Genomic DNA, 57,372 nt, shown 5'->3' with positions numbered 1-57,372 from the left:
TCTCCGATCGCACCGAGCGCCAGGCGGCGCATCTGGAAGAAACCGCTTCCTCGATGGAGGAGCTCGCGGCCACGGTGCGGCAGAACGCGGATTCGGCGCAGCAGGCCAACCAGCTGGCGATACGTGCGGCCGAGGTTGCGGCCCGCGGCGGCGAATCGGTGGCGCAGGTGGTGACCACCATGGCCGATATCGCCCTGTCCTCGCGGCGGATCGGGGAGATCACCGGGGTGATCGACGGAATCGCGTTCCAGACCAACATCCTGGCCCTGAACGCCGCCGTGGAAGCGGCGCGGGCAGGCGAGCAGGGGCGCAGCTTCGCGGTGGTAGCCAGCGAAGTGCGTTTGCTGGCACAACGCAGTGCCGACGCCGCGCGCCAGATCAAGCAGCTGATCGAAGCCTCGGTCGAGCGCGTTGATGCGGGTACCCGGCAGGTCGACAGCGCAGGCGCGACCATGGGCGAGATCGTCGGCAGCGTGCAGCGGGTGACATCGATCATGGCCAGCATTTCGGCCGCGTCGCAGCAGCAGACCGCGGGCATCGAGCAGGTGAGCCAGACGTTGCTGCAGATGGATGGCAGCACCCAGCAGAATGCGGCGCTGGTGGAGGAGGCCTCGGCCTCGGCGCGCGCGCTGGATCGCCAGGCCTCCCTGCTGGGCGAGGCGGTGGATGCCTTCGTCATGACTGCACCGCCGTGCGCGCGCGTGCGGGCGACGGCTTGAGGCCGGCGTCAACACCGCACTCACGGGTCTTCACCGGCAGTGAGCCGACGCTGTGGTTCGCTATTGTTCATCCATGAAGACCTCCACGCGCCGGCCGTCGCCCTCTACTGCCCCGGATACCTTCGTGCGCGTCCGGGGCGCACGCGAACACAACCTCAAGAACGTGGATGTCGACATCCCGCGCGATGCGCTGGTGGTGTTCTCCGGCATCTCCGGCTCGGGCAAATCCTCGCTGGCGTTCGGTACGCTGTATGCCGAAGCACAGCGGCGCTACCTGGAGTCGTTGTCGCCCTATGCGCGGCGGCTGATCGACCAGGTCGGCGTGCCGGATGTGGATGCGATCGAAGGGCTGCCACCGGCCGTGGCCCTGCAGCAGCAGCGCGGCACCGCCAGCGTGCGCTCCAGCGTCGGCAGCGTGACCACGCTGTCGAGTCTGCTTCGGATGTTGTACTCGCGCGCCGGTACCTATCCGGCCAAGCAACCCATGCTGTACGCCGAAGACTTCTCGCCGAACACGCCGCAGGGCGCCTGCCCGAACTGCCACGGCCTGGGCTACGTGTATGAGGTGACTGAACAATCGATGGTGCCCGATCCGTCGCTGAGCATCCGCGAGCGCGCCATCGCCGCATGGCCGCCGGCGTGGCACGGGCAGAACCAGCGCGACATCCTGGTCACGCTGGGCTACGACGTGGATGTTCCCTGGCGCGATCTACCGAAAAAGCAGCGCGACTGGATCCTGTTCACCGAGGAACAACCGGTGGTGCCGGTGTATGCCGGCTTCACTCCGGCCGAAACCCGCGCCGCCGTGCGTCGCAAGGAGGAGCCCAGTTACATGGGCACCTTCAGCGGTGCCCGCCGCTATGTGCTGCATACCTTTGCCACCACGCAGAGCGCGATGATGAAGAAGCGGGTGGCGCGCTACATGATCGGCGCCGAGTGTCCGGTCTGCGATGGCCGCCGGTTGAAGCGCGAAGCGCTGTCGGTCACGTTCGCGGGCATGGATATCGGCACACTCTCACAGCTGCCGCTCAGTGCCATGGCCCAGGCGCTGCGACCGGCAGCGGAGGGCCACTTCGAGGCGCCGGCGGCCACTGCCGCCCGCAGCCGCCGCGCCGGCCGCCAGGCCACGGCCAAGCGCGTGGCCGCCGGTGGCAACGCGCACGCCGGCGGCAGCGACGTACGCAGGACGCCGGATCTGTCCGAGGAAAAGCGCATCGCGGCCCAGCGCATCGCGCACGATCTGGTCGAGCGGATCGGTACGTTGCAGTCGCTGGGGCTGGGCTATCTGTCGATGGACCGCGCGACCCCTACCTTGTCGCCGGGCGAACTGCAGCGGCTGCGTCTGGCCACGCAGATCCGCTCCAGCCTGTTCGGCGTCGTGTACGTGCTCGATGAGCCCACCGCCGGCCTGCATCCGGCCGATGGCGAGGCCCTGTACGACGCACTGGCCCAGCTCAAGGCCGGCGGCAACACGCTGTTCGTGGTGGAGCATGATCTGGAGATGCTGCGCCGTGCGGACTGGCTGGTGGATGTCGGCCCCGGTGCGGGCCAGCACGGCGGCCAGGTGCTTTACAGCGGTCCGCCGGAGGGGCTGCGCGCGGTGGAGGCCTCGGTCACCGCGCCGTATCTGTTCCAGAACGGTGCCGGCCCGCGCCGCACGCCGCGAGCGCCGTCCGGCTGGCTGGGCCTGCAGGGCGTTCACCGCAACAACCTGCATGGCGTGGATACACGTTTTCCGCTTGGGGCGTTCACGGCGGTGACTGGTGTCTCCGGCTCGGGCAAGTCGAGTCTGGTCAGCCAGGCGCTGGTCGAGCTGGTCGGCGAGCACCTGGGGCAGGAGCCGGTGATCGAAGAGCTCGACAGCGAGCTGCCGCAGCCCAGCCGCATCGAACGGACCCGTGGCCGGTTGAACGGGGCCAAGGCGATCAAGCGCCTGGTCAACGTCGACCAGAAGCCGATCGGGCGCACGCCGCGCTCCAACCTGGCCACGTATACGGGGCTGTTCGATCATGTGCGCCGTCTGTTCGCCGGCACGCGCGCGGCCAAGGCGCGCCGCTACACCGTCGGCCGCTTCTCCTTCAACGTCGCGGCAGGCCGCTGCGAAACCTGCGAGGGCGAGGGCTTCGTCCACGTCGAGTTGTTGTTCATGCCCAGCGTCTATGCGCCGTGCCCGACCTGCCATGGTCAGCGCTACAACGCCAAGACCCTGGAGGTGCAATGGAACGGCCGCAACATCGCGCAGGTGCTGGCGATGACGGTGGAGGAGGCGTTGGCGTTCTTCGCCGACGAGCCGCCCGTGCAGCGGCCGCTGCAACTGCTGCGGGATATCGGCCTGGGCTATCTGCGTCTGGGCCAGCCGGCCACGGAATTGTCCGGTGGGGAGGCGCAGCGGATCAAGCTGGCCACCGAGCTGCAGCGCAGCCAGCACGGCAACAGCCTGTATGTGCTGGACGAGCCGACCACCGGCCTGCATCCGGCCGATGTGGACAAGCTGATGACGCAGCTGCACGGCCTGGTCGACGCCGGCAACACGGTGGTGGTGGTCGAGCACGACCTGCGTGTCGTCGCCGACGCGGACTGGGTGATCGATGTGGGGCCGGGCGCGGGCGAGGAGGGCGGCAGGATCGTCGCCGAAGGCACGCCGGCCCAGGTCAGTCGCGCCAGGCAGGGCGCCACCGCGCGCTATCTGCGCCGCTGGTTTCCCTGAGCGGCGCCGTGCACCTCAGTACACGTCGCGGCGGTAGCGTCCGTCGTCGAGCAGGGCATCCACGGCATCGTTGCCGAGCACCTCGCGCAGCACGGCATCGACGCCTTCGGCCATGCCGTGCAACGAGCCGCATACGTAGAGGCTGCCGCCCAGGTCCACCCACGCCCGCAGTGCCTCCGGTGCGGCGCGCAGGCGGTCCTGCACATAGCCGCCGCCGTCCGGATCGCGCGAGAACGCCAGGTCCACACGGCTGAGGTGACCCTGCGCCCGCCACGCCTCGATCTCCTCGCGGTACAGGAAATCGTGCGCGCGGGTGCGCTCGCCGAACACCAGCCAATGCCCGCGATCGCCCTGCGCGTCGGCTTCACGCAGCAGGCTGCGCAGACCCGCGATGCCGGTGCCGTTGCCGATCAGCAGCATCGGGGCGTGCTCGGGATGGCGATGGAAGCCGGTGTTGCGACGCACGCGGGCATGAATGTTGTCTGCCTCCCTGGCATGCACGCACAACCAGCCCGAGCCCAGTCCGTGGCGGCCGTCGGGCAGATCGGTCAGGCGGATCACCGACTGCACGGCACCATCGCCGGGCACCGAGGCGATCGAGTATTCGCGATGCGGCAGCGCAGGCAGTCGTGCGAGCCAGCGGGCAGCATCGGGTGCTGCAGCGGCGTCCACTGCCTCCGCTGTCTCAGGCAGCACACGCGCGGCAGCGGCCTCGACCAATGCCGTGATGCGTCCATCGACCGTCACCGGCGCCTGCGGATCCAGACCGTTGCGAGCCAGCACCGACAGCACATGCGCACGCGCGTGGCGCGGCGCCATCTCCAGGATGTCGCCGGCCTGCCAGTGCGCGTGCGCCGGCGGCCGCAGGGACACCTGCCAGATCGCCCCGGCGGCGCTGCCCGGATTGAGCTGCGCGCGCGCATCCAGCGCCCAAGGGTGCAGTTCAACCGGTGCCGGCAGCGGGGTGTGATCCTCCACCCCGGTCAGCACACCCAGCTGCTGCTGCCAGTTCGCCAGCGGCACGGCATCGGTGCGGTCCACCTCGATGCTGGCGAACAGTCGTTGCGCACCCTGCGCCACCAGCCAGCTGTCCACCTGTCGCGAGAAACCGCAGAAGCGTAGGTATTCGCGGTCGCCGAGCCCGAGCACGGCGTACGCCAGGCCCTGCAGCGCGGTGGACTGCGCCACTACCCGTCGCTCGAACGCACGCGCCGCATCCGGCGCTTCGCCATCGCCGAACGTACTGATGACGAACAAGGCCTTGTCCGTGTCCGCGAGCAACGCCGTATCCACTTGCGCGAGCGGCCGGACGTGCACCGGCAGGCCAGCCGCCTGCAACTGCGCCGCCGTACGCCAGGCCAGCTGTTCGGCAAAACCACTCTGGCTGGCAAACGCCACCAGCCACGGCTGCCCGGTGCCGACGGCCGCCGCGAGAGGCAGCCGTGAGGCACGCACCTCGCGCTTCTTGCGGCGGCGGTCCAGATACAGCATCCAGCCGGTGATGAAGAACACCAGCATGCCCAGGCTGGACAGCATCACGATGACCCGCCCCGGCAGCCCGAAGAAGCTGCCCGAGTGCAATGCGAACACACTGACGATGATCTTGCCGCCGGCATTCCTGGCGCGGTACGGCGCGTAGGCGAGCAGGGCACCGGTGGCCGGATCCAGCTGGACGATATCCTGCGCGCGGTCATGGGCGGCATCGCCGCCCTGCACGCGGCTGGTCAGCGGGCGGCCCGGTGTGGCCGGGAAGCGCAGATCGATGTAGCCGCGGCGCACACCCTCCAGGCCGTACAGCGTCGCCTGCACCTTGCCCAGATCCAGCGGGCCGCGGCTGGCGCGCCGCTCGCTTTGCTCTGCGTCTGCCCCGCCGAGCAGCGTGGTGGCGCCCTTGCGGTACCAGTCGAACGACCACCACAGCCCGGTCAGCGCGATCATCAGGTAGACCAGCAGGACCCAGGTGCCGACCACCGAGTGCAGGCTCCACAGGAAACTGCGCCCGTTGCGCGACCACTCCACCGCCAGCCAGGTGCGCCAGTGCCACCAGCGTCGCGGCCAGCGCAGATACAGACCGGACAGACAGAAGAACACCAGCGCGATCGCGCAGCTGCCGGTGATCAGGCTGCCGCGTTCGCCACTGACCAGGTGGCGGTGCAGGTCTTCGACGAAGGCGAAGAAATCCAGCCCCTTCAGCTCGGTCAGCACGGTACCCGTGTACGGATCGAAGTGGCGCCAGTTCGCCTGGCCGCCGTCGAAACGCGCGACCGACAGGCGCTGCCCGGTGGCATCCACGCGCAGCCGCTGCAACGGCTGTGGCATGTCCTGCTGCAACCGCGGCAACAGCGCGGTGAGCGCCAGCGGCTGCTCGCCGGCCGCATGGCGTTGCACGACCTGCGCAAGCGCAGGATTGGCCGCGCGCATGATCTCGTCTTCAAAGGCCAGCGTGGCCCCGCTCAGGCCCATCACCGCCAGCACGGTGCCGGCAGTGATGCCCAACAGCCAGTGCAGCTGGAAAACAACGGTCTTCAACATGCGGGCGGTTCCGGCGGCAAGGCGAAGCAGGCCCGGCTGTAGATGAGAATGGATCTCGTCATTGTTGGGTGCAGGGCAGGGGCGGTCAATAGCCCAACGCGGGCCAGCGCGGCATCCCTATCAAACCGTTACCGATCCCCCGGGCGTCAGTGCCGTGCCCAGGCCTCGATCTCACCGGCCGCAAACGGCCCCAGCTTCTGTTTCACGATGCGCCCCTGCGCATCGACCAGCACTGAATACGGCAGCAGGCCCTGTGCATTGCCCAGCCGCACGCTGGCGTCGGCTGGGCCGGGGGTATCGAGCACGATCGGGTAGGCGACCGGGATGCGGGTCAGGAAATCGCGCACGCCCTCGGGCGTATCCAGCGCCAGCCCGAGCACCTGCACGCCGGTCGCGCCCTGGGCATCGGCAAAGGCGGTCAGCGCGGGCATTTCCTCCACGCACGGGCCGCACCAGCTGGCCCAGACGTTGATCAGCAGCGGACGCCCGTGGAAGCTGGCCAGGTCCTGCGGTTCCCCTTGGAGGTCCGGCAGGGTGATCGCCGGCATCGGATCACCCGGTTGGGCGGCGACCACCACCGACCGGGGCGGTGGCGGGGCCTTGGCCGGGCGCTCGTCATGCCCGGCGAACCAGACGCCGGCGCCGATCCCGAGCACGGCCGCGATCACGACCACCACGACCGTCCGGCGTGGTGGCCGCAGGCTCATCGCGCGGTCCGCAGCAGCGCTTCTTCCACCAGCGCCTGGGTCAGTACCGTCGGCAGCACGGTCGGCGGTGCGCCCGGGCCATAGACCACATACAGCGGCACACCGACGGCCTTGTGCTCATCCAGGAACGCGGTGATCTGCGGGTCGACATTGGTGTAGTCGCCGCGCATGTACACCGCGTTGGTCCGGCGCAGGGTGTCCTGGAACGCGTTGGTGCCCAGCACGGCGCGCTCGTTGGCCTTGCAGGTCACGCACCAGTCGGCCGTCATGTTGACGAACACGACGCGGTTGTCCTGGCGCAGCCGGTCCAGCATCTGCGGCGAGTACTCCACCACGTTGTCGCTGGCCGCCTGCGCGGCCTTGGCCGGCGGCGCCATGCGGGTCACGCCCCAGATCGGGTACAGCGCGCCGAGGACCAACAGCAGGGCCAACAGGCCGCCCACACGCTGACTGCGCCAGCGGCTGCGCTCGAACCACCACAGCGCCAGCGACAGGATCACCAGGCCACCCAGCACCAGCGCCATCGCGTCCACGCCGCGCTGCTTGCCCAGTACCCACAGCAGCCAGATCGCGGTGCCGTACATCGGGAAGGCCAGCACCAGCTTGAGCGTTTCCATCCACGCGCCGGGGCGCGGCAGGCGGCGGGCCAGCGAGGGCACGAAACCGATCAGCAGGAACGGCAGGGCCAGGCCCAGGCCGAGCGCCAGGAATACCAGCATCGCCTGCAGGCCGGGGGCAGCGAAGGCGTAGGCCAGGGCCGGGCCCATGAACGGGGCCACGCACGGGCTGGCCACTACGCAGGCGAGCACGCCGGTGAAGAAATCGCCGACCGGGCCGCTGCGCGAGGCCAGCGACTGGCCGACACCGCCCATGCTGCCGCCCAGGGTGAACACACCCGACAGGCTCAGGCCAACGGCGAACATCAGATACACCAACGCGGCGATGAACCACGGGTGCTGCAGCTGGAAGCCCCAGCCCGCGGCCTGGCCCGCCGCACGCAGCGCGATCACCAGTGCACCGATGGCGGCGAAGGCGACCAGCACGCCGGCGGTGTACCAGAGCGCATGGCTGCGCGCGCGCTGACGGCTCTCGCCGCTCTGCGCCACGCCCAGCACCTTCAGCGACAGGATCGGCAGCACGCAGGGCATCAGATTGAGGATCAGGCCACCGGCCACGGCGAACAGCAGCAGCACCAGCAGGTTGCCCGGCGCGGCGGCCGGGGCGACCGGCGGCGGGGTGCGCTGCGCGTTGTCGGCGCTGGCATCCGGGGTGGCGGCGGTGTCGCCCGGCACGGCCAGCGCGGGTTCGTTCGGGCGGATCAGCATCGGCTGGCTGCCGGTGCCGGCATCACCGCGGGCCTGTGCCCGTTTATCGCGATTGGGCAGGGGCGCGATGACCTCGGTCTTCTGCGCGACCTCATCGGCCTTGGCATTGATCGTGCCGGCCGGCAGCGCCAACTTCACCCGGCGCGTCATCGGCGGGTAGCAGATGCCATCGGTCTGGCAGCCCTGGAAGGTGATCACCAGCGTGGCATCGGTGGCGTTGGCCGTGCTGCGGCGCAGTGGCAGCGGCACGTCGATCTGGTCGAAATACACCGCCACATCGCCGAAATGCTCATCGCGATGCGACTTGGCGGCCGGCCACGTCGGCTTGTCCGCGCGGATGCCCGGCGCGCCTTCCAGTGCCAGCGAAGTGCGGTCGCGATACAGGTAGTAACCGGGTGCCGGGGTGAAACGCAGCAGCACGGTGTTGCCATCGCCGACGATCGCATCGAAGCCGAAGGCGCGCTCGGACGGCAGCGGCAGCGCCTGGGTGTTGCTGGTGCCGGGCAGGCGCAGGCCACTGCCGGTGTTGCCGGCCAACGGGGTGTTGAACGGGGACGCGGCAGCGCTGGCGGCGGTCGGGGCGGTGCCAGCGCCGCTGCCACCGGCCGGCAGCTTCACCTGCAGCGTGCGCTTCTGCGGCGGGTAGCACACGCCGGCATCGGCGCAGCCCTGGTAACGCACTTCCAGCGTCACGGTGTCGGTGCCGTCGGCAGCCTTGCCCGGCAGCACGCCGGTCAGGCGTTCGCGGTAGGTCTCCACCTCGCCGAAGAAATCGTCGTGATGCTTCTTGCCGGCTGGCAGCTGCAACGCCTCGGCGTCGAAACCGGCATCGGCCTTGACCGTGGTGCGGTGGCGATACAGGTAATAGCCCGGGGCGATCTTCCAGCTGATCTCCACGCGATCGCGGTCACGCGCCTGCGCAGTCAGCCCGAAGGCTTCATCGACCGGGAGCAGGTCCTTTTCGCTGACCGCCCAGACCGGCAGGGAGACCACGAGCAACGCGCACAGCGCGGCAACACGACGAAACAGCGTCATCAATCACTTTCCTCACGGGTCTGCGCCCGAATCCAATCCAGGTACGCCGGTAGGCCGGCGCGGGTTTCGACCGCGATGCACTCGGGGAGTTCATACGGATGCAGGGCCTGCACGCGCGCGATCGCGGCGTCCAGGCGGCTGCCGGTGGTCTTGATCAGCAACTGGACCTCGTGGTCCTCGGTGACCTCGCCCTGCCAGCGGTAGGTCGAATGCGCCCCGTCCAGGCGCGTCACGCAGGCTGCCAGGCGTTCGTCCACCAGCGCGTGTGCCAGCCGCGTGGCGCAGGCCACGTCGGGGCAGGTGGTGAACAGCAGGAAGACGGGATCGGCAATCGACATGACCGCCGAGTATAGGACCGCCAGAGGTCAATGGTCCGACCGGCGCCGCGAGGGGGCGCCGGTCGGCCGGGCTCAGTTGGCCAGCTGGCAGGTGGTCGGCTTGGCCGAGGTGAACAGCGTCGGGGTGGCCCACTCCGGGTGGTCGATGAACGGATTGCGGTTGCCCTGGAAACTGAAGATCACCTCGTTGCGAGCGCGTTCTGCCGCGTCCGGCGGGTCGGACAGGTGCCAGTCGATCAGGGTCGAGAGCAGGCCCATGTAAGCCGGCGAGGCCGACGTTTTGACGATCCTGCTGCGGTCGTCGGTCAACTCCAGGTCCGGCTCGGACTGCCCGGTTTTGGCATCTTTACCGCCTTCATAACGGATCGCCATGTACATCACCGCACGCGCCATATCGCCCTTGCGGTGGCCCCACACTTCGAACGAGCCGCCATTGCCATCCGGCGTGCGCACCCAGTTGGAGGTGCCCGGGTAGCCGCCGCTGCCGCCGCCGAAACCATTGTTGGCCTCGGTCGCGCGTTCACCGCAGTTGCTGTCGCATTTGGCAAACGGCTTGTTGCCGCGGTCCGCATTCCACTGCGCATCGGTCAGGTACAGCATGTGGGTGTCGGTATACGGCGCGTACGGCAGGCCCTTGTCGCCGGTGGTGCTGGCAAAGCCCAGCGAGTTGGGCCAGGTGTGCTCGCGGTTGTAGGTCAGCCCGCTGCCGGTGCCTGCGCGCCCGCTGACCTTGGTGTAGCTGCGGTTGCGGTAGGCATCGAGGATCTTGCCGCTGTTGTTGGGATCTTCGTCGGCGATTTCCAGAATGGTCCAGGTGCTGGTGCCCGAGCCGCTGTAGGGGTAGGCGGTGTGCCCCTTGATGGTCTCGTGCAGCGAGCAGCGCAACTGGCTGGGGGTGGAGGTGTTGACCCGGGCGTAGTACTCGCCGGGCGTGCCGGGGTTGCCCGGATCGGGCGTGGTGGCGGTGGCCACGGTGAAGGCGATGCGGGTATCGGCGGCCGGGCGGGCGCCTTGGGCATCCTTCACGCGGGTGGCGCGGATGTCGAAGCGGCAGGCTTCACCGGCCACCAGCGCGGTGTTGGTGGCCAGGGTGAAGCGGGTACCGGTGGTCGGGTGGCTCAGGACGACCGTGCCGGACTGGCCGCAGCTCAGCGCGAAGGCACCGCTGGCGAGGGTGACCGGCTCACTGAAGGTGACGCTCAGGTCGGCGGCGGCCGGGAAGGTGCTGGCGCCCTGCTCGGGGGTGGTGGCGGTGACCGAGGGCGCGGTATTCGGGCCGGTCGGGCCGCCGCCGCTGAAGGTCTGGCCGTGGTTGCAGGCGCCGAAGCTCTGTGTGGCCGATTCGGCCCAGGTGAAATGCGCGTACTGGCTGCCGGTGCCGGTCAGCTGCAGGGAGGTGCCCGGGGCGGTGCTGTTGGTCTCGCTGACCGGGAGGTTCTGGCTGGTCAGGCCCGCCGCAGGACCCCCGGCGGCGGTGATGGTGCCCTCGTAGCTGAGGAACTGGACCACCTTGCCACTGGGATCGACCAGGGCGATGCCGTCGTTGGGACCGTTCTGGATCCCGTTGGTCGGGTAGCTGACCGTGGCCAGCCGGGCGCTGCCGCAGCTGGCGGTGCCGGCCGGGACCGCGTTGCTGGCGTAGACCGCGGCGGCTGAAGGGTTGCTGCCGTTGTAGAGATAGAGCCGGTAGCCGGACAGGTCTTCACCGGCGGTGGCGACCACTTCGATCGCCTCGCCGACGTCTCCGGCCGGGGTGCTGTCGTCGTAATGCAGTTCATTGATGAATACATCGGCCCGGGCCGGGCTGGTGGCCAGCACCAGCAGGCAGGCCAGGGACAGCGGCGTCAGCAACCTCATCTACGGCTCCTTGTGATTGGTCAGTGCCGCTCGAATCTACGCAATCCAGATGACACATCGATTGGTCTGTCGGATTCGACCTTTCGCATTGAGAACTGCGTCAAACATTCACGCGTGGGCCCGGATCGACAAAAAAAACCGGTCGCCTGCCCTTGAAAGGGATGGGGCCAGCACCATCTCTGCTCTGTCCCGCACCGTCGGGTTTTTTCGTGAGCGTGGCTGGCAGTCGCCCTGTGCGAGTGCTAACATCGCCAGACTTTCCTAGACCAATCAACAACTTAAAAGGGTCTCACATGAGCATCAAGCCGCTTCATGACCGCGTCGTAGTCAAGCCGATCGAAGCCGACGAAATCTCGTCCGGCGGCATCGTGATTCCGGATTCCGCCAAGGAAAAGTCGACCAAGGGTGAAGTCGTGGCCGTCGGCCCGGGCAAGCCCCTGGACAACGGCAGCGTGCGCGCGCCGTCGCTGAAGGTCGGTGACAAGGTCATCTACGGCCAGTACGCCGGCAGCAGCTACAAGTCCGAAGGCGTCGAGTTCAAGGTCCTGCGCGAAGACGACATCCTCGCCATCGTCGGCTGAGTGATGCGGCCGGCCCTGTGCCGGCGCTTCCGCACTTCCTCCCGTTCAAGCAGCCGGGCATGGCCCGGCTCTACATAAAAAGGTAATCGCAATGGCTGCCAAAGATATTCGTTTCGGTGAAGACGCCCGCGCCCGCATGGTGCGCGGCGTCAACGTTCTCGCCAATGCCGTCAAGGCTACCCTGGGCCCGAAGGGCCGCAACGTCGTGCTCGAAAAGAGCTTCGGCGCGCCGACCATCACCAAGGACGGCGTCTCCGTCGCCAAGGAAATCGAACTGGCTGACAAGTTCGAGAACATGGGCGCGCAGATGGTGAAGGAGGTCGCGTCGCGCACCAACGATGACGCCGGCGACGGCACCACCACTGCCACCGTGCTGGCCCAGGCCCTGATCCGCGAAGGCGCCAAGGCCGTTGCTGCCGGCATGAACCCGATGGACCTCAAGCGCGGTATCGACAAGGCCGTGATCGCCGCCGTCGCCGAGCTGAAGAACATCTCCAAGCCGACCGCTGACGACAAGGCCATTGCCCAGGTCGGCACGATCTCGGCCAACTCGGACGAGTCGATCGGCAACATCATCGCCGAAGCGATGCGCCGCGTGACCAAGGAAGGCGTCATCACCGTTGAAGAAGGCTCGGGCCTGGACAACGAGCTGGACGTCGTCGAAGGCATGCAGTTCGACCGTGGCTACCTGTCCCCGTACTTCATCAACAACCAGCAGTCGCAGACCGCTGACCTGGATGATCCGTACGTGCTGCTGCACGACAAGAAGATCTCCAACGTGCGCGACCTGCTGCCCGTGCTGGAAGGCGTCGCCAAGGCCGGCAAGCCGCTGCTGATCATCGCCGAAGACATCGAAGGCGAAGCGCTGGCGACCCTGGTGGTCAACACCATCCGTGGCATCGTCAAGGTCGTGGCCGTCAAGGCACCGGGCTTCGGCGATCGTCGCAAGGCGATGCTGGAAGACATGGCCGTGCTGACCGGCGGCACCGTGATCTCCGAGGAAATCGGTCTGTCGCTGGAAAAGGCGACGATCAAGGACCTGGGCCGCGCCAAGAAGGTGCAGGTCTCCAAGGAAAACACCACGATCATCGATGGCGCCGGCGAGAAGGCCAACATCGAAGCGCGTGTCACCCAGATCAAGACCCAGATCGAAGACACCTCGTCCGATTACGACCGTGAAAAGCTGCAGGAACGCGTGGCCAAGCTGGCCGGCGGCGTTGCCGTGATCAAGGTCGGTGCCTCGACCGAAATCGAAATGAAGGAAAAGAAGGATCGCGTCGACGACGCCCTGCATGCGACCCGTGCAGCCGTTGAAGAAGGCGTGGTCCCGGGCGGCGGCGTTGCCCTGGTCCGTGCGGTCACCGCGCTGAGCGGCCTGAAGGGTGCCAACGAAGACCAGAACCACGGCATCCAGATCGCCCTGCGCGCGATGGAAGCCCCGCTGCGCGAAATCGTGGCCAATGCTGGCGAAGAGCCGTCCGTGATCGTCAACAAGGTCAAGGAAGGCACCGGCAGCTTCGGCTACAACGCCGCCACCGGCGAGTTCGGCGACATGCTGGAATTCGGCATCCTGGACCCGACCAAGGTGACCCGTTCGGCGCTGCAGAACGCTGCCTCGATCGCCGGCCTGATGATCACCACCGAAGCGATGGTTGCCGAAGCCCCGAAGAAGGATGACGGCGCTGGCGCAGCTGGCGGCGGCATGGGTGGCATGGGCGGCATGGGCGGCATGGACTTCTGATGTAGAGGCCGGCCTACGGTCGGCACACATCGGTCCGGTAGGTACCGACCGTTGGTCGGTACCGCCATGCGCCAACGTACGACGAAAAACCCCGCCGGAAGGCGGGGTTTTTTTGTGCGCGCATCACGGGCTCACAGCGCGCTGGTCGGCGCCTGGATCTCATCCTCCAGCCAGCGCAGGAATGCCGCGATGGCCGGGTTCTCCTCGGCGCCGGGCAGGGTGACGGCGTAGTACGCAAACCGCGTCGGCCACGGCTGATCCAGTACGACGGCCAGCCGCCCGCTGGCGACTTCGGATTCCACATACAGGTCACGCACCAGCGCGATGCCCTGGCCCGCTTCTGCGGCGCGGATCAGCAACACGTCATCATCGAACGCCGGGCCACGTTCGATGCGCGGATCGGATGGCAGGCCGAGCGCGCGGAACCACAGCGACCAGTCACTGCGGTCTGAATCCTGCAGCAGCGGGTACTGCAGGCAGTCCACCGCCGAGTGGATGGGTGGACCGTCGGCGAGCAGTGCCGGGCAGGCCACCGGCAACAGCACCGGCGCCGCCAGCGGGCGTGAGACCAGGCCGGGATACTCGCCGAGACCGTGGCGGATGGCGATGTCGATGCGATCGCGACGCAGATTCGCCAGCGCCGATGAGGCCTCCACACGCACTTCGATCGCCGGGTGGCGTTCGGTGAACCGGCCCAGCCGTGGCACCAGCCAGGAGGCGGCGAAGCTGGGCACGGTGCTGAGGGTGAGGGTCTGCCGCGCGTGGATGGCGTCCAGCGTGGCCATGCTGTCCTGGATCTGATCGAACGCGCGCAGCAGGGCAGGGTGCACCTGTGTGCCGGCCGGGGTCAGTGCGACCCCGTGAGGGGTGCGGGTGAACAGCACAACGCCGGTGCGCGCCTGCAGCAGTTTGAGCTGCTGGCTGATCGCCCCCGGGGTGACCCCCATGACCGCAGCAGCGGCCTTGAGGCTGCCATGACGACCGGTTTCGACGAAGGCGCGCAGTGCGAGCAGGGGAAGGACGGCGCCCATGACCTTAGATTTTCTCTCTTGGCAGTGCAGGAAGAATCGTTCTACAGAGCGCGTTGGCCTGCGTAGCATCGTGATCATGTTGAATCGATGTCGTTTAGTCCAGCTGCATTGATCCAGCCCTGCTGCGCGACCCCCGCCCGCTGTTCCGCCTGCCAAGGAGACCGCTGTGTCCCCCGTTTCGCTGCACCTGTACACCGACAGCTCGCCCAACGGCTTCAAGATCACCATCGCGCTGGAAGAACTCGGCCTCCCTTACGTACTGCATCACGTGCGCATCGACGAAGGTGAGCACCGCCATCCCGATTTCCTGCAACGGCATCCGCACGGCCGCATTCCGGTGCTGGTCGACGAGGCGACGGGTATCACCGTGTTCGAATCCGCCGCCATCCTGCTGTATCTGGCCGAGCAGAGCGGACGGCTGTTGCCCGACGCGCCACGCGCGCGCTGGGAGGCCATCACCTGGTTGATGTTCCACTCGGCCAGCGTCGGGCCGATCCTGGGGCAGCGCGTGCACTTCGAGATGTTCGCCGACGCGCCCTACGCACCCGCCATCGAACGCTACCGGCGCCTGAGCGCCGAGTTCTTCGCCACCCTGGACCAGCGCCTCACAGGCCGCTCATGGCTGGCAGGCGAGGCGTACTCCATCGCCGATATCGCCGGCTATGGCTGGACCCATATCGCCCGGCTCATCGGCTTCGATTTCAGCGCCTACCCGCACCTGAGTGCGTGGCACGCGCGCATGTCGCAGCGGCCCGCCGTACAGCGTGGGGTGCTGCTCCCCGAACCGGCCACCGGCCCCTGACCCAGGAACGACCACGATGACCCTGTTGACTGATATCACCCCGATGCAGGCGCCACTGACCGGCGCATCCGCACCGACGTTCGCCCGCCATGCCGGTTACCAGCGCATGTTCCGCGAGGGGGCGCTGACGCTGGGTGTGTTCCTGCCCCTGCGCTTCTATCAAGGCGACATGCAGGTGCTGGCCGGGCAGGCGGATCTGGTGAGCCAGCTCGACCGTGACGGCTTCGCTGCGGCCTGGGTGCGCGATGTGCCGCTGTTCGATCCGCTGTTCGGCGATGCCGGGCAGGTGTTCGATCCGTTTACCTATCTGGCCTTCCTGGCGGCACGCACGAAGCGGCTGGCGCTGGCCACGGGCAGTGCGATCTTCTCGCTGCGCCACCCGATCGATCTGGCCAAGTCGGCCACCACCATCGACCAGCTGTCCGGTGGGCGCCTGGTGCTGGGCATCGCCTCCGGCGATCGTCCGGTCGAGTTCCCCGCGTACGGTCTGGAGCATGCCGACCGCGGCCAGCGCTTCGCCGATTCGGTGCTGTACGTCAGGCAGCTGATGCAGCACGGTCCCTTGCATATCGACTCGCCACTGGGCGCGCTGCAGGGCGCAGAGCTGTTGCCCAAGCCGGTGGCCGGGGCGATTCCCTTGCTGGTGACCGGCACCTCGCGCCAGACACTGGACTGGGTCGGGCAGCATGCCGATGGCTGGCTGACCTATCCCGAGGCAACCCATCACGCGGGCGGACCGCAGCGCCTGGCCGACAAGATCCAGGCATGGCGCCGTCTCATCCCCGACGGTGGCTTCCGCCCGCATGTCACCAACGAATGGCTGGATCTGGTCGAGGACCCGAACCATCCCCGCACGCCGCTCAATGGCGGCTACACGCTGAGAACCGGCCGCAACGGATTGATCGATCTGCTGGGCGAGTGGCAGCGTGCCGGCGTGAACCATGCTGCGCTGGGCATCCAGTTCTCGCAGCGCCCGGCGGGCGAGGTGCTGCAGGAACTGGCCGAGTACGTACTGCCGTTGTTTCCTTCGCATGACGGGCCTTTGCCGGCGCGTATGCACTGGTAAAGGGGGTGGCTGGAATCCCTGCGCTATGGCTGGGCGTGCCCGTCGCCGCGGATGGCGGCTTCGGCGTTGCGTGCACGCCGGTCCAGCCATAGCTTGGTGGGCAAATACGTCAGCAACGCGCCGATCAGCATGCCCTGCGAAAAGGCCATCGGAAACTGGCTGGCCACCACAGCGCCGGCGGCCATGCCGACCAGGCCCGCTCCTGCAGCCTTACGCTGACGCTTCAGTTGTGCGGCGCTGGCAAGATGCCGTGCCCGCACGGCATCGCGCTTGGGTTCGGGTTGCAGCATGGCATCCGCCACGGCTTCAGCTTGAGAACGGTCCATCCGCTTGTCCTTGCGTCGGTGGTGATGGCTTCATCCTGCCGCGGGACGGCTCCCGCGTAAACCCCTACTCGCGCACCATCTGCGCACGCGGGCCGCGCCTTCGCGCCGAGTTCGCACCGCCTGCGCAGGCGGCGCGGATGGTGGCCGACATCGAACGCATGAACGCGATGACCGAACAGGTACTCGACTACGCGCGTGGCGAACTGGAGCCTACGTCGATGCAGACGCTGGACATGGCGGCCCCGCTGGACGAATGCATCCAGTCCGCGCGCCTGCGCGGTGTGGACTTCCACAGCGGCCTGGCCGGGCCTCTGCCATGGCACGGTGACGCGCTCATGCAGACTTTCCAGCGCGGCATGAAGGCTCGCGCAACCGCGCCACCGGCGGGACCGGTCTGGGGCTTGCGGTGGTCCAGGGCGCGGTACGCCAGCGCGGAGGTCAGCTCTCGCTGCTGGACAGGCCGGGCAGCGGGTTGATCGTACGGCTGAAGTTGCCCGCAGTAGCAGCAACGTAGGCGGGAGCCTTTCTCTCCGAGCGCAACGACGATATAATTAGCCGCCGTACTATTCCGGATCCGCCTGCATGCTGGAAATCAAACACCAGGCTTTCCTGAGCGAACTGGCGCGACGTGGCCAGCCGGATACGGGGGAATTGGCGCTGTGTTTCCAGGTGCTGTCGCTGGCCAGCGCGATCGACCAGGACTGCGCGAGTCGTCTGGCACCGCTGGGCCTGAGCGAAGGGCGTTTCGTGCTCCTGTTCCTGCTGCGCGGTGCGGATACGGCCTTGTCGCCCCACCAATTGGCCGAGCGCGCCGGCGTCACCCGTGCCACCGTTACCGGCCTGCTGGACGGGCTGGAGCGCGAGCAGCTGGTGAGCCGCCACAGCGACCCCGATGACAAGCGGCGCATCCACGTGCGGCTGACCCGGGCGGGGCAGACACTGTCGGCGCGCCTGTTCGACCAGCAGACGCAGTGGATCGCCTCGCTGTTTGCCGACATCAGCGCCACCGAACGCCAGGTGCTGGGCACGCTGCTGCACCGCGTGTGGTCGCGCACCGATGCGGGGCGCACCTAATGAAAACGCCGATCACCCGCGAGCGGCGCGGCCAGCTGGATCGGGGCGAGACCGAAGCGGCCCACTTGGCCGAAGTGCTGGCCGTCGATTTTGCCCGGCTGATGGCCCATGTCGCGCCGACCTTGCCGGCCTCGGCGCTGGCCCCGATGCGCAACGCCGCCAAGCTGGGCATCACCCTGCGCATGCAGGGCGCTGCCACGCTGCTGCGCGCGCATGGGCATGGCGATCATGCCCACTGGTCACGGCACGCCAGCGACACCGTGCGCGGCTGGGCCTGTTACCTGATCGGCAGCGATCCGGCGCTGACCCTGGAGCGCAAGCTGGATGCCCTGCGCGCGTTGGCCGACGATCCGCACTTTGGCGTACGCGAGTGGGCGTGGCTGGCCGTGCGCCCCCACATCGCCGCCGAGCCGCTGCGGGTGCACGCGCACCTGCAGGCCTGGGCCCAGGATGCGTCGCCGAACGTGCGCCGCTTCGCTTGTGAGGCACTGCGCCCGCGCGGGGTATGGGCCGCACATATCACCTTGTTCAAGCAGGAACCCCACCATGCGCAGGACCTGCTGGACGCACTGTGCTGCGACGCTTCGCGCTACGTGCAGGATTCGGTAGGCAACTGGCTCAACGACGCCGGCAAGACCCAGCCGGACTGGGTCCGCGCGCTGTGCAGCCAATGGCAGCAGCGCCATGCCGATGATCCGGCCAACAGCTACATCCGCAAGCGCGCCCTGCGCTCGCTCTGACCCAAGGAATGCCATGTCGTACATGCTGATCGAGCTTTACACCGCCACCCCCGCCTGGACCGCGCTGGACCCGGTATCGCGCGGGGCGCTCTTCGCCCGCATCGGCGCGGGCATGCAGCATGTCGATCCGGCACGGATCAAACCGCTGGCCATGGGCCCGCTGGATCCTGACGTGCCGCGCAGCAGCGCAGAGCAGTTCTACGCCGTGTGGCAATGCAGCGACCGCACGGATGCTGATGCGCTGCTGGCCGCTATTGACGCGACCGGCTGGCACACCTACTTCACCACCACCCACATCGCAGGCGCGTCGGGCGGACTGCAACAGCACCTGGCCGAACTTGCGGCGCTGCCGGGCATGAGGGCGGGCAACGGCTGAACACCGCGGCCCAGTTGCGAATGAAACATTTTGCGCCGCACAAAAGCTGTGCTATCAATACTCCCCAATGAACGCACGCCCCGCCAATGCCTACTTTTGGTATTACTTTCCGAAGCCACCGGCGGAGGAAGGCATGCGCTCACCCTGAAGAAACCTTCAGACGCATTCCCGAAAGCCGCCAGCGCACCTGGCGGCTTTTTTGTTGCCGCCGCGCTGGGGACCCCCACTTCCAAGGAGTTTTCCCCCATGCCCCCGCACACCGATGACCTGCGCATCCGCAAGATCGAACCGTTGACCCCGCCGGCCCAGCTGCTGGCCATGCTGCCCTGCGACGACGAAGCCTCCGACACGGTCAGCGCCTCGCGCGCGGCCCTGCACGAGATCCTGCACGGCCGCGATGACCGCCTGGCGGTAGTGATCGGCCCGTGCTCGATCCACGATCCGGTGGCCGCCATCGAGTACGCCCAGCGCCTCAAGCCGCTGCGTGACGCCTTTGCTGACGAGCTGGAAATCGTCATGCGCGTGTACTTCGAGAAGCCCCGCACCACGGTGGGCTGGAAGGGCCTGATCAACGATCCGGACCTGGACGGCAGCTTCAACATCAACAAGGGTCTGCGCGTGGCGCGTGGTCTGCTGCGCGACATCAACAAGCTCGGCCTGCCGGCCGGCGTGGAATTCCTGGACGTGATCTCGCCGCAGTACATCGCCGATCTGGTGGCCTGGGGCGCCATCGGCGCACGCACCACCGAAAGCCAGGTGCACCGCGAACTGGCCTCGGGCCTGTCGTGCCCGGTCGGCTTCAAGAACGGTACCGATGGCAACATCAAGATCGCCGCCGACGCGATCGGTGCTGCGTCGAATCCGCATCACTTCCTGTCGGTGACCAAGGAAGGCGGCACCGCCATCGTCGCCACCGCCGGCAATCCGGATTGCCACGTCATCCTGCGCGGCGGCAAGACGCCCAACTACGACGCCACCCATGTGGAAGCGACCAGTCAGACCCTGGCCAAGTCGCACCTGGCCGCGCGCATCATGATCGATGCCAGCCACGCCAACAGCAGCAAGAACCCGGAAAACCAGCCCAAGGTCATCGCCGACATCAACGCGCAGCTGGCCAACGGCGAAGAGCGCATCGTCGGCGTCATGGTGGAAAGCCACCTCGTGGCCGGTCGCCAGGACCTGGTCGACGGCCAGCCGCTGACCTACGGCCAGAGCATCACTGACGGCTGCATCGGCTGGGACAGCTCGCTGGCCGTGCTGGAAAGCCTGGCTGAAGCGGTGCGGGCGCGGCGGGCGGTGCGGATCAGCGAAGCGGCGTGAGCCGAAGGTGCGCCCACGACGGCGCAGGAAACCACCTGCGTCGCATGGGCGGGCGCATATTGATCCGTGCGTCTTCGCCCATCGCGCCATGACGTTTCCCGGCAGAGCCACCCCATGGGTGGCTCTACCGGAGGCGTGTCGCCGCTGCTTCAACACCACGGTGACGGCGTAGGTGGCACGTCTACCTACGCGTTGATGCGGGCGTTCCCTATGTATCGCGGGAGATCAACGACGTAGCGTGAACCCTCTGGTACCCACGGGGAGCACGACGTTGAGCGCAGCGCAAGATGTGTGTACAGTGTATATACAACCTCCTGGATCGCCCGCCATGGCTCTCCCCAGCAAAGTCATCAACTTCAGGGCACCTGCCGACAAACAGGCGCTGATCGACCGCGCGGTCAAGATCAGTGGCGTAAGCCGCACCGAGTTCATCCTGGACGCTGCCTGCGACAAGGCGCGGGAGGTGCTGGCAGATCAGACCCAGTTCTCGCTCACTTCTCAAGAACTGAAGCGCTTCAACGCACTGCTGGATGCACCGCTGGAAAGCAATGCCGCCATCCGGCGGTTGCTGAACACGCCTGCACCCTGGGAGCCCTGAGTGATACAGCTGGGTGTGCCGTGTGCGCTCGCCAGCGGGCATCGGGTGGACGACTTTCGATGCAGCGCTTTGGCGTTGACCCGCTGGCTGCAGGAGCGGGCGCACCGGAACCAGGTGTCCGGGGCATCGCGCTGCTTTGTGGTCTGTGATGCGCAACAGAACGTGTTGGGTTACTACGCTCTCGCCGCCGGCGCGGTTTCACACGGGGTCGCGCCGGGCAGCATTCGGCGAAATATGCCCCATCCCATCCCGGTCATCGTACTGGGCAGGTTGGCGGTACACGCGGATTGGACCGGGCAGGGTATCGGTGCGGGGCTGCTTAAGGATGCCGTGCAACGCACCCTCCACGTGTGCCGTGAGATCGGTGCACGTGCGTTGGTGTGCCACGCCATGGATGAAATGGCGAAGGCGTTCTATCTCAGGCACGGGTTCATTGAATCCCCCATGGATGCGATGACGGTGATGTTGCCTGTTACATAACGGCGGCGCGGATGTCGGCCGTGCCCGGCGCGCCCGGTGATCACGGGGTGCGCCGCAGCTTCGCCAACGCCAGATAGATCGCCGGCGTCGTATACAACGTCAACCACTGGCTCACCAGCAACCCACCCACAATCGCGATCCCCAACGGCTGGCGCATCTCCCAGCCTTCGCCAGTGGCCAGCATCAACGGCAACGTACCCAGCAACGCAGCCACACTGGTCATCAGGATCGGGCGGAAGCGCAGCCGTGCCGCCTCGCAGATGGCCTCATACGACGACAGCCCGCGCTCGCGTTCGGCCGACAGCGCGAAGTCGATCATCAGGATGGTGTTCTTCATCACCACGCCTACCAGCAGGAACAATCCCAGCAGCGAAATCAGGTTCAATTCGTTGCCGAACGCCATCAGCGCCAACAGTGCGCCCACGCCGGCCGAGGGCAGGGTGGACAGGATCGCCAGCGGCTGCACGAAGCTCTCGTACAGCACGCCCAGCACCAGGTACACCGCCAGCATCGCGCCGACGATCAGCCACAGCTGACGCTCACGCAGTTTCTCGAAGCCACCGGCCTCGCCACTCAGCCTGGCCTGCACATGGGTGGGCAGCATGATCCCGGCCATCGCGCGGTCCACGGCTTTCACGGCCTGGTCCAGGGTTACGCCGGGTGCGAGCGCGAACTCGATCCACACCGAGGCGAACTGCTGGCTGTGGTAAATGCGGTCCGGTGCCATGCCGTAGGACCAGCTGGCAATGGAGGATAGGGGCAGGCGCTGACCGTCCTTGCCGATCACGTGGATCTGGTCCAGCGTGGACGGGTCCTGGGTATAGCGCGGGTCCAGTTCCATCACCACGCGGTACTGGTTGAGGGTGTCGTACAGCGTGGCGACCTGGCGCTGGCTGAAGGCGTTGTTGAGCACGGAGGCGATCATGCGCATGTCCACGCCCAGCCGTGCGGCGGCGTCGCGGTCGATGTCCAGCACCACCTGGCGCATGCCTTCATCGCCCTTGGATTCCACGTCCACCAGCTCGGGCAGGGCGCGCAGGGCGTCGGCCACCCTGGGGGCCCATTGCCGCAGGGGCTCCAGCTCGCCGGACAGCAGCTGGAACTCGTATTGGCCACTGTCGCCGCTGCCTTCCAGCTTGATGTCCTGGTCCACCCACAGGAACATGCCGCCGCCGGGAATCTTCGGCATGTTGCTGCGCAGGCGGTCGATCACCTGCTGGCTGGACACCTTGCGCTCGGCCAGTGGCTTCATCTTGATCATGATGAAGGCGTTGTTGACCCCGCTGCGCCCGCCGATGTACCCGATGATGTCGCTGATCGCCGGGTCGGCCAGCAGCAGTTTGCGGTACGCCTCGATCTTGGGCTGCATGACCTGGAACGAGAGGCCGTCGTCGCCACGCGCGAAGCCACGCAGCTGGGCGGTGTCCTGCTTGGGCACGATGCCCTTGGGCACCTGCTGGAACAGCCACACGTTCAACGCGATCACGCCGGCGAACAGCAGCAACGGCACCGCCAGCCAGCGCAGCATCGTCTGCAGGCTGCCCACATAGGCGCCGCGCAGGCGTTCGAACAGCGCGGTACCGGCGCGCTGCAGCCCATTGCCCGGGCCGGGTCGCGGCTGCCCGAGCAGGCGTGCGCACAGCATCGGGGTCAGGCTGAGCGAGACCAGCAGCGAGACGCCCATCGCCGCCACCAGGGTCAGCGAGAACTCGCGGAACAGCTTCTCGACGAAGTCATCCAGGAACAGGATCGAGATGAACACCACGGCCAGCGCGATGTTCATCGACAGCAGCGTGGCACCGACTTCCCCCGCGCCCCGCAGCGCGGCGGTCATCGGCGAAGCGCCTTCTTCGCGGTGGCGGGCGATGTTCTCCAGCACCACGATCGCATCGTCGACCACCAGCACCGCTGCCACGATCAGCGCCATCAGCGAAAGCGTGTTGAGCGAGAACCCGAGCAGGGCGATGATCGCCAGCGCGCCCAGCAGCGAGACCGGAATCGCCACGGTCGGCACCAGCGCCGCGCGCCAGTGGCCGAGGAAGGCCAACACCACCAGCACCACCAGCGCGATCGCCAGCAGCAGCGTCAGCTCGGCCTCGCGCAGGGTGGCGCGGATCACCGGCGAGCGGTCCATCACCACCTGCATGTCGATGGCGGCCGGCAGCAGTGCCTGCAGCGTGTCCATCTGCGCCTGGATGGCATCGACGGTCTCGATGATGTTCGCGTCCGGCTGGCGGCTGACGATCAGCAGCACCGCCGGGCGCTCGTTGTGGAAGCCGCTGGCATAGCGATCCTCCACGCCTTCGCTGATCCCGGCCACATCCTCCAGGTACACCGGGCGGCCGTCGCGCATCGCCACGATCAGGCGGCGGTACTCAGCCGCGGTGCGCAGCTGCAGCGTGGCCTCCAGCTGCCACTGCTGGGCCTGGCTGGCCACCGTGCCCAGTGGCTTGAGCGCGTTGGCGTTGCGGATCGCCGCAGCGATGTCGTCCAGCGCGATGCGGTGATGGTTCAGGGCATTGGGATCGAGCGAGACGCGCACCGCGGGCAGTGAGCTGCCGCCCACCTGCACCTCGCCGACGCCGGGAATCTGCGCCAGCTTCTGTGCGATCACGGTGGAGGCCACGTCGTAGATCTGGCCCGGCGCGAGGCTGTCCGAGCTCAGCGCCAGCGCCATGATCGGCGCCTGCGAGGGATTCACCTTGCGGTACTGGGGCATGCCCGGCATGCCGCTGGGCAGCTGCGCGCGCGCGGCATTGATCGCCGCCTGCACGTCGCGCGCGGCATCGTCCACGTTGCGGCCGAGCGCGAACTTGAGCTCGACCTGGGTCGAGCCCTGGGTGCTGGCCGAGTCGATCCCGGTCAATCCCGGGATGGTGCCCAGGGCACGCTCCAGCGGCGTGGCGACGTTGGCCGCCATCGATTCCGGACTCGCGCCCGGCAGGCTGGCACTGACGTTGATCGCCGGGTAATCAACCTGCGGCAATGGCGCGACCGGCAGCAGGCGCAGCCCGAGCAGGCCGGCCAGCACCACCGCCACCGCCAGCAGCACGGTGGCGACGGGATGCTGCACGAACCAGCCGATCGCCCGCGACAGCGGACTCACGCCAGCGCCTCGTCAGCCCCGTCGGTCACCGGCGCCGGGCGCTGGCGGAAGCGGTCGAAGAACAGGTAGATCACCGGCGTGGTGAACAGGGTCAGCACCTGGCTGACGATCAGCCCACCGACCATCACCAGGCCCAGCGGCTGGCGCAGCTCCGCGCCCGAGCCACTGGCGAACATCAGCGGGATCGCGCCGAACAGCGCGGCCAGCGTGGTCATCAGGATCGGGCGGAAGCGCAGCAATGCGGCCTGATGGATCGCCTGACGCGGCGCCATGCCGTGCTCGCGCTCGGCCTCCAGCGCGAAGTCGATCATCATGATCGCGTTCTTCTTGACCAGCCCGATCAGCAGCACGATGCCGATCACCGCGATCAGGTCCAGGCTGCGCCCGCTGACCAGCAACGCCAGCAACGCACCCACGGTGGCCGAGGGCAGGGTGGAGAGGATGGTGATCGGATGGATGAAGCTCTCATAGAGCACGCCCAGCACCAGGTACATCACCACCACCGCCGCCAGCACCAGCCACAACGTGCTCGACAGCGAGGCGCGGAACGCATCGGCCGCCCCCTGCAGGCGCAGTTCGACGCTGGCCGGCAGGCCGATCGCGGCGCGGGCGCCTTCGATGGCCTCCACCGCTTCGCCCAGCGATGCCTCCGGGGCGAGGTTGAAGGAGAACGTCACCGCCGGGAACTGGCCGACATGGTTGATCAGCAGCTGCGCGGGGCGCTGTTCGATCCGTGCGATGCCGCCCAGCGGCACCTGCCGTCCGTCCGGACCGGTGACGTGCAGGCGTGCGATCGCATCCGGGCCGAAGGCCACGTCCGGGCGCGCTTCCAGCACCACGCGGTACTGGTTGGCCTGGGTGAAGATGGTCGAGATCTGGCGCTGCCCGAACGCGTCGTACAGCGCATCGGCGATGGTCTCCACGCTGATCCCCAGGCGCGCGGCGGCGACCCGGTCGATCACCACGTGTGCCTGCAGCCCTTGGTTCTGCAGATCGCTGGCGACGTCGGCCAGTGCCGGTGCCTGCTGCAGATGCTCGAGCAGGCGCGGCGTCCACGTCTCCAGCTGCGCGATATCCGGGCTGGTCAGGGTGAACTGGTACTGGGTACGGCTGATCCGGTCTTCGATGCCCAGCTCCTGCACCGGCTGCAGGTACAGCCTGATGCCCGGGACATGCGCCACGCGCTGCTGCAGCCGCGCGATGATCGCCTGCGCATCGGCAGCGCGCTGTGCATGCGGTTTCAATTCGATCAGCAGGCGCCCGCTGTTGAGCGTGGCGTTGTTGCCGTCCACGCCGATGAACGAGGACAGGCTGGCCACCTCCTCATCCTCCAGCAACGCCGCCGACAACGCCTGCTGGCGCTGCGCCATCGCCTGGAAGGAGATCGACTGTGGCGCCTCGCTGATGCCCTGGATCAGCCCGGCATCCTGCACCGGGAAGAAGCCTTTGGGCACCCACACGTACAGCAGTGCCGTCAGTACGAGGGTGGCGACGGTGGCGGCCAGCATCAGCGGCTGGCGTTGCAGCACCCAGTGCAGCTGGCGATCGTAGACCGCCACGACGCGATCGAACGGGTCACCCTGCTGCGCCGATTCCTGCCCATCCGCATCGCGGCGGGTGGCATGACCGGCCTTGAGCAGGCGCGCGCACATCATCGGCGTCAGCGTCAGCGAGACCAGCAGCGAGATGCCGATCGCCACCGCCAGGGTGATCGCGAACTCGTGGAACAGCTTGCCGACCACGTCGGCCATGAACAGCAGCGGGATCAGCACCGCGATCAGCGACAGGGTCAGCGAGATCAGGGTGAAGCCGATCTGCCGGGCGCCCTTCAGCGCTGCCTGCATCGGCGTGGCACCGCGTTCCAGATGACGGGCGATGTTCTCCAGCATCACGATCGCATCGTCCACCACGAAGCCGGTGGCGATGGTCAGCGCCATCAGGGTGAGATTGTTGAGCGAGAAGCCGGCCAGCAGCATCACCCCGAACGTGCCGACCAGCGACAGCTGGACCGCGATGCTGGGAATGATCGTGGCCGGGATGTTGCGCAGGAACAGGAAGGTGACCATCACCACCAGTGCGATCGCGATCAGCAGCTCGTGCTGCACGCCGCGGATCGAGGCGCGGATCGATTCGGTGCGATCGCTGAGGATGGCCACATCCACACCGGCCGGCAGCGAGGATTGCAGCTGCGGCAGCAGCGCACGCACCTGGTCGACCACGGCGATCACGTTCGCGCCGGGCTGGCGCTGGATGTTGATCAGCACCGCCGGGGTGGTGCCCGACCACGCGGCCAGCTGGCGGTTCTCGGCGCCATCTTCGATGGTGGCGACATCGCCCAGGCGCAGCGGTGCGCCGTCCTTCCAGGCCAGGATCAGGGCGCGGTACTCGGCCACCGAGCGCATCTGGTCGTTGGCATCGAGCATGATCGCGCGGGTCGGGCCGTCGAAGCTGCCCTTGGGCAGGTTGACGTTGGCCGTGCCGATCGCGGTGCGGATGCTGGCCATGCTCAGGCCGTTGGCGGCCAGCGCGGAGGGATTGACCTGGATGCGGACTGCCGGGCGCTGCCCGCCGGCCAGGCTGACCAGGCCGACGCCGGGCAGCTGCGAGATCCGCTGCGCCATGCGCGTATCGACCAGGTCGTGCACCTGCGGCAGCGACAGCCCCTGCGAGGTCACCGCCAAGGTCAGGATCGGGGTATCGGCCGGGTTGACCTTGCGGTACACCGGCGGCACCGGCAGGTCATCGGGCAGGAAGCTGTCGGCGGCGTTGATCGCGGCCTGCACTTCCTGCTCGGCCACGCCGAGCGCGACCTCCAGCGAGAACTGCAGGGTGATCACCGACGCGCCGCCGGAGCTGGTCGAGGACATCTGCTTCAACCCCGGGATCTGCCCCAGCTGCCGTTCCAGCGGCGCGGTGACCGCGCTGGTAGTGACATCCGGGCTGGCGCCGGGATACAGCGTGGTGATCTGGATGATCGGGTAATCGACCTGCGGCAGTGCCGCGACCGGCAGCAGGCGATAGGCCATCACGCCGGACAGCAGCAGCGCCACCATCAGCAGCGTGGTCGCGACCGGGCGCTCGATGAAGGGGCGCGAGAGGTTCATGCGCCGGTCCGCGGCGGGTCCTGCTCCACCACCTCGACCTTGGCGCCTTCGCGCAGGCCGTCGATGCCTTCCACCACCACGCGCTCGCCAGGCTTGAGGCCTTCGCGCACCGAGACGCGCTCGCCATCGGCCGGGCCGAGCACCACGGTGCGCAGCGACGAGGTGTCATCGGCCGCGATCACGTAGACGTAGCTGCCCTTGCTGCCGAACTGCACGGCCGCGTTGGGAATCACCACCGCATCGCTGCTGCTGACCTGCAGGCGCACGTTGACGAACTGGTTGGGGAACAACGACTCATCGGCGTTGGCGAACTGCGCGCGCAATTTGAGCGTGCCGGTGGCGGTATCGATGCGGTTGTCCAGGCTGGAGAGCACGCCGTCGCCGAGCGCGGTGCGCTCCTCGCGGTCCCAGGCTTCCACGGTCAACTGCGGATTGGCGCGTGCCGCAGCCACCACCGCCGGCAGGTCCGGCTCGGGCACGGTGAACAGCACGCTGATCGGGGTGGTCTGGGTGATGGTGGCCAGCGGCTCGGTATCGCCACTGCGCACCAGGTTGCCGACATCGACGTTGCGCAGGCCCATGCGCCCGGCCACCGGTGCGGTGATGCGGGTGTACTGCAGCTGCAGGCGTGCTTCATCCACCGCCGCCTGATCGGTCTGGCGACGGCCCTGCAGCTGGCGCACCTTGCTCTGCTGATCACTCAGGTCCTGCGCGGAGACGAAGTGCTTGGTCTGCAGTTCGGCGAAGCGCTTGAGTTGGCTTTCGGCATTGTCCAGCTCGGCCAGGTTCTGCTGCTGGGTGCCCAGCGCACGCGACAGCTGCACCTGGAACGGGCGCGGATCGATCTCGGCCAGCAGCTCGCCGGCGGTGACGTGCTGACCCTCGGAGAATGCCAACCGCAGCAGTTCGCCATCCACGCGGCTGCGGATGCTCACCGTATGCAACGGGGTCACCGTGCCGAGCGCTTTCAGGCGCACCACCAGATCTTCCCGCGTCGCGGTGGCCACACGCACCGGGGTGGCGGTGCTCGCAGGCGCGGCCTCGGCGGTCGGCGCGGGCGACAACACCCGCCAGGCGATCACGGCGGCGGCCAGTACGGCCACGACCAACAGCGGTTTGAACAGACGACGGGAACGCGAGGGGAGCGGGGCAGACATGGGGCATCCTGCGCGCACGCCACACGGCGAACGCGTCCATGGTTTACCGGCCCGTGGGGGCAGGCGGGGCGAAGTGGGGTTGTCTGGCGGGGCCGCTGGTCGAATGCCGCAGCGTGGCTGGATACCGACCCGGGAGGGGCGGGGGCGTCATGGTACCTCGTGTGGATGCCTGCACTCACATGCCCTTGGTCATGGGGCGGGGCAGGGCCCGGGCGGATGGGTGCATTGCGTCATCCGACCAAGGTGGTCACGGGGCGGCGCATGCATACCGTCGGTACACGCCGCCACCCGACCAACGGTCGGGTGCTACCGGTGCATTGAACGTTCCGTTCAATGCACCTCGTCGCGGTATACGAACTTCGGCATTTCCCAGTTGAAGTGGATGGCCAGCAGGCGGAACAGGAAGCCACCGCCCAGGCACCACAGCGTGGCCGCGTTGAGCGATACACCGAGTTCCAGCAGGGTCAGGTAGGCCGCGCCGGTGAGCAGGGTGATCACGGCATACAGTTCTTTCTGGAAGATCAGCGGCACCTCGTTGCACAGCACATCGCGCAGCACGCCGCCGAACGCACCGGTCAGCATGCCGGCGATCAGGATGATCGGCACGGTGTGCCCGCCTTCGCGCGCGACTGCGCAGCCGATCAGGGTGAACGCGATCAGGCCCAGGCCATCGAGGACCAGGAAGGTGCGCCGGAAGTGGTGCATCCAGCGCGCCACCCAGGTCGCGATCAGCGCCGCGCAGATGGTGAAGCCCAGGTACTCCGGGTGCTTCACCCAGCCCAGCGGGTAGTGGCCGAGCACGATGTCGCGCAGCGAGCCGCCACCGAGCGCGGTGACGCAGGCGATGATGACCACGCCGAACAGGTCCATGCGGCGGCGGCCGGCCGACAGCGCGCCGGTCATGGCTTCGGCCGAGATGGCGATGAGGTAGATCAGGGAGAGCAGCATGGGGGTGGCTCCGGGAAGCACGTCAGGCGGGGACGGAAACGCACACGCATCACGCCAGCGCCGCTGCACTGTCGTGGGGTGGGATTCCGTTGCCGCTCCCGCTGTCCTTTTGCCTGAGAGTTCGGTGGCCAAGGCCACGTGCCCCTTCGGCGGGTCATTGAAGACCTCTCTCCAGATCGGCGTGTCGGATGCATGGTTGGTGGCTGTGCAGCCACCGGCCTGAGCGATTATGGGAGCCTGCGCCTTCGGCGGGCGCCAGCGCGGCGCCTCTCTCCTGCATCCGGGGCGGATTCTAGCAGCCGCCGGGCCCGTGCCGGGGGATAATCCCGGTATGCCCGCTGAACCCGCCCTCTGGTACCTGTACCTGCTTGAATGCCGCAACGGCAGCTATTACGCCGGCATCAGCAACGACGTGGACGCGCGCTTCCAGGCCCATCTCGCCGGCAAAGGGGCGAAGTACACCCGGGCCAACCCCCCGGTGAAGGTGCTGGCGATGCGCGCCTACCCGGACCGCGCGACGGCGTCGAAGGCCGAGTGGCAGCTCAAGCGGCAACCGCGCGAGCGCAAGCTGGCGTGGCTGGCGCTGCCCGATCCCACGTAGCCCCCGTGCGGGTTGTTCGGGCCTTCGTTGGCGGCATACCATCGACCCTCGTTCGTTGATCCGCTTGCCCAAGCCCTGGAGTGCCATGTCCCGCGATCTGTCGTTGTACCCGGAAGATGAGAATGGCGATGTGCTCTGGAACATGCTGCAGGATGGCGACGACCTGTCGATTCCGCGCGAGGTGGATTTCGCGCTGATCTTCCCGACCCAGGACGTGGCGATCGCCTTCGCCGTGCACCTGCTCAAGAACGACCAGAAGGTGTCCTTCGCCGCGTACGAGGGCAACGACGACTACCCGTGGCAGGTGGTGGTGCATCCGCTGATGCTGCCGACCCACCAGAACATCTCGGGCTTCGAAGGTCTGCTCGCCAGCGAGGCGGTCTCCTACAGCGGCCAGGTCGATGGCTGGGGATGTCTGTCGCAGGGCTGATCAGGGCGTGGGCGGTCGTTTCGGTCGGCGATCGTCCTGCGCATCACCGAAGATGATCCGGGCGCTGCGCTGGTAGCTCCAGTACGCCACCGCCCAGTTCAACAGCACCACCACGCGGTTGCGGAAGCCGATCAGGAAGAACACATGCGCGGCCAGCCAGAACCACCAGGCCAGCACCCCGGAGAGCTGCAGCCGGCCGAGGTGGACGATGGCGGCCATGCGGCCGATGGTCGCCAGGTTGCCAAAGTCCTGATACTTGAACGGCCCGGGTGCGGGCCTGCCGGCCAGGCGCGCCTGGATCGTGGTGGCCACGTGCTTGCCCATCTGCTTGGCCGCCGGCGCGACGCCGGGCACCGGCTTGCCGTCGGCCTGGGTCAGTGCGGCCAGGTCACCAGCGACGAAGATCTCCGGGTGGCCGTCCAGGGTGAGATCGGGCTGCACCGGCACGCGGCCGGCGCGATCCAGTGGCACGTCCAGCGTGCGCGCCAGCGGTGAGGCGGCGACACCGGCGGCCCAGACCACGGTGCGGGCCTCGACGAAGCGCTCGCCGAGCTGGAAGCCTTCGGCATTGATGTCGCTGACGGGGGTGCCGGTGAGCACTTCCACGCCCAGCTTTTCCAGCTGCCGCCGTGCCTTGAGCGAGAGCACCTCGGGGAAGGTCGACAGCACGCGCGGGCCGGCCTCGACCAGGCGGACCTTGGCCGAGGCGGGATCGATATGGCGGAACTCATTGCGCAGCGTATGCCGCGCGATCTCGGCCAGGGTACCGGCCAGTTCCACGCCGGTGGGGCCACCGCCGACCACGGCGAAACTCAGCCAGGCCGCTTTGCGCGCGGGATCGGGTTCGGCCTCGGCGCGCTCGAAGGCGAGCAGCAGCTTGCGGCGCAGCGCGATGGCATCGTCCAGCGTCTTCAGGCCCGGCGCATCAGCCGCCCATTCGTCGTGGCCGAAATACGCATGGGTGGCACCGGTGCACAGCATCAGGGTGTCGTAGGCGATCTGCGTGCCATCGGCCAGGGTCGCGGTGCGCGCCGCCTTGTCGATGTCGGTCACTTCGCCCAGCCGCACTTCAACGTTGCGCTGGTCGCCGAGGATGTGGCGTAGCGGTGCGGCGATATCCGGCGCGGACAGGCCGGCGGTGGCCACCTGGTAGAGCAGCGGCTGGAACAGATGGTGGTTGCGACGGTCCACCAGGGTGATGCGCACGTGCGCCGAGGCGAGGGCACGGGTGGCCCAGAGGCCGGCAAAACCGCCACCGATGATGAGCAGGTGGGGCGTGGGATCGCGGGTCATGCTTCACTCCTTGGCGGGCGCCGGCGGGGGGCGGCGCAGGTCGTCTCGTGATGCGGCCCATGGTCGCACGTGAAGCGCGATGTTCACGTCGATGGCCGATACTGGGTTCAGGGGCCATCGCACTTGCCCGATGGCCGATCCGATCCCGCCCAGGAGACCGAGATGTCCGAACCGGAAAAGCGCATCGCCCTGTTGATCGATGCCGACAACGCGCCCTCGTCCAAGATCGATGCGGTGCTGGCCGAAGTCGCCCGCTATGGCGTGGCCAATGTCCGCCGCGCCTACGGCAACTGGAAGAGTCCGCGCTTGAAAGGGTGGGAATCGGTGCTGCACGAATACGCGATCCGCCCGATCCAGCAGTTCGCCTACAGCCGCGGCAAGAACGCCTCGGACATGGCCATGGTGATCGACGCGATGGACATGCTGTACGCCCGCAATCTGGACGGTTTTGCGATCGTCTCCAGCGACGCGGATTTCACCCCGCTGGTGATGCGTCTGCTGACCGACGGGGTGAAGGTGTACGGCTTCGGCGAAAAGAAAACGCCCGAGCCGTTCGTCAACGCCTGCTCGAAGTTCACCTACATCGAAGCCCTGGGTCAGCCGCATGCGGCCGATCAGGAAGTGGAGCAGGACAACGAGGAAACCCGCCCGCGCAAGAGCGGCCCGGAGCTGCGCAACGACACCCGCCTGGTGCAGATGCTGCGCCGCGCGGTGACCTCGGCCGAAGCCGAGGATGGCTGGTCACACCTGGGCCCGGTCGGCAGCCAGATCGGCAACCAGGCCTCCTTCGATTCGCGCAATTACGGGTACGGCAAACTCAGCGATCTGCTGGCCGCGACCGGCCTGTTCGAGATGAAGAAGGACGGCAAATCGACGTATGTGCGCGCGCTGCCGAAGAAGAGTGCGGCGAAGGCGACGAAGTAACAGCCCGCCGTTGGGCGTATCGTATCCGCACCGCGCGCCCCGTGCCGCGCATCGCCCGATACGAGAGTCCGATCATGCTGAAAATCTGGGGCCGTCGCAATTCCAGCAACGTGCGCAAAGTGCTGTGGTGTGCCGAGGAGATCGGTGCGCCCTACGAGTCGATCGAAGTTGGCGGTGCATTCGGTGGCACGCAGTCGCCGGCGTACCGCGCGATGAATCCGAACGGGCTGGTGCCGGTGATCGAGGACCAGGGCCTGCCGCTGTGGGAATCCAACACGATCGTGCGCTATCTCTGCGCGCGCTACGCGCTGGGCACGCTGTACCCGGAGGACGTGGTGGCGCGCGCGCAGTCGGAGAAGTGGATGGACTGGACCACCTCGACCTTCGCCGGCGTGTTCCGCGATCTGTTCTGGGGCACGTTGCGGACCGCGCCCGCTGATCGGGATGAGGCGCGCATCGCTGCCGCACTGGTGCGCTCGGGCGAGTTGCTGGCCATGGCCGATGAGGCCTTGTCGCGGCAGCCGTATCTGTCCGGTGAGCAGTTCGGGATGGGCGATATCCCGCTGGGCGCCTTCATCTATGCCTGGTTCGAGATGCCGATCCAGCGGCCGGACCTGCCGCATCTGGCCGCCTGGTACGAACGGCTGAAGCAGCGGCCGGCGTACCAGCGTGGGGTCATGACGGCGTTGACCTGATCGGGTTGCCGGCCAGCGGCCGGCACTACCTCGTGCCGACAAACGGTCGGCACCTGCCGGCCTAGTACAGATCCATCGGATCCACATCCAGCGACCAGCGCACCCTGCGTGCCTGCGGCAGCGCGGAGATCTGCGGCGTCACCTGGTCCAGCACGCCATGCAGTGGGCGTCGCGCGGGTGAGGACAGCAGCAGCTGGGTGCGCTGGTAGCCGGCGCGGCGGGGCATCGGTGCCGGCATCGGGCCGTAGCGTTCCACCGCGGCATCGTCGGGAATCAACGCGCGCACCGCACTGAGCATCGCGTTGGCATGCTCCACCTGCTGCGCTTCGGCACGCAGCAGCGCCAGGTGCGCGAACGGCGGGAAACCGGCCGCCTCGCGCTGCTGAAGCTCCGCATCGGCAAAGGCGTGGTAGCCGCCGTTGACCAGCGTCTCCAGCAGGGGATGCCCCGGGTGGTGGGTCTGCAGCCAGACCTCGCCGGCATCCACCGCACGCCCGGCGCGGCCGGCGACCTGGATCAGCTGCTGGGCGAGCTTTTCACTGGCGCGGAAGTCGGCCGAGAACAGACCTTCATCGATGCCGACCACTACCACCAGGGTCAGCTTCGGCAGGTCGTGACCCTTGGCCAGGATCTGCGTGCCGACCAGAATCCCCGCGCGATCGCCCAGCAAGGCCAGCTGGGTTTCCAGCGCATCGCGCTTGCCGGTGGTGCCGCGGTCGATGCGGATCACCGGGAACTCCGGGAAGGCCTCGACCAGATGTTCTTCCAGCCGTTCGGTACCGATGCCCTGCGGCTGCAGCGCCAGGCTGCCGCAGTCCGGGCACGCCAGCGGCGCGGACTGGCGCGCACCACAATGGTGGCATTGCAGGCGCCGGCCACCGGCATGCACGGTCATCGGCGCATCGCAGCGCTGGCACGGCGCGGTCCAGCCACAGTCATGGCAGAGCAGCACGGGCGCATAACCGCGGCGGTTCTTGAACACCAGCACCTGGTGCCCGGCCTGCAGATGCTGGGTGATGCCGGCCAGTACTTCCGGCGAGAGCCCATCGCGCAACGGTCGTTTGCGCACATCGAGCACGCGCACCACCGGCGGGCGCGCGGCGCCGGCGCGCTGCTTCAGGCGCAGGTGGGTGTAACGGCCGGCATGCGCGTTGTGCAGCGATTCCAGCGACGGCGTGGCGCTGCCGAGCACGACGGCGACGTCCAGTGCCTTGGCGCGTACCAGCGCGAAATCGCGCGCGTGATAGCGGATGCCGTCCTGCTGTTTGTAACTGCCGTCGTGCTCTTCGTCGATCACGATCAGGCCCGCATGCGGCAGTGGCGTGAACACCGCCGAGCGCGTGCCGACGATGACCTGTGCTTCGCCCCGCGCGGCGGCGGCCCACACGCGGGCGCGCTCGTTGTCGTTCAAGCCCGAGTGCAGCACATGCACCGGAATGCCCAGGCGGTTGCGGAAGCGCGACAGCGTCTGCGGGGTCAGCCCGATCTCCGGCACCAGCACCAGCGCCTGCTTGCCGCGTGCCAGGCAGGCGACGATCGCCTGCAGGTAGACCTCGGTCTTGCCGCTGCCGGTCACGCCATCGAGCAGGAAGGCACCAAAACCGTCGGCGGCGGTGATCGCGGCGATCGCCTCGGCCTGTTCGGCGTTGGGCGCGGGGCCGCTTGCCGGCGAGGCGATGGCCGGTGAATGCGCCAGCGCGATCCGTTCGACCAGCTCGCGCTTGGCCAGCGACCGGGCCGCGCTGCGCCAGTCGTCCATCAAGGTATCCAGGCGGTCTTCGCTCACCACGCCCTCGGCCAGGCACTCGGCCAGACGTTGCGGGCGGGTACCGCTGCGCAGCTTGGGCTGCGGGTCGCGGCCGGCCGCCGTCAGCTGCCAGCCCCACTGATGGGTGTCCGGCACGGCCTCACCCCGCCGCAGCGGACCGGGCAGGGCCGTGCTGATCACCTCGCCCAGCGGGGCATGGGTGTAGCGCGCCAGCCACTGCAGCGAGCGCCACAGCTCACCGGTCACCAGCGGCGTGGTGTCGATCCACTCGATCGCGGCACGCAGGCTGCCCGGGTCCTCGACCTGGCCGATCCCGGCCACCACGCCGATCAGCTCCCGCGAGCCGAACGGCACCCGGACCCGCTGCCCGGTCATCCCCGGGTCCGGGGCTGGCCCGGGCGGCGGGGCATAGTCGAACAAGTGCGGCAGCGGCACCGGCAGGGCGACGCGCAGGGTCGAAGACGAGGAGGTCATCGGGCCAGTGTAGCGGGCAGGGGCGGAGCGGATCACGCCCATTCACCGTCTCAACCGGGTGCGCGCCCAATCATAAATCCCACCTAAATATCCGACTTGATTGGAGATTCAGGCTTATCCACATCTTCTGTGGATAAGTCTGTGTGCCACTGCGTATGTGACCGCCTTGCGTCAGGAACTTCCGACGTTCTGCTCAGGTTGGTCAAAAAATAGCCAAGCAACAATAAGCAATAAAAACAACAACATAGCTGTGAAACAAAGTTGAAACAGACTTGACGTGGGGCTCACGTGTGGTTCTACCCCGGTTTTGCGTGGTGCTGTGCACAACCTTTTGCGCCGGAAGGCTTTGCGGAGCGTGGCCGCTCACAGGAAATGAACATCCGCGCGCCGCTGGAGTGACGCAATCGCTATCATTTCCACACAATGATGGAGTTGCTATGACGGCTGCGCCCGCCCCCGTTTCTTCTACCGCAGCCGGCGCGCTGTCGGCGTTTCTCCGTGGCGTTGAACGCCGCGCCCTGGTCGTGGCCGAGCTGCAGTGCGGCGACCCGACCGTCGCCGAACAGGCGCTGGTCGCCGTCATGCGCGCCTTCGCCGGCATCGCCAGCGATCTGCCCATGGCCCAGTGGCCGGAGCGGTTCTGGTCGCTGCTGGTGCACCGCGCGCCGTTGCGCGAGCCGGCCGCAGGCCGTTGGCCTGCCCCCTTGGAGCACCTGGCCGGGCTGACCCCGCCGGCGCGGTTGGCCTTTGTGCTGCGGATCGGTGGCGGGCTGGATGAAGCCGCGGCCGCGCAGATCCTGGATCTGCCGATGGCCGACTACCAGCACGCACTGGCCGATGCCTGCCCGCGCGATGCCCATGGCAACCCGGATGCCGCCGGCTGGCGCGCGCTGGCCGAGCAGGTCCAGCTGCGTATCCGCGATCTGCCCGCCAGCCGGCTGCAGCGCCTGCAGCAACCGGTGGCGGCCCCGGCCAGCCAGCAACCCGATACCGCCTCCTGGCGCACGCCGGTCAAGTCCGATGCCCCCACCCAGCGCCGTCCGCTCAAGCGCCAGCGCGGCCGTCGTTTCCCGTGGAAGGGCGTGCTGATCGTGGCCGTCACTGCCGGCGTGCTGCTCGGCGGCGCGGCGTGGTGGAAACACGCCCGTCAGGGTGGCGAGCCCATGGCCGATACCCCCGAAGGTGCCGTCGCCGATGCCGGCCCGGTCACGGTCGAAGCGTTGCCGGCGGCCGACCTGCCGACCGTGGCGCCGACCGCCTCGCCCTACGCGGCCACGGACGCGGCGATGCTGGCCGATCCGGATCTGCCGACCGCCCGCGATGCCGATCTGTACGCATGGTTTGCTGCGGGTGGCCCCGTGCCCGTGGATGAATCCCAGGCCCAGCCGAGCCGCCCCGAACCCGCTACCGCCGGCCTGGAGACGGCTGCCGCCGATGAGTAAGCCTGTCTTCCTGCTGATCGCCCTCGGGCTTTCCAGTGCGGCCATCGCCGCCCCCAACCGGGTGGAGGTGCCGCTCGCGGTGCCGGCGCCGGCCAGTGCCACTGCACCGGCGATCCCGACCACCCCCGCAGCGCTGGATCCGGCCCAGCTGCGCGAGCTGCGCAGCCGCTACGCCGCCTGGCAGGCCATGACCGAAAGCGAGCGTGCCCGTGTCCGCGCCGCGGCGGCGCGCGTGGCGGCGCTGCCGCCGGCCCAGCAGCAGGCGCTTCGCCAGCGCTTCGCCGAACAGGACCAGCGCTTCCGCGACGGCTGGCTGCTTGGCCCACAGCTCGGGCATGAGTTCACCAAGCTGCAGGGCCTGTTCGGGTATCTGCCGGCCGAGCAGCGCCCCACCGCGCTGGCGGTGCTGCGCCAGCTCACGCCCTCCCAGCTCACCCAGCTGACCCTGGTCGCCCAGCGCACTCCACCGCAGGACCGCGACCGCGTGCGCGCCGAATTCCTTGGCGTGGCGCCGGCCGCACGGGACAGCTGGCTGCGCGAGAACGTGGGCCACTGACGGCTTCGGCCCGTTTACCTGAAAGCGCGGCTTTTCCCCGGCCGCGCGCGTAAGATGGCGGGCCGCAACCCGGTGCCTGTGCCCTCCGCGCGCGACCGTAGTTGCCGTCTGTGACTCCCATGTCTACCGCTTCCTCCACGCCGCGCCTCTCCCGGGAAGTGCGCGCCACCGGTCTGCTCGCGCTGCCGTTGGTTCTGGGCCATGTCTCCACCGGCCTGATCTCTTTCGTCGACAACGTGATCGCCGGTCACCACGGCACCCACACCCTCGCGGCCGTCACCATCGGCACGGCGCTGCTGTGGCTGCCGATGCTGATCCCGATCGGCACCCTGATCTCGCTGACCGCCTCGGTGTCGCAGCTGCACGGTGCGGGCCGCGAGCGCGAGATCGGTCCGCTGTTCCGCCAGGCGCTGTGGCTGGCGCTGGGGCTGGGGCTGATCATGTTCACCTTCCTCACGGTGGTGCCGCCGCTGCTGCCGGCGTTCGGCATCGCGCCGGATATCGTGCCCGGCGCGACCGCGTTCCTGCATGCGGTGCGCTGGGGCGGCCCAGCGCTGACGCTGTACTTCTGCATGCGCTACCTCAGCGAAGGGATGCACTGGACGCTGCCGACCATGCTGCTCGGCTTTGGTGGCCTGTTGGTGCTGGCGCCGCTGGGCTACGTGCTCTGCTACGGCAAGCTCGGCTTCCCCGAGCTGGGCGCCGAAGGCCTGGGCATGGCCTCGGCGATCATGATGTGGCTGCAGGCGCTGTGCTTTGCCGGTTACCTGTGGAAGACCAAGCGCTTCGCCCACCTGCAGTTGTTCTCGCACTTCGACGCGCCGCGCTGGAGCGCGATCTGGGAGCTGCTGCGCACCGGCCTGCCGATCGGCATCACCGTGCTGATGGAAGGCGGCCTGTTCATCGTCACCGCGCTGCTGATCGGCCGCCTCGGCGCCACCGAAGCGGCCTCGCACCAGATCGCGATCAATGTGGCGCAGCTGTGCTTCATGATCCCGATGGGCGTGGCCGAAGCCACCACGGTGCGGGTCGGCCATGCGGTCGGCAGCGGCAACGGGCTGGGTGTGCGCCGCGCGGCGATCGCCGGGCTGCTGATCATCCTGGGCACCCAGACGCTGTCGGCGCTGGTGCTGCTGCTTGGCCATGACGCCATCGTCGGCGTCTACACGAACGATCTGGGCGTGGCTGCACTGGCCTCGACCCTGCTGCTGTATGCAGCCGCGTTCCAGTTCCCGGATGGCATCCAGGTGCTTTCGGCCGGTGCGTTGCGCGGCCTGAAGGACACCCGCGTGCCGATGTTCATCGCCATGTTCTCGTACTGGGGCCTGGGCATGCCGCTCGGCGCCGGGCTGGGACTGGGCTTGGGCATGGGCCCGCAGGGCATGTGGCTGGGCCTGATCCTGGGCCTGACCGCCGCCGCGATCCTCATGGCCTGGCGCCTGCGCGTGAGCAGCGCCCGTGCCGGCCTCCCATCGACCCCCTGACTTGTGTCCGATGCCGGCGCGCCCGGCAACGGCTATTCTGGCACCACGGCAAGAAGCCACTCTGGAGTTACCCCCATGAACCAACCCGCGCGTCGCAATCCCGTCGCCAGCTTCTTCATCGGGCTGTGGGATGTGATGAACTTTACCCGCCGGCTCATCCTCAACCTGGTGTTCTTCGGCCTGCTGTTCCTGATCCTGATCCTGTTCATCGTCGCGATGGGCAAGAGCGCGACCTCGAAGGCGTCGCTGCAGGACCGCACCACGCTGGTCATCGCGCCGGAAGGTCGGCTGGTCGAGCAGTTCAGCGCCGATCCGGTCAGCCGCGCGCTGGGCAAGGCCGTCGGTGACAAGGGCGCCGAAGAAATCCAGCTGCGTGATCTGATCCGCGCGCTGGAGGCGGCCAAGACCGACAAGAAGATCGAGCGTGTGGTGCTGGAGCTGGACAAGCTGCAGCCGAGCGGCTTCGCCTCGATGCGCGAAGTGACCGTAGCGCTGCAGGAACTGCGTGCCGCTGGCAAGCAGGTCGTGGCCTTCAGCGAGAACATGGGCCAGTCGCAGTACCTGCTGGCCTCGCAGGCCGATGAGGTCTACCTGGACCCGATGGGCGGCGTGGTGCTCGAGGGCCTGGGCCGCTATCGCCAGTACTTCCGCACCGGCCTGCAGGACAAGCTGGGCGTGGACGTGCACCTGTTCAAGGTGGGTGAGTACAAGTCGGCCGCCGAGCCGTACGTGCTGGACGCCGCATCGCCGCAGGCCAAGGAAGCCGACCTGTTCTGGATGAACGATGTGTGGCAGCGCTACCTGGCCGACATCGCCAAGGCACGCAAGCTCGACCCGGCCCAGCTGGCCGCCGGCATCGATACCATGCCCGAAGGCATCGCCGCCGCTGGTGGCGACCTGGCCAAGTTCGCCCTGCAGCAGAAGCTGGTGGACGGCCTGAAGACGCGCGAGGAAGTGGACACCCTGCTCACCGAGCGCGGCATCGCCGACGACGACGCGGACGGTGGCTACCGCAACGTCAATCTGGATGCCTACCTGAGCGTGCTCGATGGCCGCCGTTCGCCGGTGGATTCGCGTCCGCAGGTGGCGGTGATCGTGGCGTCCGGTGAAATCTCCGGTGGCGATCTGCCGGCCGGCCGCATCGGTGGCGAGTCGACCTCGGCCCTGCTGCGCGAAGCGCGCGACGACAAGGACGTGAAGGCCGTGGTGCTGCGCGTGAGCTCGCCGGGCGGTGAAGTGTTCGCCTCCGAGCAGATCCGCCGTGAAGTGGTCGCGCTGAAGGAAGCCGGCAAGCCGGTGGTGGTCTCGATGGGCGATCTGGCCGCCTCGGGCGGTTACTGGATCAGCATGAATGCCGATCGCATCTACGCTGACCCCTCCACGATCACCGGTTCGATCGGCATCTTCGGGATGATCCCGAACGTGGCCCGCTCGCTGGACAAGATCGGCGTGCATACCGATGGCGTGGGCACCACCCGCTTCGCCGGTGCGTTCGACATCACCCGCCCGATGGACCCGGCCGTGGGCCAGGTCATCCAGTCGGTGATCAACAAGGGCTACGCCGATTTCACCGGCAAGGTCGCCGCCGCGCGCAACAAGCCGGTGGAAGCGGTGGATGAAGTCGCCCGCGGTCGTGTGTGGAGCGGTGCGCAGGCCAAGGAACGTGGCCTGGTCGATGACTTCGGTGGCCTGAAGGCCGCGGTGGCGGATGCCGCCAGCCGCGCCAAGCTTGGTGAGGCCGGCAAGTTCCGCGTGCGTTACATCGAGAAGGCGGCCACGCCGTTCGCGCAGTTCCTCAGCGGCTTCGCCGGCAGCCATGCCGGTGCCTGGATGCTGGGCGAGTCGGGCATGGCCCGTCTGATGCTGGCCCGTTCAATGCCGGAGCTGGACACCCAGCTGCGCTTCGTCGAGGACGCCGCACGCGACCCGCGCAACAACGCCGCGCCGGTCAAGACGCTGGTGTACTGCTTCTGCGGTCTGTAAGCGGCCTCAGCGGTACTGTGTGACACCCGAACGCCCGGCCTGTGCCGGGCGTTCTGCCATCCGGCCGATGGGTGTCAGGGGCTGGGCGGTGGCGTGTCACCGCTGGCGCGGTCGGCTTCGGCGGCGCGAGCATCGGCGGACTGCTGCAGGGTGTCACTGACCGCCTTGGCGCGGTCGATCGGTGCCTGGATCGCATCGCGCAGTTCAGTGGCCTGCGGTTCCGGTGGTGTGTCCGGTGCCGGCGGCACTGGCCGGTTGCAGGCGCTCAGCGCGATCATCGCGAGCAGCGGCAGGGCAATACGGATCGTCATGGCAACCTCCCTCGGTGAGCCGGTAGCGGAGCATCAGTGTCCCACCGCTTCGCGCCTTGCGCGTGATGGCGTCCGGTAGGCCGGCCATCGCGCGTTATCCTATCCAGGCCGCACCGTGGGTGCTGCATCCCATGGATCACCGCAGGAGAAGCACGTGAGCGCGCAACGTTGGCGACTGGATGGACAGACCGCATTGATCACCGGTGCGAGTGCCGGCATCGGCTTGGCGATCGCGCGCGAACTGCTGGGCTTCGGTGCGGACCTGCTGATCGTCGGCCGCGATGCGGATGCGCTGGAGATGGCCCGCGATGAACTGGCTGATGCCTACCCGGATCGTGAGATCCACGGGCTGGCTGCCGACGTCTCCGATGACGAGGACCGCCGCGAAATCCTGGACTGGGTGGAGGACCACAGCGATGGGCTGCACATCCTGGTCAACAACGCCGGTGGCAACATCAGCAAGCCGGCCACCGAATACACCGAAGACGAGTGGCGCGGGATCTTCGAGACCAATCTGTTTTCGGCGTTCGAGCTGTCGCGCTACGCGCACCCGCTGCTGGCGCGGCACGCGGCCTCGGCGATCGTCAACGTCGGCAGCGTGTCCGGCCTGACCCACGTGCGCAGCGGCGCGGTGTACGGCATGACCAAGGCCGCGATGCACCAGATGACCCGCAATCTGGCGGTGGAGTGGGCAGAGGACGGCATCCGCGTCAACGCCGTGGCGCCGTGGTACATCCGCACCCGGCGGACCTCCGGGCCGTTGTCCGATCCGGACTACTACGAGCAGGTGATCGACCGCACGCCGATGCGCCGTATCGGCGAGCCCGAAGAGGTGGCGGCGGCGGTCGGTTTCCTGTGCCTGCCAGCCTCCAGCTATGTCACCGGCGAGTGCATCGCGGTGGACGGTGGGTTCCTGCGCTACGGGTTCTGAGCCGGCCAGCGGCCGGCACTGCCGGTCACAGGGTGCGCGGCAGAACGCGGTCATGACGCACGGTGAATCCAGTCACGACGCGGGGTTAAACCCGGTCATGGCACGGGGCAATCGCTCTCGGCCAACACGGCTTCCAGCCGCGTACGTTCGGCGGTCGCCGCGGCCTGGTTCTCCGGCGCAGCGAAGCGCTCGCGCCCGCGCGCATCGCGCAAGCGCTGCTGCCAGCTGCTGCAGCGCTGTTGCTCCGCTACCGGCTCGCAGGCATCGCGCACCACTTCGCAGCTGGCTGCATTGCTCGGCGCATGGCTGCCCCCCAGGCCGGTAAGGGCCAGCGATTCGCAGCGTGACGGGGCCGGCTCGCGCTCATGCAGGTAGCGGCCGCCATCGGCAGAAACGCACTGGTAGATCTCCGGCAGCGGCGGTTTGGGTGGGCGGGCGTCGTCGGGCTCCTCCGCCGCGGCTGCCGGGCGCAGCGCTGCGCTGTCGAGCAGGCCGCTGTCTTCGTCGCCGTCCTGCGGCAACGGTGGCATGCGGTAGTCAGGGGTGGGCGCAGCCGGCGCATTCTCCACGGCTGCCGGGCCACGCACCGGCGCGCTGATCCGCTGGATGCGCTGCTCGCTGCCAGCGGGGCAGGCGACGCTCTGGATGGTCAACTGGCCGCCCGCATCGGTGCAGCGGAAGAACACCGCCTCGTCCGCCGCAGCGGGCAGGCTCACAAGCAACAGAAGCAGCAGGCAGCGTGTCATGCCCCCCCGCAGTCCTGGTCCAGGCGCGCATCGATCCCGCGCTGCTCGCGGGTCAGCGCGTCGCGTTCGCTCTGCAGCGCACTGTTGTAGCGGCGGATCAGCGCCCAGCGCCGGTCTTTCAGCCGCGCGCAGACTTCCTGTGCGGGCAGCGCATGGCATTCGTCGCGCACCAGCACGTTGCCGGCCGGTACCACCACGCTGTTGCCCAACCCCGGATGCGGATACCCACCGCCCTGCCAGTGCGAGCTGCCGCCGCCGATGCTGATGCTGCCGCCCACCCGCGAGCCGTTGCCGGTCACCGAGACCGCACCGCCACTGCTGCTCACCGAACCGCTGCCCATCGGTGCGATCGGTGGCAGCGGACGCGACGGCCGATAGCCACCCGACGGCGGCCTCGGGCCAGGTGGATACGGCAGATAGGCCTCGGTCCAGATCGGCACCCAGCGTGGATTGCCCTCGTTGCTGTCGCTGACGTAGCTGTCGCCCTCGCTGGTGGTGCACTCGTACATCGGCTGCGGCGGCTGCACGTGCACGTAGCGCACCTCGCGCTCGGGTGCGCGCGGGGCAGGCATCGGGTCGGGCGCGCGGTCGCTGCGCACTACCTGCGGGGCCGGGTCGCGTGGGCGCTGCAGGTCGCGGACTTCCTGCCGGCCCTCGCGGCATGGCGCGTCCTGCAGCGAGACGGCGCCGTTGCTGCCCACGCAGCGGTAGACGCGCACGTTGTCGCTCTGCGCGGCGGCGGGCACGGCAGGGCTCAGCAACGTGAGCAGGGACAACCACAGAGCAGGGCGCAGGGTCATGCGGCCAGTGTGCGGCTTTGCCCGCCCGCGCGCAAAAGGCGGCTCAGCTGCGCAATACCTGGCCGCTGAGCGCATCGCGGATCGGCGTGGGCTGCGCCAGGCCACCGGTCTGGCCATCGATCAGGCCATCCAGCAACGCCAGCAGGCGCGGGTCCAGTTCGGCGCGTGTGCGTGCTGGCGGCTCGCCGGCGAGGTTGGCACTGGTGGAGACCAGTGGGCCGCCCCAGGCGCGGCACAGCGCGGCGACCAGGGGGTGCGCGCTGATGCGCACCGCGATGCCGCTGTGTTCGCCGGTGATCCAGCGCGGCGCACGTTCGCCAGCGGGCAGGATCCAGGTGTTGGCACCGGGCCAGCTGGCCAGGACCGCGCCTTGGCGATCCAGCGGCAGGGCATCCATCCGCACCCAGCCATCCAGTTGGGCCGGATCGGCGGCAACCAGGATCATCCCCTTCTCGACCGGGCGCTGCTTGAGCTGCAGCAGCTTCATCACCGCCGCTTCGTGCGCGGGATCGCAGCCCAGCCCCCAGACCGCTTCGGTGGGATAGGCGATCACCCCGCCGGCGCGCAGCGCAGGCAGGGCAGTGTCCACAGTGAGTTCGTTCATGACAGGCGACCCGGGTGCATGGCCCGCATTATCCTCCCGCCGTGGCGGGAGGGGTCAACCAGGGCGGTCAGGAGGCCTTTTTGACGGCCTTCTTCACGGCTTTCTTGGCCACCTTCTTGGTGGCCTTCTTCGCCGTGGCCTTCTTGGCAACCTTCTTCACCGCAGCCTTCTTGGTGGCGGTCTTCTTGGTCGCTTCGCCAGCGGCAGCCTTCTTGGCCGGCGCCTTCTTGGCAACGACCTTCTTGGCGGCTTTCTTGCCGAAGCCCTTGCGCACCGGCTTGCCGGTTTCTTCCATCAGCGTCTGCACTTCGGCCAGGGTCAGCGAGGCCGGCTCGCGATCCTTCGGGATCTTGCCGTTCATCTTGCCATCGCTGATGTACGGGCCGAAGCGACCATTGAGGACCTGGATCTCGCTGCCCTCGAACTCCTTGATGATCCGGTTGCGCGCGATCTCTTCCTTCTCTTCGATCAGGAACACGGCGCGGGCCAGGTCGATGGTGTACGGGTCGTCTTCTTTCTTCAGCGAGGCATAGGTGCTGCCACGCTTGGCGAACGGACCGAACCGGCCGATGCCGACGCTGACGTCCTCGTCCTTGTCCTGGCCGAGCGCACGCGGCATCAGGAACAGCTCCAGCGCGTCTTCCAGGGAGATGGTGTGCATCGACTGGCCGGGGCGCAGCGAGGCGAACTTGGGCTTGTCCTCGGCGTCCTCGGCGGTGCTGCCGATTGCCGCGTACGGCCCGAAGCGGCCCAGCCGCACGCTGACCGGCTTGCCGGTCTTGGGGTCGGTGCCGAGCTCGCGCGCGCCACTGGCCTCGGCGCGATCGACCGATTCGTTCTTTTCGCCGACCAGCTTGTGGAACGGTTCCCAGAACCGCGCCATCAGCGGGATCCAGTCCTCCTCGCCACGCGACACCGCATCGAGCTCGTCTTCGAGCTTGGCGGTGAAGTCATAATCCACGTACTGGGTGAAGTGGCTGGACAGGAACTTGGAGACCGCGCGGCCGACGTCGGACGGGCGGAAGCTGCGGCCCTCCATCTCCACGTACTTGCGGAACAGCAGGGTCTGGATGATCGAGGCATAGGTCGAGGGGCGGCCGATGCCGTACTCCTCGAGCGCCTTGACCAGCGCCGCTTCGGTGAAGCGCGGCGGCGGCTGGGTGAAGTGCTGTTCGGCCAGGATGCGATCGAGCGGCACGCGGTCGCCGGGCTTCATCGCCGGCAGCTTGCGGCCTTCATCGTCGTCGTCGGCACTCTTGTTGTCCTTGCCTTCCTCGTACACGGCCAGGAAGCCGGGCACGACCACGGTGGTGCCGCTGGCGCGGAACACATGCTCGCTGCCGGCCGACAGGTCCACGCTGACGGTGTTGAGCGTGGCCGGGATCATCTGGCAGGCGACGGCGCGCTTCCAGATCAGCTCGTACAGCTTGCGCTCGTCATCGGTGAGGAAGCGCGCCACCTGGGCCGGGGTGCGCAGCGCCGAGGTCGGACGCACGGCTTCGTGCGCTTCCTGGGCGTTCTTGGATTTGGTCTGGTAGGTGTTGGGCTGGTCCGGCAGCGAGCCGATGCCGTAATCGCGTGCGATCACATCGCGGATTTCGGCCAGCGCGTCCTGCGAGAGGTTCACCGAGTCGGTACGCATGTACGAGATCAGGCCGACGGTGCCTTCTTCCTCACCGATCGCCATGCCTTCATACAGCTTCTGCGCGACCTGCATGGTCTTGCGCGTGGTGAAACCGAGCTTGCGCGAGGCTTCCTGCTGCAGCGTGGAGGTGGTGAACGGCGGCGCCGGGCGACGCTTGCGCTCCTTGCTGACCACGTCGGTGACGTGCAGGGCGCCCTGGGCGGCCTGCTGGATGCGCAGGCGCGCGGCCTCGGCGGTATCGCCGTCGGTCACGGTGAACTGTTCGAACTTCTGCCCGTCCAGCTTGATCAGGCGCGCATTGAAGTGCTGCGAAGGATGCGCGCACAGCGCATCGATGCTCCAGTACTCGCGGGCGATGAAGGCTTCGATCTCTTCTTCGCGCTCGACGATCATGCGCAGTGCCGGGCTCTGCACACGGCCGGCGGACAGGCCGCGCTGCACCTTGCGCCACAGCACCGGGGACAGGTTGAAGCCGACCAGGTAATCCAGCGCGCGGCGCGCCTGCTGGGCATCGACCAGGTCACCGGCGATTTCGCGCGGGTGGCCCATCGCTTCCTTGATGGCGCGCGGGGTGATCTCGGTGAAGACCACGCGCTGCATCGGCTTGTCCTTGACCAGCCCGCGCTCCTTCAGGATCTCGGCGATGTGCCAGCTGATCGCTTCACCCTCGCGATCCGGATCGGTCGCCAGGAAGATGTCGTCGGCGCCCTTGGCGGCCTTGACGATGGCATCGACGTGCTTTTCGTTCTTCTCGATGAGGTCGTACCGCATCGCGAAGTTGTTGTCGGGGTCGACCGCGCCTTCCTTGGGCACCAGGTCACGCACATGCCCATACGAGGCCAGGACAGTGAAGTCCTTGCCGAGGTATTTGTTGATCGTCTTGGCCTTGGCGGGCGATTCGACGATGAGCAGGTGCTTGGGCATGGCGTCAGGATTCTATGGGCAGGGCCCCGGGGAGGGCCGCTAGGGTGGAGCAAATGGCCGCATTAGTGAAGCGGCGCGGGCGATATACATAAACCGAACGCCCGGGGGTGGGCCGGGCGTTCAGCTTTCTGCCTATTAGTGGAATCACGCCGGGCCCGCTCATGTCAAGCGGCCCGGTGTGAGGATGGCTCGGATCAGGACATCGAGGCGATCACGCCGATCATCGCGATCATCACGCCGAACAGGGCGACCACGGCCAGTGCGGCGATCACCAGGATCACGATGGTGACCGTGCCCAGGCCGCGCTGCTGCAGCTCGGGGTGCTCGGTGAAGGCCCACTTGTCCACCACCAGGGTGTCGCACATCATGTCGTGCAATGCCTGCTTGCGCTCGGTGAAGGCGGCCATGATGAAGCCGATCATCAGGATCAGGCTGCTGACGATGGTTGCCAGGTAGCGGCAGAAGGCCCGCAGGAAGCTGATCCGCTCGCCATTGCCGCGCACGACCTTGATGCCGACGGCCATCTTGCCCAGCGTGGCGCCACCGCGCGAGGCGTGGAAGCCGGCGTAGTAGCCGATGCTGATCACCATGCTGAGCAGCATCACCACCAGCGTCAGCGCGACCTGTACGCCTTCGTTGCCCGAGCCGGCGCCCATCACGTTGATGATCATGCTCAGCGGCAGGGTGACCACGGTGAGCAGGATGTAATCGATGAAGTAGGCGGCGTAGCGCTTCCAGAAACCGGCATAGACCACGTCCTGGCCATGGACCACGGCCGTGTTGGCGTAGCCGGTGGCCGCGGCAGGCGCGGTGTACGGCGAGTAGGTGCCGCCACCGGTGCCCGGCAGTGGCGCGGTGCCATTGTCGATGGCGGTGTAATCCCCGCGCAGGTCGATGCCGCTGCCGAGATTGCTGGCGGCCGCGGCGAGATGCTGCAGCTGCAGCTCATCGACGGCCTCGGACAGTGGCGCCCACTGCGCGAACCCTTCGCGCCACACCAGCGTGGCCAGGGTGATGTCACCGCGCTGGAAGCGCTGGCGCATCTCCTCTGCGCTCAGCGGCCCCTGACGTTCCTGGCCATCGGCGAAATACCACTCAGTCATTGCTTCAATCCCCTGTTGGGTGCATCCATGGACATGTGTCCGTTATCAGCCGCGGCATTCCAGCGGCAGGTAGGTATCGTCGGGCTCGCCGCTGCATTCCCACTGCCCGGCACCGTTGTAGTCCAGCCACAACAGCTTGCCGTCCAGCGCGGCATTGCCGGGCACGGTGAGCTCGGCTTCCACGCCGCAGTGGCCATTGTTGAAGCGGCCGATCCGCACGGCGTTGATCGCGCCGTCGGCGTAGGCTTCGGCCGGCTGGAAGCCCTCGTCATCGTTGACCGGGCAGCGGCCATGTGCGCTGTGGAACCCGGCCACCGCGAGTTTGACCGGGGCCAGCGTCACCAGTGCTTCACTGGTTTTGGCCCGCGCCACATAGTCCCGATAAGCGGGCAGCGCGAACGAGGCGAGGACCGCGCCGACGATCAGCACCAGCACCACGATCACGGCCGCAACGATGCCCACGATCGCGCACCCGCTCAATCCCTTGCGGGGTGGGGGAACGGCGGTGGGGTTGGCGGGGGACACGGGGGTGACGGGGGTGACGGGAACGCCGGGCGCGGCGGGCAGCGCCGGTGGCACGGCGGGGCCGGGAACCGGCTCTGCCACCACCTCGACGGCGGGGGCGATGTCCAGGCCGATCTCGGCCGCCACGGTTTCCAGCGGCTGCCACTGGGCCATGCCGTCGCGCCAGACCAGCGTATCCAGTGCGATGCGGCTGGAATGGTAGAGCGCGATCAACTCGTCAGCAGGCAGCGGACCGCGCTGCTGACTGTTTCCTTCTGCAAAGAACCACTGGTCCACCGGCCCGCTCCTGAATGCGCAAGGCGCTCAGTGTAAGGTCAGTGAAGCGGTTCCGGCTCGTCCACGAACATCTGGGTTTCCATCCAGGCGTACGCGGCCTCGGCCCCGGGCTGGTTGAACAGCACCATCAGCACGACCCACTTGAGGTCGTCCAGGTCCAGTTCGTCCTGGTCCAGCGCCATCGCACGGTCGAGCACCAGCTCACGCTGGCTGGCATCGAGGATGCCGTGCTGCTCCAGGAACATCAAAAAGCCACGGCCTTCCACGTCGAGCTTGTCCAGCTCGGGCCCATGGAAAATGCGCACCGGGCCATTGACGCGGCCCAGCACCACGGCCGGGCGCTGCTCGGCGAGCGCGTCCAGCCAGTCAAAGGCTTTGTTGATCTCGGTGGGGCTGAAGCCGGCCTGGATCAGGCCGTTCTGGAGGGAGTCGCGGTCGCGGATGAGGTCCGCGTCTTCGCTGAAATAGTGTTCGAACAGGTACAGCAGGACATCCAGAATGCTCTCTTTCATTGCCCCTCGGCCTGCGTCAACGACGCTGTGGAGGTGAAGAAACTAGGGTTTTCGACAGTAGCGACCATAGGCGGCCATTACCTTTCCATCCAGTTCCATGACCAGCAGCATGGCCGACAGCTGGGCCGCCGTCAATCCGCTGCGCTGGATCAATGAATCCATACCCGTTGGGTCATGATCCAGGGCTTTCCACAAGCACTGGTAGTCCGGGTCGGTGTAGGAAGGGGCGCGCTCGGGCGCCGGTCGTGCCTGTTCAGTGGGGGCGTCCAAGCGGGTTCGCAAGGCCCCGGCCAGGGTCTGGGCGAGCGCGGCCAACCCGGCGGTCACCTCGGCCGGCGTCTCCACCAGCGCTGCGCCCTGCCGGATCAGCCGATGGCAGCCGCGGGCGCGGGGATTGCGGATCGAGCCGGGCAGGGCGAACACCTCGCGGCCCGCCTCGGCCGCGCAGCGCGCGGTGATCAGGGCGCCGGAGCGCTCGGCGGCCTCGATCACCAGGGTGCCCAGGCTGAGCCCGGCGATGATCCGGTTGCGTGCGGGGAAGTGCGCCTGGGTTGCCGGCATGCCTGGGGCGTACTCGCTGACCACCGCGCCGGTGGCGGCAATCCGTTCATGCAGCGCGGCATGCCGGGGCGGATAGGTCTGGTCCAGGCCGGTGGCGACCACGGCCACGGTCATGCCCCCGGTCACCTGCAATGCGCCGTCATGGGCGTGGGCATCGACCCCGGCCGCCAGCCCGCTGATGACCGACCAGCCCTCGCCGGCCAGCGCGGTGGCGAAGGCATGCGCGTGCTCGCGGCCGCCGGCAGTGGGCGAGCGGCTGCCGACCACCGCCACCGCCGGGTGCCAGAGCCGCGCCGGGTCACCGTCCACGAACAACGCCACGGGCGGTTCCTCGATCTGGTTGAGCAGCGCCGGGTAGTCCGGATCGGTCACGCCGAGCAGGTGATGGTGCTCCTCGGCCAGCCATGCCAGGGCCTGTGCCAGGTAGCGTTCGTCCGGCAACGCGAGCCGGGCGCGTTGCGCTGGAGTACAGCCGGCGGCCCGCCAGGCGGTCGGGCCGGCCCGCAGGGCGGCCGCCGCATCGGAGAACTGGCGCAGCAGGCGCAGGCGAGGCGGCAGCGCGCCCCCGGCCAGGACCAGGGTGAGCAGGGCGGTGGAGGCGGCAAGGCAGGGAATGGGCATCCCGATACCCTGGCCCGGAAATGACGACGGCGCCCTAGGGCGCCGTCGGATCGCAGGGTAGGACTCCGCCGCGCTTACTGCTTATCCGGATGCAGTGCCGAATAGCCGACCCTGACCGGCTTCACGCCTTCCATCACCAGCGCGTAGCTGACGTTCTCGAACGTGCGGAAGACCATCGCATGGGCGGCGTACTCGTCCGGCAGGGTGACCCGGCCGGCACCGCTGGTCAGCGAATCGTCCATCCGCGACGAGTTCGGGTAATCCATGCGGTGGGCCACATGGCGGCCCTGGCGCCACAGCGAGAACACGGTGCCGTTGTCGACCCCGTTGGCACTGCCGGCGGAGATCGCGATCACATCGCGCGGGCCGCCGGAGGTGAAGGTGTCGGCGACGGCCAGCACGCGCACGTCCAGATCGACGGCCTGCGGCGCGGGCACATGCGGTACGAACTGCAGGTCGTACGGGCGGGCCTCGACCGGAACCAGGCGGTCACCGGCGCGGACTTCACGGCCGTCCACCTGGCCCTGCAGCACCAGCGAGGTCACCTCGACACTGCCGTTCTGTACCCGGCTCACCGTGCCGACGTTGATCTGGGCCAGTTCGTAGCCCAGCGTCTGGTGCCGCTTGCTCGGCACGATGAACGTCTTCCAGAGGTTGCCGCTGCCGGGCGTGGTATCGCCGCGGGCATTGAGGTCTTCGGTCGGCTTGGGCAGGGCGTACTGCACCGTCGGGCGGACCACCGCGTAGCGCTGGCCGACCTGGGCGTTCTCCAGGCCGCGCACATAGGCAGTCTGGCCGGTGGTGGCGCGCAGGCGGTTTTCTTCCAGATTGACCACGTAGGGCAGCGACTTGACCTCGTCGACCACGCTCAGCTGCTTCAGGAAGGGCTCGACCTGCTCCAGCGGGACGCCGTTGATCGGGGCCTCCTGGCGCGGGCCGGGCTGGGCCACGACGCGGTCCAGATAGGCCAGGCTGAGCACGTCACCCGGGTAGATCAGGTGCGGATTCTTGACCTGCGGGTTGGCCTGCCAGATCTCCGGCCACAGCCAGGGCTTCTGCAGGAAACGCGCCGAGATGTCCCATAGCGTGTCCCCTTTGCGCACGACATAGGTATCCGGGTGCCCGCCATTCATTTCCACGGCGGTAGCATAGGTAGCGACGGTCAGCATCGCCACGGCGACGACCGTACGAGTTCGTTCAAACATAGATGTGGTGCCTGATTCCCCAACAGGTTCGCGCACTATAGTCCAGAAACCGGGGCGCGGGGCAAGCGTTGGCGATAGAATCTCGCTGTACGCCGCTTCGACCGGCGCCCCCTACCGGTATTTGCCATGGCCCTCCTGCCCATTCTCGAATTTCCCGATCCGCGCCTGCGTACCAAGGCTGCGTTGATCGATGCTGCCGACGTGACCACGCCGGCGTTCCAGACCCTGATCGATGACATGTTCCACACCATGTACGACGCCCCGGGCATCGGCCTGGCCGCCAGCCAGGTGGACGTGCACAAGCGCTTCATGGTGATCGACGTCAGTGAAGAGAAGGACACCCCGATGGTGTTCATCAATCCTGAGATCGTCGCCAACGAAGGCGGCCAGGTCTATCAGGAAGGCTGCCTGTCGGTGCCGGGCATCTTTGCCGACGTTACCCGCGCCAACCAGATCACCGTGCGTTACCTGGATCGCCACGGCGTGGCCCAGGAACTGACCACCGACGGCGTGCTCGCTGTCTGCGTGCAGCACGAGATGGACCACCTGGACGGCAAGCTGTTCATTGATTACCTCTCGCCGCTCAAGCGCGAGATGGTGCGCAAGAAGCTGGCCAAGCAGCGCAAGCACGTTGCCTGAGGTGATTGCAGCGACCGCCGCGCGGGATGACCGCGCGACGTGTCCTGTCGCGCGGCGCCGCACATCGGCGCCGTTTTACGTTCTGTTAGTGGGGTCGCCATGAAGATTGTCTTTGCCGGTACGCCGGCGTTCGCCGTGTCCTCGCTGCGTGCCGCAGCCCGCCACCATGAAGTGGTCGCGGTGTACACGCAGCCCGATCGCCCCGCTGGCCGTGGCCGTGGCCTGGCCCCGTCGCCGGTCAAGCTGGAAGCGATCGCACGTGGCATCCCGGTGTTCCAGCCGGAGAGCCTCAAGACCCCCGAAGCCCAGCAGCAGCTGCGCGACCTGGCGCCGGACCTGATGGTGGTGGTGGCCTATGGGCTGATCCTGCCCAAGGCGGTGCTGACCATTCCAACCCACGGCTGCTGGAACGTGCACGCCTCGCTGCTGCCGCGTTGGCGCGGTGCCGCGCCGATCCAGCGTGCGATCCAGGCCGGCGATACCGAAACCGGTGTCTGCCTGATGCAGATGGACGCCGGGCTGGATACCGGCCCGGTGCTGCTCAAGCAGCACATCGCGATCGGCGCCAACGACACCGGCGGTCAGCTGCACGATCGTTTGGCCGCCTTGGGTGAGCAGGTGCTGTCCGATGGCCTGGGCCTGCTGCGGGCCGGCATCAAGCCGATCGCGCAGCCGCAGCCCGAGGCCGGCGTGACCTATGCGCACAAGCTGGACAAGGCCGAAGCCCGTCTGGACTGGGCGCAGGACGCCCACGCGCTGGCACGCACCGTACGTGCGTTCAATCCGTGGCCGATCGCCGAGGCGATGCTGGCCGGCGAACGCGTCCGCATCCATGGCGCGATCGCGCTGGATGACAACCAGGGCAAGGCCCCGGGCACGCTGCTGGCCGCCTCGCGCGACGGCATCGACATCGCCTGTGGCCAGGGTGCGCTGCGCCTGCGTGTGCTGCAGCGTGAGGGCGGCAAGGCGATCACCGCCGCCGACTACCTCAATGCCCGTCGCGATCTCGGCATGGGTGCCTGACATGACCAACGCGCGTTCCGGCAAGCCTGCAGGCCCCTACACCGCCCATACCGCCCCCGGCGTGCCCACCCGCGTGCTGGCCGCGCGCGTGCTGGCCCAGGTGATCGGCCGCGGCCGTTCGCTCAAGGCCGAACTGGCCACCGCCTTGCCGACCCTGGACGACAGCCGCGACCGCGCGCTGCTGGAGGCGCTGTGCTTTGCCGTGCTGCGTCGCCGTGCCGCGTATGACGCCGCACTGGCGCAATGGATGCCGCGGCCGCTGGGCGTGCGCGAAGACGAACTGCGCGCGCTGCTGCTGGTCGGCTTCGCCCAGCTGGACGCACTGGAGCTGCCGGCGCACGCCGCGCTCTCGGCCACGGTCGACGCTGCGCGTGCGATGGGCCGTGATCGCCAGGCCGGCATGGTCAATGCGCTGCTGCGCCGCGCCCAGCGCGAAGGCATTCCGCCGCTGCCGGCGCGCGATGCCTTCCCGCTGTGGATGGCCGAGAAGATCGAACAGGATTGGCCGGACGAGGCCGACGCGGTGTTCACCGCGAGCCTGCAGGCCGCGCCGCTGTGGCTGCGGGTCAACCGCCAGCACAGCACTCGTGAGGCGATGCTGCAGCAGTTGGCGGCAGCCGGTATCGAGGCTGAAGCATCGCGCGTGGGTGCCGATGCGATCCGCCTGCCAGTGCCGGTCGCGGTCTCCGCGCTGCCCGGGTTCGCCGATGGCGCGCTGTCGGTGCAGGATCTGTCTGCCCAGCAGGTGGCCGATGCGCTGGCGCCGCGCCCGGGTTCGCGGGTGCTCGATGCCTGCGCCGCGCCGGGCGGCAAGGCTGCCCATCTGCTGGAGCGCGATCCGACCCTGCGACTGCTGGCGTTGGACATCGATGCGCGCCGGCTCAAGCGCATCAGCGAAACGTTCGCACGCACCGGCGTGGGCCAGAACGCGAAGGTGCTGGCGGGCGATGCAACCGATCCGGCCAGCTGGTGGGACGGGCAGCTGTTCGACACCATCCTGCTGGATGCGCCCTGTTCGGCCACCGGCATCATCCGCCGCCAGCCGGATGTGCTGGCGCATCGCCGCGCGACCGACATCGAGGCGCTGATGGCCTTGCAGGCGCGCCTGCTGGATGCCTGCTGGACGATGCTTACCCCGGGCGGAACCCTGCTGTATGCGACATGCTCGATCCTGCGCGATGAAAACCAGTTCCAGGTCGAAGCCTTCCTGCAGCGCACCCGGGATGCGGGCTTCCTGCCGCTGGGAGAGGCGTATGGCCACGATTCCTGGGCCGGGCGCCAGCGCCTGCCCGGTGAGGACGGTGCTGACGGCTTCTTCTATGCACGTCTGCTAAAGAAGGGTTGAACCGAACCCGGCTAGAATCCCGCCCCATGCTTAAAAACCGCGCATCCCGAGAGTTCTGGCTGCTTGCCCTGATGGCCCTGCTCGTTCTGGGGGCCGGCCTGGGCATGCGTGATCCGTGGCCCTCCGACGAGCCCCGGTTCGCGCTGGTCGCCAAGCAGATGGTGGAGAGCGGGGACTGGCTGTTCCCGCATCGGGGCACCGAGTTGTACTCGGACAAGCCGCCGATGCTGATGTGGTCGCAGGCCGCGCTGTACTCGCTGATCGGCGACTGGCGGGTGGCCTTCCTGCTGCCCTCGCTGCTGGCCGCGCTGGGCACACTGGCCTGCGTCTATGACCTGGGCCGCCGCCTGTGGACGCGGCGGGTCGGGCTGTACGCCGCCTGGGCGCTGCTGTTCGCGCTGCACTTCACCTTCCAGTCCAAGAAAGCCCAGATCGATCCGCTGGTGGTGGTCTTCATCACCCTGGCCAACTACGGCCTGCTGCGGCATCTGCTCAGTGGCCCTGCGTGGCGCTGGTGGTGGCTGGGCTGGTTCGCCGCCGGGCTGGGGGTGATCACCAAGGGCGTGGGCGTCATCGCATTGCTGATGATCGTGCCGGCCGCCGTGGCCTCCGTGCTGGGCTGGCCGCGGGTCAAGCTGCATGTCCGCGACTGGCGGTTCTGGGTCGGGCCGCTGGCCTTCGTGCTGGCGATCGCCCTGTGGCTGGTGCCGATGGTGGTGACCGCACTGGGCAGTGGGTCGGCCGAGTACCGCGCCTATCTGGACGACATCCTGTTCCGGCAGACCGCCAAGCGCTACGCGCAATCCTGGGATCATCATCAGCCATGGTGGTATTTCCTGGGTACGATGCCGTCGATGTGGATCCCGGCCTTCCTGGCGATTCCCTGGGCGATCCCGGCCTGGCGCCGGCGCCTGCAGCGGCGTGATGCGCGCTACCTGCTGCCGCTGGTGTGGTGGTTGTTGATCGTGCTGTTCTTCTCGATCCCCAACGGCAAGCGTGACGTCTACATCCTGCCGGCGCTGCCCATGTTCTGCCTGGCGCTGGCACCGCTGCTGCCGGGGCTGCTGCGCAAGCGCACCTTCCAGTGGCTGCTGGGCGGCTTCGTGGCGCTGCTGGCTGCCGGCCTGCTCGGCATCGGCATCTCGATGCTGCTGGGGCAGCCGGGCTTCGAGCGCAAACTGATTCTGGATCGCGGCATCGACACCGCGGTGACCTCCGGCCTGGGCTGGGTCGCGGTCGCGTTGGGCTGCTGGGCGGTGCTCACCCTGTGCATCGCCGGCGTGCGCCGCTTCCATCTGGCCGTGGTGGCGACGCTGACCATGGCCTGGGTAGCGTTCGGGCTGATCGGCTACCCGCTGTTCAATGACTCCAGTTCCGCCCGCGGCCTGATGCTGCAGGTCGGTCAACGCATCGGCCCGGAGGCCGAACTGGGTCTGGTCGCCTGGAAAGAACAGAACCTGCTGATGGCCGACCGTGAGGCCGCCACCTTCGGGTTCAACCGGCGTTGGGACCGGCAACTCGCCGACGGAGTCGCCTGGCAAGCCGCACAGCCGCAGCAGCGTTGGCTGCTGGTCCAGGAGGACGCGCTGCTGGCCTGCGTGGACCGCACCAGCGCCGAACTGGCCGGGGTCGCCAACCGTCGCCGTTGGTGGTTGGTAAGGCCGGGCGACATCCACGGCCCGTGTGTGGCCAGTGCCGAAGAACAGGCGCGCGAACGCGCGCTGCACCGGATCGACGGCGATGAGTGAATTCTGTAATGCTGGCCGCCTCCTCGGGCGGATACCGCAGGTCCGTGGGCGCCGGTCGCGTCCAGTGCAATCACGGGCGTGCATGCCTGCGTGTGGCAATCGAGGTTGGCAATGACGTTCTCCGCTGCATCCGAGCCGGCCACGCCCGTTTCCCTGCCGCCGCTGCAGGGGCGTGCCGGTGTGGCCCATTGGATCGCCACCGTGGGCCTGTTCTGCATGCCCGCGCTGGTGCTGACCCTGCCCCAGAACCTGTTGCCCTACGGCATCCTGTTGCTGCTGAGCACGCTGCTGGCGCCGGATTACCTGTGGCGCGCGCGTGGCCTGGCCGGGCAGCCGGTGAAGGCCCTGACCTGGCTGGTGGTGGCCGCGATTGCCTTTGCGCTGCTCTCGATCTATCTGTTCGAGCAGGGCCTGCGCGACATCGACAACCGCTCGCGGTTCGTGGTGATCCCGTGGATCGCCCTGTGGGTGTGTGCACTGCGGCCGGACATCCGCTGGCTGTGGGGCGGGGCGCTGGCCGGCCTGCTCGGCAC

General features: G+C 68.0%; 49 protein-coding genes, 1 pseudogene and 2 riboswitches (2 of these 52 running past the window's edge). Of the genes and pseudogenes, 27 read left to right on the top strand and 23 right to left on the bottom strand.

The features are described from left to right. Positions 1–719, top strand: partial view of a methyl-accepting chemotaxis protein gene (locus ABE546_RS06180; RefSeq protein WP_346462955.1) — the 3' end only. It extends 1,843 nt beyond the left edge of the window; only the last 719 of its 2,562 coding nucleotides appear in the window; the start codon falls outside the window, past its left edge; the stop codon is at positions 717–719. Positions 720–792: 73 nt separating this feature from the next. Next, positions 793–3,426, top strand: a complete 2,634-nt coding sequence (locus ABE546_RS06175) for an excinuclease ABC subunit UvrA (protein WP_346462954.1) — start codon at positions 793–795, stop codon at positions 3,424–3,426. A 15-nt stretch (positions 3,427–3,441) separates the two neighbouring features. On the opposite strand, the gene ABE546_RS06170 is transcribed toward ABE546_RS06175, so the two are convergent. The 5 genes from ABE546_RS06170 to ABE546_RS06150 form a co-directional block, all read right to left on the bottom strand. Beyond that, complete coding sequence (locus ABE546_RS06170) at positions 3,442–5,958, bottom strand: sulfite reductase flavoprotein subunit alpha (protein WP_346462953.1); 2,517 nt, start codon at positions 5,956–5,958, stop codon at positions 3,442–3,444. Between the two features lie 146 nt (positions 5,959–6,104). Beyond that, positions 6,105–6,665 (bottom strand): TlpA disulfide reductase family protein, encoded by a 561-nt coding sequence (locus ABE546_RS06165; protein WP_346462952.1) that lies wholly within the window; start codon positions 6,663–6,665, stop codon positions 6,105–6,107. Continuing rightward, positions 6,662–9,025, bottom strand: coding sequence for a protein-disulfide reductase DsbD domain-containing protein (locus ABE546_RS06160; RefSeq protein ID WP_346462951.1), 2,364 nt, complete (start codon positions 9,023–9,025; stop codon positions 6,662–6,664). Before ABE546_RS06160 ends, ABE546_RS06165 begins: the two co-directional genes overlap by 4 nt. Further along, positions 9,025–9,363 carry a divalent-cation tolerance protein CutA gene (cutA, locus tag ABE546_RS06155; RefSeq protein WP_019183549.1) on the bottom strand — a complete coding sequence of 113 codons (339 nt, stop codon included), beginning with the start codon at positions 9,361–9,363 and terminating at the stop codon, positions 9,025–9,027. The genes ABE546_RS06160 and cutA overlap by 1 nt, the downstream gene beginning before the upstream one ends. 72 nt (positions 9,364–9,435) lie before the next feature. Continuing rightward, positions 9,436–11,220 carry an endonuclease gene (locus ABE546_RS06150; RefSeq protein WP_346462950.1) on the bottom strand — a complete coding sequence of 595 codons (1,785 nt, stop codon included), beginning with the start codon at positions 11,218–11,220 and terminating at the stop codon, positions 9,436–9,438. A 293-nt stretch (positions 11,221–11,513) separates the two neighbouring features. On the opposite strand from ABE546_RS06150, the gene ABE546_RS06145 reads away from it, so the two are divergent. After that, a complete protein-coding gene (locus ABE546_RS06145; protein ID WP_019183551.1) occupies positions 11,514–11,801 on the top strand; it encodes a co-chaperone GroES in 288 nt (95 codons plus the stop codon). A 91-nt stretch (positions 11,802–11,892) separates the two neighbouring features. Next, positions 11,893–13,542 carry a chaperonin GroEL gene (gene groL / locus ABE546_RS06140; RefSeq protein ID WP_019183552.1) on the top strand — a complete coding sequence of 550 codons (1,650 nt, stop codon included), beginning with the start codon at positions 11,893–11,895 and terminating at the stop codon, positions 13,540–13,542. Positions 13,543–13,673: 131 nt separating this feature from the next. Here the strand turns inward: groL and ABE546_RS06135 are convergent, their stop codons facing one another. Beyond that, a complete protein-coding gene (locus tag ABE546_RS06135) occupies positions 13,674–14,573 on the bottom strand; it encodes a LysR substrate-binding domain-containing protein (protein ID WP_313209028.1) in 900 nt (299 codons plus the stop codon). 166 nt (positions 14,574–14,739) lie between these two features. Here ABE546_RS06135 and ABE546_RS06130 point away from each other — a divergent pair, with 166 nt between their 5' ends. Continuing rightward, positions 14,740–15,375, top strand: coding sequence for a glutathione S-transferase family protein (locus ABE546_RS06130; RefSeq protein WP_346462949.1), 636 nt, complete (start codon positions 14,740–14,742; stop codon positions 15,373–15,375). Between the two features lie 16 nt (positions 15,376–15,391). Beyond that, positions 15,392–16,441, top strand: coding sequence for an LLM class oxidoreductase (locus tag ABE546_RS06125; RefSeq protein WP_346462948.1), 1,050 nt, complete (start codon positions 15,392–15,394; stop codon positions 16,439–16,441). A gap of 23 nt (positions 16,442–16,464) precedes the next feature. On the opposite strand, the gene ABE546_RS06120 is transcribed toward ABE546_RS06125, so the two are convergent. After that, entirely contained in the window at positions 16,465–16,743 is a 279-nt protein-coding gene (locus ABE546_RS06120) for a hypothetical protein (RefSeq protein WP_346462996.1), read from the bottom strand. A 113-nt stretch (positions 16,744–16,856) separates the two neighbouring features. Between ABE546_RS06120 and ABE546_RS06115 the strand changes: the two are divergent. The 7 genes and pseudogenes from ABE546_RS06115 to ABE546_RS06085 form a co-directional block, all read left to right on the top strand. After that, positions 16,857–17,281 (top strand): annotated as a pseudogene (locus ABE546_RS06115) (ATP-binding protein); the annotation flags it as partial. 68 nt (positions 17,282–17,349) lie between these two features. Next, positions 17,350–17,841 carry a MarR family transcriptional regulator gene (locus tag ABE546_RS06110; protein WP_346462947.1) on the top strand — a complete coding sequence of 164 codons (492 nt, stop codon included), beginning with the start codon at positions 17,350–17,352 and terminating at the stop codon, positions 17,839–17,841. Next, on the top strand, positions 17,841–18,581 hold the full coding sequence (locus tag ABE546_RS06105) for a DNA alkylation repair protein (RefSeq protein WP_346462946.1): 741 nt from the start codon (positions 17,841–17,843) through the stop codon (positions 18,579–18,581). The genes ABE546_RS06110 and ABE546_RS06105 overlap by 1 nt, the downstream gene beginning before the upstream one ends. Positions 18,582–18,594: 13 nt before the next feature. Continuing rightward, a complete protein-coding gene (locus ABE546_RS06100) occupies positions 18,595–18,957 on the top strand; it encodes a DUF6616 family protein (protein WP_346462945.1) in 363 nt (120 codons plus the stop codon). Between the two features lie 246 nt (positions 18,958–19,203). Further along, a complete protein-coding gene (gene aroG, locus ABE546_RS06095) occupies positions 19,204–20,277 on the top strand; it encodes a 3-deoxy-7-phosphoheptulonate synthase AroG (RefSeq protein WP_320488880.1) in 1,074 nt (357 codons plus the stop codon). A 328-nt stretch (positions 20,278–20,605) separates the two neighbouring features. Then, the gene (locus tag ABE546_RS06090) at positions 20,606–20,875 is read left to right on the top strand and encodes a DUF1778 domain-containing protein (protein ID WP_346462944.1); all 270 of its coding nucleotides are present in this window, start codon (positions 20,606–20,608) and stop codon (positions 20,873–20,875) included. Between the two features lie 75 nt (positions 20,876–20,950). Continuing rightward, positions 20,951–21,355, top strand: coding sequence for a GNAT family N-acetyltransferase (locus ABE546_RS06085; protein ID WP_346462943.1), 405 nt, complete (start codon positions 20,951–20,953; stop codon positions 21,353–21,355). A gap of 40 nt (positions 21,356–21,395) precedes the next feature. Here ABE546_RS06085 and ABE546_RS06080 read toward each other — a convergent pair whose 3' ends face one another. From ABE546_RS06080 to ABE546_RS06065, 4 genes are all read right to left on the bottom strand, one after another. Then, the gene (locus ABE546_RS06080; protein ID WP_346462942.1) at positions 21,396–24,461 is read right to left on the bottom strand and encodes an efflux RND transporter permease subunit; all 3,066 of its coding nucleotides are present in this window, start codon (positions 24,459–24,461) and stop codon (positions 21,396–21,398) included. Continuing rightward, a complete protein-coding gene (locus ABE546_RS06075) occupies positions 24,458–27,565 on the bottom strand; it encodes an MdtB/MuxB family multidrug efflux RND transporter permease subunit (protein ID WP_346462941.1) in 3,108 nt (1,035 codons plus the stop codon). The genes ABE546_RS06080 and ABE546_RS06075 overlap by 4 nt, the downstream gene beginning before the upstream one ends. After that, positions 27,562–28,722, bottom strand: coding sequence for an MdtA/MuxA family multidrug efflux RND transporter periplasmic adaptor subunit (locus ABE546_RS06070; RefSeq protein ID WP_313209036.1), 1,161 nt, complete (start codon positions 28,720–28,722; stop codon positions 27,562–27,564). The genes ABE546_RS06075 and ABE546_RS06070 overlap by 4 nt, the downstream gene beginning before the upstream one ends. A gap of 330 nt (positions 28,723–29,052) precedes the next feature. Next, a complete protein-coding gene (locus tag ABE546_RS06065) occupies positions 29,053–29,670 on the bottom strand; it encodes a trimeric intracellular cation channel family protein (RefSeq protein ID WP_313209037.1) in 618 nt (205 codons plus the stop codon). A 93-nt stretch (positions 29,671–29,763) separates the two neighbouring features. Next, positions 29,764–29,855, bottom strand: a riboswitch (glycine riboswitch). Between the two features lie 8 nt (positions 29,856–29,863). Continuing rightward, positions 29,864–29,957: riboswitch (glycine riboswitch) on the bottom strand. Positions 29,958–30,001: 44 nt separating this feature from the next. Between ABE546_RS06065 and ABE546_RS06060 the strand changes: the two genes are divergently transcribed. After that, on the top strand, positions 30,002–30,271 hold the full coding sequence (locus ABE546_RS06060; protein WP_313209038.1) for a GIY-YIG nuclease family protein: 270 nt from the start codon (positions 30,002–30,004) through the stop codon (positions 30,269–30,271). Between the two features lie 85 nt (positions 30,272–30,356). Then, on the top strand, positions 30,357–30,701 hold the full coding sequence (locus ABE546_RS06055; RefSeq protein WP_313209039.1) for a ribonuclease E inhibitor RraB: 345 nt from the start codon (positions 30,357–30,359) through the stop codon (positions 30,699–30,701). Here the strand turns inward: ABE546_RS06055 and ABE546_RS06050 are convergent, their stop codons facing one another. After that, positions 30,702–31,994, bottom strand: coding sequence for an NAD(P)/FAD-dependent oxidoreductase (locus tag ABE546_RS06050; RefSeq protein WP_313219489.1), 1,293 nt, complete (start codon positions 31,992–31,994; stop codon positions 30,702–30,704). A gap of 162 nt (positions 31,995–32,156) precedes the next feature. Between ABE546_RS06050 and ABE546_RS06045 the strand changes: the two genes are divergently transcribed. Further along, the gene (locus ABE546_RS06045; protein WP_102788585.1) at positions 32,157–32,918 is read left to right on the top strand and encodes an NYN domain-containing protein; all 762 of its coding nucleotides are present in this window, start codon (positions 32,157–32,159) and stop codon (positions 32,916–32,918) included. Positions 32,919–32,992: 74 nt separating this feature from the next. Beyond that, positions 32,993–33,613 (top strand): glutathione S-transferase, encoded by a 621-nt coding sequence (locus ABE546_RS06040; RefSeq protein ID WP_346462940.1) that lies wholly within the window; start codon positions 32,993–32,995, stop codon positions 33,611–33,613. Between the two features lie 61 nt (positions 33,614–33,674). Here the strand turns inward: ABE546_RS06040 and ABE546_RS06035 are convergent, their stop codons facing one another. Continuing rightward, positions 33,675–35,855: a primosomal protein N' gene (locus ABE546_RS06035; protein WP_313219491.1), complete on the bottom strand. Its 2,181-nt coding sequence runs from the start codon at positions 35,853–35,855 to the stop codon at positions 33,675–33,677. Positions 35,856–36,292: 437 nt separating this feature from the next. Between ABE546_RS06035 and ABE546_RS06030 the strand changes: the two genes are divergently transcribed. From ABE546_RS06030 to sppA, 4 genes are all read left to right on the top strand, one after another. Further along, positions 36,293–37,297 (top strand): hypothetical protein, encoded by a 1,005-nt coding sequence (locus tag ABE546_RS06030; RefSeq protein WP_313209042.1) that lies wholly within the window; start codon positions 36,293–36,295, stop codon positions 37,295–37,297. Next, on the top strand, positions 37,290–37,853 hold the full coding sequence (locus ABE546_RS06025; RefSeq protein ID WP_313209043.1) for a DUF3106 domain-containing protein: 564 nt from the start codon (positions 37,290–37,292) through the stop codon (positions 37,851–37,853). The genes ABE546_RS06030 and ABE546_RS06025 overlap by 8 nt, the downstream gene beginning before the upstream one ends. 119 nt (positions 37,854–37,972) lie before the next feature. Then, positions 37,973–39,337: an MATE family efflux transporter gene (locus tag ABE546_RS06020; RefSeq protein WP_313219492.1), complete on the top strand. Its 1,365-nt coding sequence runs from the start codon at positions 37,973–37,975 to the stop codon at positions 39,335–39,337. Between the two features lie 75 nt (positions 39,338–39,412). Beyond that, a complete protein-coding gene (gene sppA / locus ABE546_RS06015; protein ID WP_346462939.1) occupies positions 39,413–41,320 on the top strand; it encodes a signal peptide peptidase SppA in 1,908 nt (635 codons plus the stop codon). A 74-nt stretch (positions 41,321–41,394) separates the two neighbouring features. Here the strand turns inward: sppA and ABE546_RS06010 are convergent, their stop codons facing one another. After that, complete coding sequence (locus tag ABE546_RS06010) at positions 41,395–41,631, bottom strand: hypothetical protein (RefSeq protein WP_313219494.1); 237 nt, start codon at positions 41,629–41,631, stop codon at positions 41,395–41,397. Between the two features lie 154 nt (positions 41,632–41,785). Between ABE546_RS06010 and ABE546_RS06005 the strand changes: the two genes are divergently transcribed. Continuing rightward, the gene (locus ABE546_RS06005) at positions 41,786–42,562 is read left to right on the top strand and encodes an SDR family oxidoreductase (RefSeq protein ID WP_046274143.1); all 777 of its coding nucleotides are present in this window, start codon (positions 41,786–41,788) and stop codon (positions 42,560–42,562) included. 95 nt (positions 42,563–42,657) lie between these two features. Here ABE546_RS06005 and ABE546_RS06000 read toward each other — a convergent pair whose 3' ends face one another. The 9 genes from ABE546_RS06000 to ABE546_RS05960 all read right to left on the bottom strand — a co-directional run bounded on the left by ABE546_RS06000 (position 42,658) and on the right by ABE546_RS05960 (position 52,084). Then, a complete protein-coding gene (locus tag ABE546_RS06000) occupies positions 42,658–43,308 on the bottom strand; it encodes a DUF4124 domain-containing protein (RefSeq protein ID WP_313209047.1) in 651 nt (216 codons plus the stop codon). Continuing rightward, complete coding sequence (locus ABE546_RS05995; RefSeq protein ID WP_346462938.1) at positions 43,305–44,108, bottom strand: DUF4124 domain-containing protein; 804 nt, start codon at positions 44,106–44,108, stop codon at positions 43,305–43,307. Before ABE546_RS05995 ends, ABE546_RS06000 begins: the two co-directional genes overlap by 4 nt. 43 nt (positions 44,109–44,151) lie before the next feature. Beyond that, positions 44,152–44,712: a Sua5/YciO/YrdC/YwlC family protein gene (locus ABE546_RS05990; RefSeq protein WP_346462937.1), complete on the bottom strand. Its 561-nt coding sequence runs from the start codon at positions 44,710–44,712 to the stop codon at positions 44,152–44,154. Positions 44,713–44,779: 67 nt separating this feature from the next. Next, on the bottom strand, positions 44,780–47,281 hold the full coding sequence (locus tag ABE546_RS05985; RefSeq protein WP_346462936.1) for a DNA topoisomerase I: 2,502 nt from the start codon (positions 47,279–47,281) through the stop codon (positions 44,780–44,782). Between the two features lie 194 nt (positions 47,282–47,475). Continuing rightward, complete coding sequence (locus tag ABE546_RS05980) at positions 47,476–48,384, bottom strand: RDD family protein (RefSeq protein ID WP_313209051.1); 909 nt, start codon at positions 48,382–48,384, stop codon at positions 47,476–47,478. A gap of 45 nt (positions 48,385–48,429) precedes the next feature. Continuing rightward, positions 48,430–49,185, bottom strand: a complete 756-nt coding sequence (locus tag ABE546_RS05975; RefSeq protein ID WP_346462935.1) for a pilin — start codon at positions 49,183–49,185, stop codon at positions 48,430–48,432. A 38-nt stretch (positions 49,186–49,223) separates the two neighbouring features. Continuing rightward, complete coding sequence (locus ABE546_RS05970) at positions 49,224–49,697, bottom strand: DUF494 family protein (RefSeq protein ID WP_088433666.1); 474 nt, start codon at positions 49,695–49,697, stop codon at positions 49,224–49,226. A 42-nt stretch (positions 49,698–49,739) separates the two neighbouring features. After that, positions 49,740–50,879: a DNA-processing protein DprA gene (dprA, locus tag ABE546_RS05965; RefSeq protein WP_346462934.1), complete on the bottom strand. Its 1,140-nt coding sequence runs from the start codon at positions 50,877–50,879 to the stop codon at positions 49,740–49,742. A 74-nt stretch (positions 50,880–50,953) separates the two neighbouring features. Further along, complete coding sequence (locus ABE546_RS05960) at positions 50,954–52,084, bottom strand: LysM peptidoglycan-binding domain-containing protein (protein WP_346462933.1); 1,131 nt, start codon at positions 52,082–52,084, stop codon at positions 50,954–50,956. A gap of 126 nt (positions 52,085–52,210) precedes the next feature. On the opposite strand from ABE546_RS05960, the gene def reads away from it, so the two are divergent. From def to ABE546_RS05935, 5 genes are all read left to right on the top strand, one after another. Beyond that, the gene (gene def / locus ABE546_RS05955) at positions 52,211–52,723 is read left to right on the top strand and encodes a peptide deformylase (RefSeq protein WP_121040274.1); all 513 of its coding nucleotides are present in this window, start codon (positions 52,211–52,213) and stop codon (positions 52,721–52,723) included. A gap of 99 nt (positions 52,724–52,822) precedes the next feature. Next, the gene (fmt, locus tag ABE546_RS05950) at positions 52,823–53,746 is read left to right on the top strand and encodes a methionyl-tRNA formyltransferase (protein WP_313219500.1); all 924 of its coding nucleotides are present in this window, start codon (positions 52,823–52,825) and stop codon (positions 53,744–53,746) included. 1 nt (position 53,747) lies between these two features. Beyond that, a complete protein-coding gene (gene rsmB, locus ABE546_RS05945) occupies positions 53,748–55,091 on the top strand; it encodes a 16S rRNA (cytosine(967)-C(5))-methyltransferase RsmB (protein WP_346462932.1) in 1,344 nt (447 codons plus the stop codon). Positions 55,092–55,117: 26 nt separating this feature from the next. Continuing rightward, a complete protein-coding gene (locus tag ABE546_RS05940; protein ID WP_346462931.1) occupies positions 55,118–56,839 on the top strand; it encodes a glycosyltransferase family 39 protein in 1,722 nt (573 codons plus the stop codon). A gap of 111 nt (positions 56,840–56,950) precedes the next feature. Continuing rightward, on the top strand, positions 56,951–57,372 hold the 5' portion of the coding sequence (locus ABE546_RS05935) for an O-antigen ligase (protein ID WP_313209059.1). It continues 880 nt past the right edge of the window; only the first 422 of its 1,302 coding nucleotides appear in the window; its start codon is at positions 56,951–56,953; its stop codon lies beyond the right edge, outside the window.

The organism is Stenotrophomonas sp. TWI377, assembly GCF_039674525.1.
Taxonomy (GTDB): Bacteria; Pseudomonadota; Gammaproteobacteria; order Xanthomonadales; family Xanthomonadaceae; genus Stenotrophomonas.
The sequence above is the reverse complement of the archived record's forward strand: the minus strand, read 5'-3'. Positions and strand labels throughout refer to the sequence as shown.

Coding starts and splice junctions, on each gene's coding strand:
- ABE546_RS06060 (WP_313209038.1), top strand. CDS start 30,002: ATGCCCGCTGAACCCGCCCTCTGGTACCTGTACCTGCTTGAATGCCGC.
- ABE546_RS06030 (WP_313209042.1), top strand. CDS start 36,293: ATGACGGCTGCGCCCGCCCCCGTTTCTTCTACCGCAGCCGGCGCGCTG.
- ABE546_RS06125 (WP_346462948.1), top strand. CDS start 15,392: ATGACCCTGTTGACTGATATCACCCCGATGCAGGCGCCACTGACCGGC.
- ABE546_RS06175 (WP_346462954.1), top strand. CDS start 793: ATGAAGACCTCCACGCGCCGGCCGTCGCCCTCTACTGCCCCGGATACC.
- ABE546_RS05985 (WP_346462936.1), bottom strand. CDS start 47,281: ATGCCCAAGCACCTGCTCATCGTCGAATCGCCCGCCAAGGCCAAGACG.
- ABE546_RS06055 (WP_313209039.1), top strand. CDS start 30,357: ATGTCCCGCGATCTGTCGTTGTACCCGGAAGATGAGAATGGCGATGTG.
- ABE546_RS06090 (WP_346462944.1), top strand. CDS start 20,606: ATGGCTCTCCCCAGCAAAGTCATCAACTTCAGGGCACCTGCCGACAAA.
- aroG (WP_320488880.1), top strand. CDS start 19,204: ATGCCCCCGCACACCGATGACCTGCGCATCCGCAAGATCGAACCGTTG.
- fmt (WP_313219500.1), top strand. CDS start 52,823: ATGAAGATTGTCTTTGCCGGTACGCCGGCGTTCGCCGTGTCCTCGCTG.
- ABE546_RS06065 (WP_313209037.1), bottom strand. CDS start 29,670: ATGCTGCTCTCCCTGATCTACCTCATCGCCATCTCGGCCGAAGCCATG.
- ABE546_RS06010 (WP_313219494.1), bottom strand. CDS start 41,631: ATGACGATCCGTATTGCCCTGCCGCTGCTCGCGATGATCGCGCTGAGC.
- ABE546_RS06165 (WP_346462952.1), bottom strand. CDS start 6,665: ATGAGCCTGCGGCCACCACGCCGGACGGTCGTGGTGGTCGTGATCGCG.
- ABE546_RS06025 (WP_313209043.1), top strand. CDS start 37,290: ATGAGTAAGCCTGTCTTCCTGCTGATCGCCCTCGGGCTTTCCAGTGCG.
- ABE546_RS06070 (WP_313209036.1), bottom strand. CDS start 28,722: ATGTCTGCCCCGCTCCCCTCGCGTTCCCGTCGTCTGTTCAAACCGCTG.
- ABE546_RS06105 (WP_346462946.1), top strand. CDS start 17,841: ATGAAAACGCCGATCACCCGCGAGCGGCGCGGCCAGCTGGATCGGGGC.
- def (WP_121040274.1), top strand. CDS start 52,211: ATGGCCCTCCTGCCCATTCTCGAATTTCCCGATCCGCGCCTGCGTACC.
- cutA (WP_019183549.1), bottom strand. CDS start 9,363: ATGTCGATTGCCGATCCCGTCTTCCTGCTGTTCACCACCTGCCCCGAC.
- ABE546_RS06150 (WP_346462950.1), bottom strand. CDS start 11,220: ATGAGGTTGCTGACGCCGCTGTCCCTGGCCTGCCTGCTGGTGCTGGCC.
- ABE546_RS05960 (WP_346462933.1), bottom strand. CDS start 52,084: ATGTTTGAACGAACTCGTACGGTCGTCGCCGTGGCGATGCTGACCGTC.
- ABE546_RS06170 (WP_346462953.1), bottom strand. CDS start 5,958: ATGTTGAAGACCGTTGTTTTCCAGCTGCACTGGCTGTTGGGCATCACT.
- ABE546_RS06110 (WP_346462947.1), top strand. CDS start 17,350: ATGCTGGAAATCAAACACCAGGCTTTCCTGAGCGAACTGGCGCGACGT.
- ABE546_RS05940 (WP_346462931.1), top strand. CDS start 55,118: ATGCTTAAAAACCGCGCATCCCGAGAGTTCTGGCTGCTTGCCCTGATG.
- groL (WP_019183552.1), top strand. CDS start 11,893: ATGGCTGCCAAAGATATTCGTTTCGGTGAAGACGCCCGCGCCCGCATG.
- ABE546_RS05970 (WP_088433666.1), bottom strand. CDS start 49,697: ATGAAAGAGAGCATTCTGGATGTCCTGCTGTACCTGTTCGAACACTAT.
- ABE546_RS06160 (WP_346462951.1), bottom strand. CDS start 9,025: ATGACGCTGTTTCGTCGTGTTGCCGCGCTGTGCGCGTTGCTCGTGGTC.
- sppA (WP_346462939.1), top strand. CDS start 39,413: ATGAACCAACCCGCGCGTCGCAATCCCGTCGCCAGCTTCTTCATCGGG.
- dprA (WP_346462934.1), bottom strand. CDS start 50,879: ATGCCCATTCCCTGCCTTGCCGCCTCCACCGCCCTGCTCACCCTGGTC.
- ABE546_RS06045 (WP_102788585.1), top strand. CDS start 32,157: ATGTCCGAACCGGAAAAGCGCATCGCCCTGTTGATCGATGCCGACAAC.
- ABE546_RS05980 (WP_313209051.1), bottom strand. CDS start 48,384: ATGACTGAGTGGTATTTCGCCGATGGCCAGGAACGTCAGGGGCCGCTG.
- ABE546_RS06100 (WP_346462945.1), top strand. CDS start 18,595: ATGTCGTACATGCTGATCGAGCTTTACACCGCCACCCCCGCCTGGACC.
- ABE546_RS06050 (WP_313219489.1), bottom strand. CDS start 31,994: ATGACCCGCGATCCCACGCCCCACCTGCTCATCATCGGTGGCGGTTTT.
- ABE546_RS06135 (WP_313209028.1), bottom strand. CDS start 14,573: ATGGGCGCCGTCCTTCCCCTGCTCGCACTGCGCGCCTTCGTCGAAACC.
- ABE546_RS06145 (WP_019183551.1), top strand. CDS start 11,514: ATGAGCATCAAGCCGCTTCATGACCGCGTCGTAGTCAAGCCGATCGAA.
- ABE546_RS05990 (WP_346462937.1), bottom strand. CDS start 44,712: ATGAACGAACTCACTGTGGACACTGCCCTGCCTGCGCTGCGCGCCGGC.
- ABE546_RS05995 (WP_346462938.1), bottom strand. CDS start 44,108: ATGACCCTGCGCCCTGCTCTGTGGTTGTCCCTGCTCACGTTGCTGAGC.
- ABE546_RS06035 (WP_313219491.1), bottom strand. CDS start 35,855: ATGACCTCCTCGTCTTCGACCCTGCGCGTCGCCCTGCCGGTGCCGCTG.
- rsmB (WP_346462932.1), top strand. CDS start 53,748: ATGACCAACGCGCGTTCCGGCAAGCCTGCAGGCCCCTACACCGCCCAT.
- ABE546_RS06000 (WP_313209047.1), bottom strand. CDS start 43,308: ATGACACGCTGCCTGCTGCTTCTGTTGCTTGTGAGCCTGCCCGCTGCG.
- ABE546_RS06040 (WP_346462940.1), top strand. CDS start 32,993: ATGCTGAAAATCTGGGGCCGTCGCAATTCCAGCAACGTGCGCAAAGTG.
- ABE546_RS06075 (WP_346462941.1), bottom strand. CDS start 27,565: ATGAACCTCTCGCGCCCCTTCATCGAGCGCCCGGTCGCGACCACGCTG.
- ABE546_RS06020 (WP_313219492.1), top strand. CDS start 37,973: ATGTCTACCGCTTCCTCCACGCCGCGCCTCTCCCGGGAAGTGCGCGCC.